The sequence below is a fragment of the Pseudoalteromonas lipolytica genome (genome assembly GCF_900116435.1).
Lineage (GTDB): Bacteria > Pseudomonadota > Gammaproteobacteria > Enterobacterales > Alteromonadaceae > Pseudoalteromonas > Pseudoalteromonas lipolytica.
Map to the genome: position 1 here is coordinate 33,374 of NZ_FPAZ01000010.1, position 57,671 is coordinate 91,044.

54 protein-coding genes and 1 tRNA gene (1 of these 55 cut by a window edge) are annotated in these 57,671 nt (G+C 40.2%); 41 read left to right on the plus strand and 14 right to left on the minus strand.

The genetic code is table 11. The annotated features are described in order from the left end of the window. Window positions 1–2 precede the first annotated feature (2 nt). Window positions 3–79, plus strand: a tRNA-Asp gene (locus tag BM378_RS11960). A gap of 264 nt (window positions 80–343) precedes the next feature. Here the strand turns inward: BM378_RS11960 and BM378_RS11965 are convergent. Then, a complete protein-coding gene (locus tag BM378_RS11965) occupies window positions 344–808 on the minus strand; it encodes an SEL1-like repeat protein (RefSeq protein WP_036967474.1) in 465 nt (154 codons plus the stop codon). Between the two features lie 121 nt (window positions 809–929). On the opposite strand from BM378_RS11965, the gene BM378_RS11970 reads away from it, so the two are divergent. Then, window positions 930–2,222 (plus strand): NCS2 family permease, encoded by a 1,293-nt coding sequence (locus BM378_RS11970; RefSeq protein ID WP_065978728.1) that lies wholly within the window; start codon window positions 930–932, stop codon window positions 2,220–2,222. 26 nt (window positions 2,223–2,248) lie between these two features. Here the strand turns inward: BM378_RS11970 and BM378_RS11975 are convergent, their stop codons facing one another. After that, a complete protein-coding gene (locus tag BM378_RS11975) occupies window positions 2,249–3,007 on the minus strand; it encodes a hypothetical protein (protein WP_065978727.1) in 759 nt (252 codons plus the stop codon). 306 nt (window positions 3,008–3,313) lie between these two features. On the opposite strand from BM378_RS11975, the gene cysB reads away from it, so the two are divergent. Beyond that, window positions 3,314–4,291, plus strand: coding sequence for an HTH-type transcriptional regulator CysB (cysB, locus tag BM378_RS11980; RefSeq protein WP_036967477.1), 978 nt, complete (start codon window positions 3,314–3,316; stop codon window positions 4,289–4,291). A gap of 80 nt (window positions 4,292–4,371) precedes the next feature. Here the strand turns inward: cysB and BM378_RS11985 are convergent, their stop codons facing one another. The 3 genes from BM378_RS11985 to pabB all read right to left on the minus strand — a co-directional run bounded on the left by BM378_RS11985 (window position 4,372) and on the right by pabB (window position 7,782). Next, entirely contained in the window at window positions 4,372–5,748 is a 1,377-nt protein-coding gene (locus tag BM378_RS11985) for an L-serine ammonia-lyase (protein ID WP_036967478.1), read from the minus strand. Between the two features lie 103 nt (window positions 5,749–5,851). Next, window positions 5,852–6,430, minus strand: coding sequence for an NUDIX hydrolase (locus BM378_RS11990; protein WP_074989271.1), 579 nt, complete (start codon window positions 6,428–6,430; stop codon window positions 5,852–5,854). A gap of 5 nt (window positions 6,431–6,435) precedes the next feature. Continuing rightward, window positions 6,436–7,782 carry an aminodeoxychorismate synthase component I gene (gene pabB / locus BM378_RS11995; RefSeq protein WP_074989272.1) on the minus strand — a complete coding sequence of 449 codons (1,347 nt, stop codon included), beginning with the start codon at window positions 7,780–7,782 and terminating at the stop codon, window positions 6,436–6,438. A gap of 181 nt (window positions 7,783–7,963) precedes the next feature. Between pabB and BM378_RS12000 the strand changes: the two genes are divergently transcribed. The 7 genes from BM378_RS12000 (at window position 7,964) to BM378_RS12030 (ending at window position 21,117) form a co-directional block, all read left to right on the plus strand. Further along, window positions 7,964–9,490, plus strand: a complete 1,527-nt coding sequence (locus tag BM378_RS12000) for a fumarate hydratase (RefSeq protein WP_036967485.1) — start codon at window positions 7,964–7,966, stop codon at window positions 9,488–9,490. A 402-nt stretch (window positions 9,491–9,892) separates the two neighbouring features. After that, on the plus strand, window positions 9,893–10,933 hold the full coding sequence (locus BM378_RS12005; protein ID WP_036969160.1) for a Leu/Phe/Val dehydrogenase: 1,041 nt from the start codon (window positions 9,893–9,895) through the stop codon (window positions 10,931–10,933). A 263-nt stretch (window positions 10,934–11,196) separates the two neighbouring features. Next, window positions 11,197–11,853, plus strand: a complete 657-nt coding sequence (locus BM378_RS12010) for a CatA-like O-acetyltransferase (RefSeq protein ID WP_036967488.1) — start codon at window positions 11,197–11,199, stop codon at window positions 11,851–11,853. A gap of 125 nt (window positions 11,854–11,978) precedes the next feature. Further along, complete coding sequence (locus tag BM378_RS12015) at window positions 11,979–14,882, plus strand: ligand-binding sensor domain-containing protein (protein WP_036967490.1); 2,904 nt, start codon at window positions 11,979–11,981, stop codon at window positions 14,880–14,882. 89 nt (window positions 14,883–14,971) lie between these two features. Then, entirely contained in the window at window positions 14,972–16,906 is a 1,935-nt protein-coding gene (locus BM378_RS12020) for a hypothetical protein (RefSeq protein ID WP_036967493.1), read from the plus strand. Between the two features lie 96 nt (window positions 16,907–17,002). Continuing rightward, the gene (locus tag BM378_RS12025) at window positions 17,003–17,827 is read left to right on the plus strand and encodes a M90 family metallopeptidase (RefSeq protein ID WP_036967496.1); all 825 of its coding nucleotides are present in this window, start codon (window positions 17,003–17,005) and stop codon (window positions 17,825–17,827) included. A gap of 104 nt (window positions 17,828–17,931) precedes the next feature. Beyond that, entirely contained in the window at window positions 17,932–21,117 is a 3,186-nt protein-coding gene (locus tag BM378_RS12030) for an amidohydrolase family protein (RefSeq protein ID WP_074989326.1), read from the plus strand. Window positions 21,118–21,164: 47 nt separating this feature from the next. Here BM378_RS12030 and BM378_RS12035 read toward each other — a convergent pair whose 3' ends face one another. Continuing rightward, entirely contained in the window at window positions 21,165–21,707 is a 543-nt protein-coding gene (locus tag BM378_RS12035) for a TetR/AcrR family transcriptional regulator (protein WP_036967499.1), read from the minus strand. 96 nt (window positions 21,708–21,803) lie between these two features. Here BM378_RS12035 and BM378_RS12040 point away from each other — a divergent pair, with 96 nt between their 5' ends. After that, window positions 21,804–22,280 (plus strand): HPP family protein, encoded by a 477-nt coding sequence (locus BM378_RS12040; protein ID WP_065978721.1) that lies wholly within the window; start codon window positions 21,804–21,806, stop codon window positions 22,278–22,280. A gap of 28 nt (window positions 22,281–22,308) precedes the next feature. On the opposite strand, the gene BM378_RS12045 is transcribed toward BM378_RS12040, so the two are convergent. Beyond that, window positions 22,309–22,686, minus strand: a complete 378-nt coding sequence (locus tag BM378_RS12045; protein ID WP_036967506.1) for a hypothetical protein — start codon at window positions 22,684–22,686, stop codon at window positions 22,309–22,311. A 150-nt stretch (window positions 22,687–22,836) separates the two neighbouring features. On the opposite strand from BM378_RS12045, the gene BM378_RS12050 reads away from it, so the two are divergent. Next, window positions 22,837–23,589, plus strand: a complete 753-nt coding sequence (locus BM378_RS12050; RefSeq protein WP_065978719.1) for a Nif3-like dinuclear metal center hexameric protein — start codon at window positions 22,837–22,839, stop codon at window positions 23,587–23,589. A gap of 18 nt (window positions 23,590–23,607) precedes the next feature. On the opposite strand, the gene BM378_RS12055 is transcribed toward BM378_RS12050, so the two are convergent. From BM378_RS12055 to BM378_RS12065, 3 genes are all read right to left on the minus strand, one after another. Continuing rightward, the gene (locus tag BM378_RS12055) at window positions 23,608–24,372 is read right to left on the minus strand and encodes a YdcF family protein (RefSeq protein ID WP_036967513.1); all 765 of its coding nucleotides are present in this window, start codon (window positions 24,370–24,372) and stop codon (window positions 23,608–23,610) included. A gap of 52 nt (window positions 24,373–24,424) precedes the next feature. Then, window positions 24,425–25,312, minus strand: a complete 888-nt coding sequence (locus BM378_RS12060) for a LysR substrate-binding domain-containing protein (RefSeq protein ID WP_036967517.1) — start codon at window positions 25,310–25,312, stop codon at window positions 24,425–24,427. 959 nt (window positions 25,313–26,271) lie between these two features. Beyond that, the gene (locus BM378_RS12065) at window positions 26,272–28,644 is read right to left on the minus strand and encodes a bifunctional diguanylate cyclase/phosphodiesterase (RefSeq protein ID WP_036967520.1); all 2,373 of its coding nucleotides are present in this window, start codon (window positions 28,642–28,644) and stop codon (window positions 26,272–26,274) included. A gap of 191 nt (window positions 28,645–28,835) precedes the next feature. Between BM378_RS12065 and pyrC the strand changes: the two genes are divergently transcribed. The 10 genes from pyrC to BM378_RS12115 all read left to right on the plus strand — a co-directional run bounded on the left by pyrC (window position 28,836) and on the right by BM378_RS12115 (window position 37,967). Continuing rightward, window positions 28,836–29,882, plus strand: a complete 1,047-nt coding sequence (gene pyrC, locus BM378_RS12070) for a dihydroorotase (RefSeq protein WP_074989273.1) — start codon at window positions 28,836–28,838, stop codon at window positions 29,880–29,882. A gap of 330 nt (window positions 29,883–30,212) precedes the next feature. Next, the gene (locus BM378_RS12075) at window positions 30,213–30,422 is read left to right on the plus strand and encodes a cold-shock protein (protein ID WP_036967526.1); all 210 of its coding nucleotides are present in this window, start codon (window positions 30,213–30,215) and stop codon (window positions 30,420–30,422) included. Between the two features lie 422 nt (window positions 30,423–30,844). After that, window positions 30,845–31,459 (plus strand): response regulator transcription factor, encoded by a 615-nt coding sequence (locus BM378_RS12080; protein WP_036967529.1) that lies wholly within the window; start codon window positions 30,845–30,847, stop codon window positions 31,457–31,459. 474 nt (window positions 31,460–31,933) lie between these two features. Continuing rightward, window positions 31,934–32,704 carry a DUF3450 domain-containing protein gene (locus BM378_RS12085; protein ID WP_036967533.1) on the plus strand — a complete coding sequence of 257 codons (771 nt, stop codon included), beginning with the start codon at window positions 31,934–31,936 and terminating at the stop codon, window positions 32,702–32,704. A gap of 6 nt (window positions 32,705–32,710) precedes the next feature. Beyond that, a complete protein-coding gene (locus BM378_RS12090; protein WP_036967535.1) occupies window positions 32,711–34,075 on the plus strand; it encodes a MotA/TolQ/ExbB proton channel family protein in 1,365 nt (454 codons plus the stop codon). Continuing rightward, on the plus strand, window positions 34,075–34,599 hold the full coding sequence (locus tag BM378_RS12095) for a MotA/TolQ/ExbB proton channel family protein (RefSeq protein ID WP_036967538.1): 525 nt from the start codon (window positions 34,075–34,077) through the stop codon (window positions 34,597–34,599). Before BM378_RS12090 ends, BM378_RS12095 begins: the two co-directional genes overlap by 1 nt. Window positions 34,600–34,613: 14 nt before the next feature. Next, window positions 34,614–35,018, plus strand: coding sequence for an ExbD/TolR family protein (locus BM378_RS12100; protein WP_036967540.1), 405 nt, complete (start codon window positions 34,614–34,616; stop codon window positions 35,016–35,018). Next, the gene (locus BM378_RS12105) at window positions 35,018–35,635 is read left to right on the plus strand and encodes an energy transducer TonB (RefSeq protein ID WP_036967542.1); all 618 of its coding nucleotides are present in this window, start codon (window positions 35,018–35,020) and stop codon (window positions 35,633–35,635) included. Before BM378_RS12100 ends, BM378_RS12105 begins: the two co-directional genes overlap by 1 nt. Before the next feature lie 11 nt (window positions 35,636–35,646). Continuing rightward, window positions 35,647–36,906, plus strand: coding sequence for a tetratricopeptide repeat protein (locus BM378_RS12110; RefSeq protein ID WP_036967545.1), 1,260 nt, complete (start codon window positions 35,647–35,649; stop codon window positions 36,904–36,906). Between the two features lie 56 nt (window positions 36,907–36,962). After that, the gene (locus BM378_RS12115) at window positions 36,963–37,967 is read left to right on the plus strand and encodes a hypothetical protein (RefSeq protein ID WP_074989274.1); all 1,005 of its coding nucleotides are present in this window, start codon (window positions 36,963–36,965) and stop codon (window positions 37,965–37,967) included. Between the two features lie 26 nt (window positions 37,968–37,993). Here the strand turns inward: BM378_RS12115 and BM378_RS12120 are convergent, their stop codons facing one another. Beyond that, entirely contained in the window at window positions 37,994–38,329 is a 336-nt protein-coding gene (locus tag BM378_RS12120) for a TraR/DksA family transcriptional regulator (RefSeq protein WP_074989275.1), read from the minus strand. A gap of 51 nt (window positions 38,330–38,380) precedes the next feature. Beyond that, window positions 38,381–39,358: a tRNA-dihydrouridine synthase gene (locus BM378_RS12125; protein WP_036969164.1), complete on the minus strand. Its 978-nt coding sequence runs from the start codon at window positions 39,356–39,358 to the stop codon at window positions 38,381–38,383. A 172-nt stretch (window positions 39,359–39,530) separates the two neighbouring features. Here BM378_RS12125 and BM378_RS12130 point away from each other — a divergent pair, with 172 nt between their 5' ends. The 17 genes from BM378_RS12130 to adk all read left to right on the plus strand — a co-directional run bounded on the left by BM378_RS12130 (window position 39,531) and on the right by adk (window position 53,934). Then, on the plus strand, window positions 39,531–40,055 hold the full coding sequence (locus BM378_RS12130) for an HvfA family oxazolone/thioamide-modified RiPP metallophore (protein ID WP_074989276.1): 525 nt from the start codon (window positions 39,531–39,533) through the stop codon (window positions 40,053–40,055). A 54-nt stretch (window positions 40,056–40,109) separates the two neighbouring features. Further along, window positions 40,110–40,973, plus strand: coding sequence for an HvfB family MNIO-type RiPP peptide maturase (locus BM378_RS12135; RefSeq protein WP_036967556.1), 864 nt, complete (start codon window positions 40,110–40,112; stop codon window positions 40,971–40,973). Then, on the plus strand, window positions 40,966–41,724 hold the full coding sequence (locus BM378_RS12140; RefSeq protein WP_227006800.1) for an HvfC family RiPP maturation protein: 759 nt from the start codon (window positions 40,966–40,968) through the stop codon (window positions 41,722–41,724). The genes BM378_RS12135 and BM378_RS12140 overlap by 8 nt, the downstream gene beginning before the upstream one ends. A gap of 86 nt (window positions 41,725–41,810) precedes the next feature. After that, window positions 41,811–41,933 (plus strand): hypothetical protein, encoded by a 123-nt coding sequence (locus BM378_RS20650; RefSeq protein WP_256213662.1) that lies wholly within the window; start codon window positions 41,811–41,813, stop codon window positions 41,931–41,933. A gap of 139 nt (window positions 41,934–42,072) precedes the next feature. Next, complete coding sequence (gene apt / locus BM378_RS12145) at window positions 42,073–42,618, plus strand: adenine phosphoribosyltransferase (protein ID WP_036967559.1); 546 nt, start codon at window positions 42,073–42,075, stop codon at window positions 42,616–42,618. A gap of 3 nt (window positions 42,619–42,621) precedes the next feature. Beyond that, window positions 42,622–45,009: a DNA polymerase III subunit gamma/tau gene (dnaX, locus tag BM378_RS12150; protein ID WP_074989277.1), complete on the plus strand. Its 2,388-nt coding sequence runs from the start codon at window positions 42,622–42,624 to the stop codon at window positions 45,007–45,009. A gap of 59 nt (window positions 45,010–45,068) precedes the next feature. After that, window positions 45,069–45,395: a YbaB/EbfC family nucleoid-associated protein gene (locus BM378_RS12155; RefSeq protein ID WP_036967566.1), complete on the plus strand. Its 327-nt coding sequence runs from the start codon at window positions 45,069–45,071 to the stop codon at window positions 45,393–45,395. 10 nt (window positions 45,396–45,405) lie between these two features. Beyond that, window positions 45,406–46,014: a recombination mediator RecR gene (recR, locus tag BM378_RS12160; protein WP_074989279.1), complete on the plus strand. Its 609-nt coding sequence runs from the start codon at window positions 45,406–45,408 to the stop codon at window positions 46,012–46,014. Between the two features lie 399 nt (window positions 46,015–46,413). Beyond that, window positions 46,414–46,998, plus strand: a complete 585-nt coding sequence (locus BM378_RS12165; RefSeq protein WP_036967572.1) for a hypothetical protein — start codon at window positions 46,414–46,416, stop codon at window positions 46,996–46,998. 326 nt (window positions 46,999–47,324) lie between these two features. Beyond that, entirely contained in the window at window positions 47,325–47,747 is a 423-nt protein-coding gene (locus BM378_RS12170) for a hypothetical protein (protein WP_036967575.1), read from the plus strand. A 176-nt stretch (window positions 47,748–47,923) separates the two neighbouring features. Next, a complete protein-coding gene (locus BM378_RS20415; protein WP_155950825.1) occupies window positions 47,924–48,091 on the plus strand; it encodes a hypothetical protein in 168 nt (55 codons plus the stop codon). A gap of 10 nt (window positions 48,092–48,101) precedes the next feature. Continuing rightward, the gene (locus tag BM378_RS12175) at window positions 48,102–48,773 is read left to right on the plus strand and encodes a hypothetical protein (RefSeq protein ID WP_074989281.1); all 672 of its coding nucleotides are present in this window, start codon (window positions 48,102–48,104) and stop codon (window positions 48,771–48,773) included. A 3-nt stretch (window positions 48,774–48,776) separates the two neighbouring features. Continuing rightward, window positions 48,777–49,124 (plus strand): LexA family protein, encoded by a 348-nt coding sequence (locus tag BM378_RS12180; protein ID WP_036967580.1) that lies wholly within the window; start codon window positions 48,777–48,779, stop codon window positions 49,122–49,124. Between the two features lie 24 nt (window positions 49,125–49,148). Continuing rightward, window positions 49,149–50,138, plus strand: a complete 990-nt coding sequence (locus BM378_RS12185) for a hypothetical protein (protein WP_036967583.1) — start codon at window positions 49,149–49,151, stop codon at window positions 50,136–50,138. Between the two features lie 147 nt (window positions 50,139–50,285). Then, window positions 50,286–50,798, plus strand: a complete 513-nt coding sequence (locus BM378_RS12190) for a hypothetical protein (protein ID WP_074989283.1) — start codon at window positions 50,286–50,288, stop codon at window positions 50,796–50,798. 396 nt (window positions 50,799–51,194) lie between these two features. Beyond that, a complete protein-coding gene (htpG, locus tag BM378_RS12195; protein ID WP_036967589.1) occupies window positions 51,195–53,108 on the plus strand; it encodes a molecular chaperone HtpG in 1,914 nt (637 codons plus the stop codon). 181 nt (window positions 53,109–53,289) lie between these two features. After that, window positions 53,290–53,934 carry an adenylate kinase gene (gene adk / locus BM378_RS12200; protein WP_074989284.1) on the plus strand — a complete coding sequence of 215 codons (645 nt, stop codon included), beginning with the start codon at window positions 53,290–53,292 and terminating at the stop codon, window positions 53,932–53,934. A gap of 64 nt (window positions 53,935–53,998) precedes the next feature. Here adk and tpx read toward each other — a convergent pair whose 3' ends face one another. Continuing rightward, entirely contained in the window at window positions 53,999–54,580 is a 582-nt protein-coding gene (gene tpx, locus BM378_RS12205; protein WP_065978729.1) for a thiol peroxidase, read from the minus strand. Between the two features lie 207 nt (window positions 54,581–54,787). Between tpx and BM378_RS12210 the strand changes: the two genes are divergently transcribed. Together BM378_RS12210 and BM378_RS12215 are read left to right on the plus strand one after the other, a co-directional pair. Continuing rightward, window positions 54,788–55,792, plus strand: a complete 1,005-nt coding sequence (locus BM378_RS12210) for a response regulator (protein ID WP_036967595.1) — start codon at window positions 54,788–54,790, stop codon at window positions 55,790–55,792. A 3-nt stretch (window positions 55,793–55,795) separates the two neighbouring features. Next, the gene (locus BM378_RS12215) at window positions 55,796–56,761 is read left to right on the plus strand and encodes a sensor domain-containing diguanylate cyclase (RefSeq protein ID WP_036967597.1); all 966 of its coding nucleotides are present in this window, start codon (window positions 55,796–55,798) and stop codon (window positions 56,759–56,761) included. A gap of 203 nt (window positions 56,762–56,964) precedes the next feature. Here the strand turns inward: BM378_RS12215 and BM378_RS12220 are convergent, their stop codons facing one another. After that, window positions 56,965–57,671 carry the 3' portion of a universal stress protein gene (locus BM378_RS12220; protein WP_036967600.1) on the minus strand. 175 nt of this gene lie beyond the right edge of the window, so the window shows 707 of its 882 coding nt (coding positions 176–882); its start codon lies off the right edge, out of view; the stop codon is at window positions 56,965–56,967.

Here is a 57,671-nt window from a genome sequence, read left to right on the forward strand (position 1 = left end):
GCGGAGTGGTAGTTCAGTTGGTTAGAATACCGGCCTGTCACGCCGGGGGTCGCGGGTTCGAGTCCCGTCCACTCCGCCATTTGTTTTCCTCAAACAAATGATTGATTTTAAAAAACACCCCTTTATTCTGATAATCTCGTATCTCGTATCTCGTATCTCGTATCTCGTATCTCGTATCTCGTATCTCGTATCTCGTATTATTTCACCTGTTTATAAAATCGCATAAAGGCCATGTATGGCTTGAGTTTGTTGGTATTTTATTGGTTGTGATAGGCGCAGGGCTTATCGCCTTTGAGAGCAAACTGACAAAACACTCGTAATTAGCAGTGAATCCTGACGCTTGTTAATTGGCGTCAGGGTTGTGTGGAATAAGGTGCGAAAATTGTTGCTGGTGGATTTGTTCATATAGCGTTGCTGCATAGCTTTGTGCGTCTTGCAGACGGCGAGTACTAATGTGCTTTCTTAAATCATTTAGGGCAGCGGTTGCAGGCTCGTAACCTTGGCTGCTGGCGAGACTCAACCAGACTGAACCATGGAAAACACTGTGCGGCACGCCTTGGCCTTTTATAAAAAACAGCCCCATGTAAAATTGTGCTCTATGATTACCTGCCATTGCAGCTAAACGCATCCACTTTGCGGCAAGTGGCGCTTGTTCGTTTTTAAGATAATACAACGCTTTGTTTAGTGTTTTTTCAACTGATTGCGTACTTTTTTGTGGCTCATCCCCTGTATCAGGCTGCGTTATAAAGGCAAGTACGTTGTCAAGTTGTTGCTCTAAATCTAAGCCTACTGGCGATTTATCAGACATAGTTTAGTTATTTTCTTGAAATAAAAGACCTTATTAGTTTAGAACATTGCAAGGTAAATTGTCCTCTAATTATGAGAAAATATGATAAAATTAGCCAATTAATCTTAACTTAAAGTTCAACATGTTCGAAAGACTTTTCAAAATACGTGAAAACAACACGTCAGTCCGCCGTGAAACCATTGCGGGTATCACAACATTTATCACTATGGTTTATATTGTTTTCGTTAATCCAGCCATGCTAGCAGAAGCAGGTATGGACCAAGGTGCTGCGTTTGTAGCAACCTGTATTGCGGCGGCGATTGGCTGCTTTATTATGGGGTTGTGGGCAAATTACCCATTAGCGTTGGCTCCAGGCATGGGCTTAAATGCATTTTTCACCTATGGTGTCGTACTTGGTATGGGTTACAGTTGGCAAGCAGCGCTTGGTGCGGTGTTTATGTCGGGATGTATTTTTTTATGCTTGAGCTTATTTAAAGTCAGAGAATGGATTATCGACGCGATTCCTTTGGTTTTAAAGCGTGCTATCGCAACGGGTATTGGCGCTTTTTTAGCGCTAATCGCATTAAAAAATGCAGGGATAATCGTCGCAAGTCCTGCCACACTGGTGCAATTAGGTGATATTACTGCGCCTGGCCCTTTATTGGCTATCTTAAGCTTCTTTGTGATTGCTGCGCTATTGTATCGTGATATGAAAAGTGGGGTGCTGATCAGTATCTTGTTAGTGACGGGCATCGCATTAGGTTTAGATCTTGTTGAATACAAAGGCATTGTTTCTATGCCACCTTCAATTGCGCCTACGTTTATGCAATTAGATTTTGCAGCCGCACTAGAAATTTCGATGTTGACGGTTATTTTTGCGTTTCTCTTTGTAGATCTATTTGATACGTCAGGCACGCTTGTCGCTGTAACACAAAAAGCGGGCCTTGCTGATGAACAAGGCAAAATGCCACGTTTAGGCCGAGCGCTGAGTGCGGACAGTACTGCCACGATTGCAGGCTCTATGCTGGGAACGTCGACAACCACATCATACATTGAGTCAGTGGCCGGTGTATCTGTAGGTGGGCGTACAGGTTTAACGGCGGTAGTCGTCGGAATTTGCTTTTTGCTTATGATGTTCTTTGCACCGCTTGCCAGTATGATCCCAGCCTACGCAACAGCGGGCGCGATATTGTACGTGGCCGTCTTAATGATGCAAAATTTAAAGCTGGTTAATTGGGATGACATGACAGATGCAATTCCTGTAAGCGTAGTGCTATTAATGACCCCGCTAACGTTTTCAATTGCGCATGGTATTGCACTAGGTTTTATTGCGTATACTGCGGTTAAATTAGTGTGTGGTAAAAAAGATGAAATCAGTGTGAGTGTATGGGTACTAACTGCACTATTTATTATTAAATTCGCGTTTTTATCGTAATGAATGCAGACCAAAGAAAAAGTGGATTACCACTTTTTCTTTGGGGCAAATAACACATCTAAATCGTCTTGCTCTTGCTCTGCTTTTTTCTTTCTTGATGTTGCGTTCGACGCCTTTAGCTCCGTGCTGATAGCTTCTAAGTAATTTTCGATTTCCTGCTTTTTAGTATTTATGTAGTCATCGCTATAGCTTACAGAAGCAAGTGTGGCTAACGCTTTTTCAAAGTACTGACGTGCTGAGCCAACCATGTTTGCTGCACGCGCTGAAATACCGCGCTTAATTTGGCTTTCAACATTGATTCTTAATTGCAACTTTTCTAAACGCTTATCCTCGGCCACAAATACCTGACTATCTACTTTGCCTTTACCATGTTCAGAGCGCAGTAATGCACGTAACTTTTTGATACTTTGGATCAGCGAAATTAATTGTTTGTCATTATCGGGTAATACAAGTGCATCAGAATTATTAGAGTCAATTGGCAAGGTCAAGCGCTGCTTAGCTTCGTTTAAGCGACTTTTTAGTTCTTTTGAGTTAGGTGATAGCTGCACCATGCTCGCTAATGCATCATAAACACGGCGCTGAATAATACGTAAAATATTTTCAGACATTGGAATGTTTGTACTATTGAGCAGTACTTCTTCTGCTTCTTCGATGATTTTTTTCTGTTTTGTTAGTTCTTTGCGACGCTCTGACTCTTGTTTTTCTTTATGTTGTTGCACCGCGCTTACCCACAGTGCAATGACAATCAAGGCAACAATGAGCATAATGATGATAGAAACAATCATAGCTAAATCTCAGTTTTCACTATCTAATTTTTTTATCTTACATTAAAAATATTACATCTGGATAGTTTTGCGCATACTTATGTGCAATAAACTATCAATCAACCATTCTTTTTTATTAGGGTCGTGTTAAGCAAGCATGTTTATTGAGTATTTTATGAATAAACATCGCTACCGAGTCACAGTTGAATGTGGTAGCCTTAGAAAGAATCGCGATAAAAGTAAAAAATGACAGTGCGATGAAATATCACTTGGCATTGCGCTTAGCAGCCTTTATAAATAAAGAATAACAACGTTTACAATGCAGCCATGAAACTACAACAACTCAGATATATAGTCGAAGTCCAAAATCATAAACTCAATGTCTCTGCGACAGCTGAAAGTTTATTTACATCTCAACCAGGGATCTCAAAACAAGTTCGTATGCTAGAAGACGAATTGGGTGTTCAGATCTTTGGCCGTAGTGGTAAGCATTTGACACATGTAACCAGTGCTGGCAATGAAATCATTAATATTTCACGAGAAATCTTGTCGAAAGTTGAAGGTATCAAAGCCGTCGCAAATGAACATACTTTGCCAGATCAAGGTAAATTGAACATTGCAACCACGCACACACAAGCCCGTTATGCGCTGCCAAATGTCATTCAGGGGTTCATGAAAAAATACCCCGCGGTGTCACTGCATATGCATCAAGGCACGCCGCAGCAAATTTCTGATGCGGCAGCACGTGGTGATGCTGACTTCGCTATCGCGACCGAAGCATTACACTTATATTCTGACCTTGTCATGCTGCCTTGTTATCACTGGAATCGCAGTATTGTGGTTGCAAAAACACACCCGTTGGCGAAAAAAGCAGATAACCTGACTGTTGCCGATGTCGCGAAGTATCCGTTAATTACCTATGTGTTTGGCTTCACAGGTCGCTCTGAACTTGATAAAGCCTTTAGTGCACATGGGCTCGAACCGCATATTGTGTTTACAGCCACGGATGCCGATGTTATTAAAACCTATGTGCGTCTTGGCCTTGGGGTTGGCGTGGTAGCGTCGATGGCAATTGATCAAGTGACTGACAACGATTTAGTGTGTATTGACGCAAGTCATTTATTTGAAGCGAGTACCACTAAGATTGGCTTTAGAAAAGGCAGCTTTTTGCGTAGTTACATGTACGACTTCATTGAGCGCTTTGCCCCTCATTTAACAAAAGAATTGGTTGAACGCGCCAGTTTACTGCGTAATCAAGAAGACGTAGATAAGCTGTTTGAAAATATTGAATTGCCAATCAAGTAGTGAAGTTATTAAATTAAAAGCCGCTTCATAAAAGCGGCTTTTTTGATAATGGGCATGTGTCATACCATATATGGTATTAATTAACACTCAATGATATTAACCGCTAAACCGCCGCGTGCGGTTTCTTTGTATTTAGTTTTCATATCATTACCTGTGTCGAGCATGGTTTTGATGACTTTATCGAGCGTTACTTTTTGTTCACCAGAACCGCGCATAGCTAAACGAGAGGCGTTAATCGCTTTAATCGCCCCCATAGCATTGCGTTCAATACACGGAACTTGTACAAGACCGCCTACGGGGTCACAAGTTAAACCTAGGTTATGCTCCATGCCAATTTCAGCGGCATTTTCTACTTGTACTACGTTACCACCCATTATTTCGGTCAGGGCGCCGGCAGCCATAGAGCAAGCAACCCCGACTTCACCTTGACAGCCAACCTCTGCGCCAGAAATTGACGCATTCTTTTTATATAAAATACCAATTGCAGCCGCTGTTAATAAATAACGTGTCGCAATATCACGGTCTACTTCTTTGATGAAGGTGTTGTAATACATTAGAACCGCAGGAAGAATACCGGCAGCACCATTTGTTGGCGCAGTGACCACACGGCCACCCGCTGCGTTTTCTTCGTTTACTGCAAGCGCAAATAAATCAACCCAGTCCATAGCACGCAGCGGATCATTGTTTACTTCAATGTTTAGTTTAAGGTGTAAGCTGGGGGCACGACGTTTAACTTTTAAGCCTCCTGGGAGGATACCTTCGGTACGCATACCACGCTCTATACAGGCTTTCATTACTTGCCAGATATTAAAAAGGGTGTCTTTTATCTCATTTTCGCTGCGCAACGTTTTCTCATTATGCATCATTAATGTTGATACACTAAAACCTGATTCGCGACATAACTCTAGCAATTCTTTGGCTGTATTAAAGGGATAGGGTGCTGGATTTTCTTCACGAACATCAAGGGCTTTTTGTTTTTCATTTTCAAACTCTTCATCTGTAACAATAAAGCCACCACCAATAGAGTAGTACACTTTACTAAAGAGCTTTTCGCCATTTTGACTTGCTATGATTTCCATCGCATTTGAATGCTTAGGCAAGGTTTTTCTACGATGAAAAACAATCGCACCTTGTTTAGGGAATTTCGCTTTGTGGCTCTGATTTAAGTAGATAACTTGTTCTTTTTCGATTTTAGCTAATATGTCATCAACTAAGTCAGCATCGATTGTTTCAGGGTCGTAACCTGCTAAGCCTAAAATAACGGCTTTGCCAGAACCGTGGCCGATACCTGTTTGGCCAAGCGAGCCAAATAGCTCAACTTTTACATCGGTTACCTGAGACAATAAGTTCTTTTCTTCTAGCTCATTTACAAATAAACGTGAAGCGCGCATTGGACCAACAGTGTGAGATGATGATGGGCCAATACCAATACTAAACATATCGAATGCACTGATCATAATTTGCTACTCATTTTTTATTAAATACGGCGTATTTTCTGCCTTTGAACGGTGTCACATAATAACGTGTATGTGAGCGTGTGTAACCCTAAAAGCATGAAAATTAAACTGGTAGGGCGAGTTGTTTTATAAAGTTATTAATAATACTGGCTGTTGCTCCCCATAGAAGACCATGCGGTGTCATTAAGCCTTTTAAAACGAATGTTTTACCGTTTCGTTGAAAGCTTAGCGGTTGCCAGTTTCTGTGATCGCTTAAATGTGAAATAGGCAGTAAAAAGCTCACTTCGACTTCGCTGGGATCTGCCTGCCAACCGGTTCCTGCAGCAAGGCTGCATACATAGGGGGCAATCGTAAACCCTGTTAATGTTGAGTACTGATGAAGTTGCCCATGCACTGTAACATTATGTGCAGCAATATTAAGCTCCTCATGAAGTTCCCGCAGTGCCGTGTGCATTAATGACTCATCCTGCATCTCGAACTTACCACCCGGTAAACAGATCTCCCCTGGATGGTGAAGTAAATGACGAGGACGCTTACACAATATTAAATGTGCGTCGTTTTCAACATCGATGAGCGGTAACATCACCGCACTGGCACGCTTATCCGCATTAATGTGAATTTGCTGTGCAGGCTCAGTGGCCATACTTAAGCTGAAGCGGGTGATTAATTGCTGGCTATTCAAGGTTATTACTTTAGTAAAGGCAATATTTTATTTACTTTATCGTATGTTTCTTGGTACTCCAAGTCGACCTGTGAATCTGCGACAATACCGCCTCCGGCCCAGCAGTATATCGTGCCCTGATGGCACACTAAGGTACGTATGGTGATACTCGTGTCCATATTACCGCAGGCACTTAAGTAACCAATTGAACCACAGTATACGCTTCGGCGATGTGGCTCGAGCTCTTCTATTATTTCCATGGCACGAATTTTAGGTGCGCCTGTGATAGAGCCCCCAGGAAATGCAGCGTGTATTTGATCTACAGCATCTTTACCGTGCGCTAATTCGGCTCGAACAGTGCTGACTAAGTGGTGCACCGCAGGGAAGCTTTCAATGGCAAATAAGGCGGGAACAGTAACCGAGCCCGGTTTTGCCACTTTGCCTAAGTCGTTACGTAATAAATCAACAATCATGACATTTTCGGCACGGTCTTTTTCTGACTGTTGTAGGCGCAGTGCTTGTGCCTCATCATCGGCGTGTTTGGCTAAACGTGGTAGTGTGCCTTTAATTGGCTTGGTTTCAATTTTTCCTTGGTTTATGGCAATAAAACGCTCTGGAGAAATCGATAAAATGGCGCCGTCTGGGTGGTTTATATAACTCGAAAAAGGTGCTTTGTTGGCGTCTCTTAAGGTGCGATATGCATGCCATGTTGAGCCTGAAAACTCAGCGTTAAAACGCTGTGCTAGATTAATTTGATAACAGTCGCCACTTTTTAAGTAGGCTTGAATTTGTTCAAACTTTTCAGTGTAGCTGGCTTTTGTCATGTTCGACTGCCAATCACTATTGAGAGTGAACGGTACAGAATCTGTGGGTGTTTGAGATAAAAAGTGTTGATATTGAGCTAAACGATTATGGTGTCGCTGAGCAACATAAAACCAGCTTTGCTGCTGTTTATCAAAAATCAGTGCATCAGGATATAAACCCAGTGCCATTTGTGGCATCGCAATATCATTGTCGGCATGCGATGGCATGGTTTCTATTACACGACCAAAATCGTATCCAAAGTAGCCCAGCCAGCCCCCCGTAAAAGGAAGCCCGTTTGGATTGGCTGTATTATCAAAATCATCAAGTGCTGATTTCATTAGCGTGAAGCAATCACGGGATTGCGCTTCGCCATTTAAAAAGCATTGGTTGTTGCGAACTTCTAATGTGTTTAGTGGTTCAATGGCAATGATATCAAAACGACTGTTTACATGATTACTATTTGCTGAATCAAGTAACACGGCATAGGGCAAATGAGCAAAATGAGTAAAGAGTGAGATACAATCATCGGTTAAATCTAATTTTATGCACAAATTTTCATCGTTTATCATTTACATTGCCTTGAATAACTAGCCCGAAACGGGCGAGGAGGTTATCATAAGTTAAATTTGATTGGCAGCGTTATGATTTCCTTTATAGTGATGCCATGACTAACCCGTAGAGTAAATCTTCGTCACCGGTTTACTCAGGATCACGTACTAAGCGACGTGATAAAAACTTAAGGAACCCGTAATGAGTACAATTCGTCAGCAAGACTTCATTGATAGCATTGAAGATGCATTGCAATACATTTCTTTTTATCACCCTCTCGATTTCGTCCAAGCCTTAGAAAAAGCGTACAATAAAGAGCAAAGTAAAGCGGCAAAAGACGCCATTGCGCAAATCTTAATTAACTCGCGCATGTCAGCTGAAGGTAAACGTCCACTGTGTCAAGATACCGGTATTATTACCTGTTTCGTTAAAGTGGGTATGGATGTTAAGTGGGATAAAACAGACATGACTGTTCAGCAAATGGTTGATGAAGGTACACGTCGCGCTTACTTAAACCCAGATAACCCATTACGCGCATCAATCGTTGCAGACCCTGCTGGTACGCGTAAAAACACCAAAGATAATACACCTTCTGTGGTTCATATCGACTTAGTGCCAGGTGGCGAAGTTGAAGTGATGGTTGCAGCTAAAGGTGGCGGCTCAGAAAACAAAACTAAAATGGTCATGTTGAACCCATCGGATGATGTTGCGGCGTGGGTTGAAAAAACACTCCCAACAATGGGGGCTGGTTGGTGTCCGCCGGGTATGCTTGGTATAGGCATTGGTGGTACTGCTGAAAAAGCAGCTGTGCTTGCTAAAGAATCTTTAATGGATCCGGTTGATATTCACGAGCTAATTGAACGCGGCGCTGAGACAACAGAAGAAAAAATGCGTATTGATATTTTTGAGCGCGCGAATAAGTTGGGCATTGGTGCTCAAGGTCTAGGCGGTTTAACAACCGTTGTTGATGTAAAAATTAAAACGGCACCGACGCACGCGGCATCTAAGCCTGTTGTAATGATCCCGAACTGTGCGGCAACGCGTCACGTTCACTTTACCTTAGATGGCTCAGGTCCAGCAGAGCTTAAAGCTCCTAAACTTGAGGATTGGCCAGAAGTGACGTTCGAAGTTGGCGAGGGCACACGTCGTGTTGACTTAAACACGCTAACTAAAGAAGACACACAAGAGTGGAAGATGGGTGAAACTGTGCTTCTCTCTGGCACTATTTTAACAGGCCGTGATGCGGCGCACAAACGCCTACAAGATATGATCCAATCAGGTGAAGGTTTACCTGAAGGTGTTGATTTCGATAATAAATTTATCTATTACGTCGGTCCTGTTGATGCGGTTCGTGATGAAGCTGTAGGCCCAGCAGGCCCAACAACGGCAACGCGTATGGATAAGTTCACTGACATGATGTTAGAAAACACGGGCATCATTGGTATGATTGGTAAAGCTGAGCGTGGTCCTGCAACGGTTGAATCAATTAAAAACAATAAGTCTGTGTACTTAATGGCGGTAGGCGGTGCTGCTTACTTAGTATCTAAAGCTATTAAGAAAGCGCGTGTAGTGGCGTTTGAAGATTTAGGTATGGAAGCAATCTACGAGTTTGAAGTTGAAGACATGCCTGTGACTGTTGCTGTTGACAGCGAAGGTGCCAATGCGCACACGCAAGGCCCAGCAATTTGGAAAGCCAAAATCGAAGAGCTTGATGGTAAATTAAAATAATCGTCATTAAATCGTTTATATGAAACGGCGCCCAAGCGCCGTTTTTTTTCAGCTCTGACCAGTCTCTTTCTCATCCACACTTTTGACTTAAAGTGTGTGTTTTCAGACTTTTGCTACTGAATTACTTTGTCACTTTTTCTTTACGCTATACTTGACCTTTACGTTCACGTAAAAAAGATTTAGTAGATTTACTTTTGTTTTGAATTAATCATGCTTTATGTGGATTTATATGGGTATATATTTCCTTTTTTAACATGCTTTTTGCGTTGTTATTTCAATCGCGTAACTTAGCTTAGTTTTATCATCTCATATAGTGGCATGGGAGCAAACGAAGTGATAAAGTCTCGGCAATTTCAGCGCTCACACCCCAAAAAGGGTAAGAAAATTTCGGAGTATTTAACTGTGGCTGTATTTAATAAAGTCGACTTTGATAACCACGAGCAAGTGGTGTTTTGTTCAGATAAAGAATCAGGCCTTAAGGCTATTATCGCGGTTCACAATACCAAGTTAGGTCCAGCTGTAGGTGGCTGTAGAATGTGGGACTATGCGACTGACGAAGACGCAGTAACCGATGCCCTTCGTTTATCGAAAGGTATGACATACAAAAATGCGGTTGCACGTTTACCATTCGGTGGTGGTAAGTCTGTTATTATCGGTAATGCAAAAGAAATTAAATCAGAGCAGCTTTTCCGTGCGTTTGGCCGTCAGCTAGAGCGTTTAAGTGGTAGTTATTATTCAGCAGAAGACGTAAACATCACGTGCGATGACGTTGCAATCATGAATAAAGAAACTAACTATGTGCTGGGTCTTGAAGGTAAAAGTGGTAATCCATCACCTTTCACTGCTTACGGTACATTTTTAGGTATTAAAGCCGCGTTACAGCATCAACGTGGTCATCAAGATTTATCGGGTATAAAGGTTGCTGTGCAAGGTTTAGGTGCCGTTGCATATGGTCTTTGTAAACACCTTCATGAAGCAGGCGCAACATTGTTTGTTACTGATATTAACGAACAAGCTGTATCACGTGTTGTTAATGACTTTAATGCGACAGCAGTGGGTATCGATGAAATTTATGACCTAGATGTTGATGTCTATGCACCTTGTGCGTTAGGTGCAACAGTAAACGACATGACAATTCCACGTTTAAAAGCAACGATTATTGCTGGTTGTGCTAACAATCAACTTGCAGAGTCTCGCCACGGTGAAATCATTCGTGAAAAAGGCATTCTTTACGCGCCAGACTATGTAATTAATGCTGGTGGTATCATTAATGTGTATTACGAAACAGCACCAGAAGGCTACAGTGCAGAGGCGTCAACGAAGCACGTTGAAGGTATTTTTGATACGCTAACAGAAATTTTTGCTCGCTCAGAGAAAGAGCAAAAATCAACGCATTTAATTGCTGATGAGCTTGCATTAGAAATCATCGAAAACGGCTTATAATTTAATTAATTTGCTGTTTAAAAAGGTGCGCATGGCGCGCCTTTTTTTGTGCCCAAATAGGCTTCAATACCCATTTGCAATATTATTCCAAATAAACCGCTTAATTAAGCTTACAGCTATAACATATTACGCCAAATACCTTTATAGGCGACAACATGCAAACAGCCCTAAAAAGCCAATAGACTATCGCGGATTTTAATCGCAATTACATGACTTAATGAATGTATCTGGCTACACTGTTTTTTATTTCACAGGGCCACCCAATGCATTCTCTTCCAAATGACTGTCACGTAATTGATCTTGAGTCATGGCCTCGTAAGCAACATTTTGCTTTTTTCAAAGAATTTAGTCTCCCTTACTTTAATGTTTGTGTGTCGCTCGACATGGCTGCACTTTATGAGCAGTGTAAGTCAGCGCCGTATTCATTTTTTCATAGCTATATTTTTCTGACTTTAGAGGCTTGCCACGATTATGCGCCCATGCGCCAGCGTATTATAGATTCGTGTCCTATTCAGCTATCAACTGTACGTGCCAGTGTGGTTGAGTTAGCTGATGATGATACATTGCGTTTCAGTTACTTTGAAAAACATGATTCTATTCAACGCTTTTCTGAGCATGCATTGCAGGTAGCAAAAGAAAGCAAAGGGCAACCTTTCTTCTCAGAAGCGTTTGCAGCGACAGAAGGGCAACCCGATCTCATTCATATTTCTGTTTTACCTTGGCTAAATTTCACGGGGTTTTCACATGCTGTTAGTGAGGGGCACGGGTTAGGTATTCCTAAATTGGTGTTTGGTCAATACGATAAGCGAACCGGCAAGATCCCGCTATCCATTGATGTCCATCACGCTTTAATGGATGGTTTACATGTCGCTCGGTTTGTTCAAATCTTGCAAGAAAAAATTAATGATTACTGTAATTGATTGTTGCTAAATGTGATTAAAGTGAGTAAGAATTGCAACTAATGTAGTAGTAATGGAAGTGTTGGTTGACGATATGAGCACCACACAGCATCACTGAAAAGAACAATAATTAAAGGTTAAGCTTTATGGCGCGGGTAGTTAGTCTCATTTTACTGTGTGTATGTTTTAGCGCTTTTGCAGAATCAACTCGCCTTTCATTGAGTGACTATTTTACTGAGACATGGAATACACGCTCAGGTTTACCTCACAATAGTATTAACAGTGTTGCACAAACGAAAGATGGCTATATCTGGATAGCAACGTGGGAAGGGTTGGCGCGTTTTAATGGTCGAGAGTTTAAACTTTTTACACGAACCGAGATCCCAGGATTGCCTGATTCAGGTTTAAGAAGTCTGATAGCCATGGATAATGGCGATTTATACATTGTTGGAGCACGAGGCGGGATTGCCGTGCGCTCACAGGGTCAGTGGCGGTCGCTTCCAAGTTCATCGACCATGATTAATCATGCATTGATCTCAGAACAAGGCGAAATTTGGCTCGCTCTTGAGGGACAAGGTATTGTGTATCGTGCATCAGAAAAAGCAACAGAACACACATTGGTTGATAAACTGAGTGCATACAGACTAATAAAAGACAAACAGAATGTCATTTGGGCTGCAACCAGTGATGGCTTATACAAAATTGAAGGTAAAAAGGTCAGTAAAGTTGGTCAAGAGGCCGGTTTACCTGATGCCTCTGCTTTTACGCTGTTATTGACTCAGTCGGGTACCTTAATCGTCGGCACAGAAAAAGGGGCATGGCAAAAGCAACACGATAAATTTGTCTCTGTTGATGCAACGCTCAATCATGAATCCATATCGAGTTTGCTCGAAGATACCCAAGGAGACATTTGGTTCGGTACAATCAACAAAGGTGTTTTTAGATTGAGGCAATCAGGCCTTGAAAATCTCGATGCCGATGATGGCTTGCCGAATAACCGTATTCTGTCATTACTGCAGGACCGTGAAAAAAGCATTTGGGTTGGTACTAATGCAGGGCTATTCAGACTGCGTGAAGCCCCGTTTACGAATTGGAGCCAAAGCCGTGGTCTTGCTTCAGATTATGTTCGCACCGTATTGTCTCATTCTGATGGTAGTTTGTGGGTAGGCAGTAGCAATGGTTTAAACCGAATTATAAATGGGGAAATAACCACCTTAAACCAAGCATATGAACGTGATCCCCTGTCAGTGCTAAGTTTAACTGAAGACAAAAATGGGGATGTATGGCTGGGCACGTACACTGGTGGCCTCATGAAAGTGGTGAATAACAAAATTTACCCAGTTAAGAATCGCACTAATGGGCTTCTTAATAATGAGGTACGAGCGGTATTATTCGATAGCTCACATAATTTATGGATCGGTACTGCCAGCGGCCTTACAAAGCTCACAGACGACGGACAAATTCATTCTTACACTACTGAAGAAGGCTTAGCTGGCAATTTTATTATGGCACTTTCTGAAGATAATCAAGGCCAGCTATGGGTTGGTACGGGTGTTGGAGTGTCTATTTTTGATCCCGCATTAAACACATTTTCTAACATAGAATTTCCTGAAAAATTTAGCACTGAATATGCGTTTGGTTTTTATCTTGATGGCGAAAAAATGTGGCTCGCAACGGATCGAGGCCTCATACGTTACGATTTGAAGACCGATGTTATGCATTTGTTTGGACGTGAACAGGGCTTACCCGTTGATAAATTATTTCAGGTTATTGAGCAAGGTGACTCGTTGTGGTTAACCAGTAATCGAGGTGTTATTCAGCTCAATAAAACCCAGCTTACTGAATTTTTAGATAACCCCACGGGTGCGGAGTCAGTTGTTGTTTCTATGCAGTTGTATGATGAAGGCGATGGCATGCTGAGCGCGCAAGCAAATGGCGGTTCTAACCCTGCAGCAGTGACACATTCTGATGGTCAACTCTGGGTTGCAACGGCAAAAGGGGTTGCGATTGTAAAGCCTGAGCGACTTAAAGAGGCGAGTAAACGTCGTTTGTCAACGGTCATAGAAAGCTTTGAAGTTGATGGTAAGCCCGTTGCATTGCCCGCTAAAAGTGATGTACTAAGTTTACCAGCGGGTATTTCAAGGGTGTCATTTAATTATGCAGGCTTAAGTTTTATTATGCCGCAGCGTCTAAATTATCAAACTCACTTAAGTGGCTACAACGAAGAATGGGTTGATAGAGGCCGCTTAGCTATTACTGAGTATACAAACTTACCTCCGGGAGAATATACATTTAAGGTCCGTGCGGGCTATCCAAATAGTGAATGGCAAAACAATGAACAAACGCTACGATTCAGAATTGCGCCATATTTTTGGCAAAAGACCAGCTTTAAATTAGTGCTTATTTTGGGCTTATTTTTAATAGCCTATGCAATATATAAATATCGTTTATATCATTATAAACGCATTGAAATAGAGCTGACGGAGAAGGTCGAGCAACAAATGCACGATTTAAAGAACCAAGCAGATGCATTCGCGCATCTCGCTAATCATGACCAATTAACTCAGCTACCCAATAGACGAGCATTCGATAGTTGGCTATTCGAGAACTTTAGTCAGTTCCAACATAATAAGCAAAGCTTAAGTGTTGCGATTATGGACATTGACCACTTTAAATTAATTAATGACAATTTTTCACATTTGATTGGTGATCAAGTGATTTGTGAAATTGCCCGTTTGTTACGTATCAACTTTCCCGATGAAGGTTATGCTGCGCGTTGGGGGGGCGAAGAGTTCACTTTACTATTTCCTCATAAAGGTGCTGATGAAGCCGCGCGTTTATGTGAAATTATTCGCTTAGAAATCGCGGATTATAATTTTTCTGAACTTGCGAAAGAACTGTCTGTCACTGTAAGTTTCGGTGTTGCAGATAATGCAAATGTTACCGACTATGATCGGCTACTTTCTCATGCCGATACCGCGCTCTACCACGCTAAAAATAATGGCAGGAACAAAGTGGTAATTTACAATAAAGAAATATTAATCTTGTAGATTGGTCACAAATGGCTTTTTTATTCATTTTAAGTTCATTATAATTGCAGCCCCTACAAGGGAAACAAAAACAATTAAATGGAGTTTTTATGTTTAAAAAACATACTATTGCACTCGCACTTTCTGCGAGTTTTTTATTATCTGGTTGTTTAGAAGTTGAAGACAATAATAACGATGAACTAATCAGTGCAATTGAAGAACAAAATAAGGCCACTCAAGAAGCTGAAACAGCGACTTTAACAGGAACGGTTAAAAATTACGTCACTGACAGCTTAGCGACTAATGCACAAATTCAAATTAAAATTGGCAATACTTGGTCAGAGGCGATTTCGCTGAGTGATGGCATGTTTGAATTGAAAAATATTCCAAAACATTCTGATTACGTGTTACTTGTGACAAGTACTGATGGTTCGTTTCAACAGCGTGCATTTTATGGTAACTCAGGCTCTGGAGTCAGCCAGCTAGGCTCACTTTCAGTTACTACAACTGAGACCATTCAATTCACGGCATTGCTTGATGGTGAAAATACACCCATTAAAGACCTTCAGTTCACTTATACTACATCATTAGGCCTGACAGATAGCACGTGGCAATCTCGCAATGAGCATTTTTTCAGTGCGACCTATAACGAGCAAACTAATCTTTACTCAATTGAGAAACCTGTCGGTTTGGGAAATGCAATTGCTCTTCATATCGATATGGATGTTGATAACGATGCTATTAATGATTATGAGCTTGTACAAAATTATTACAATCAAAGTTCTGTCTCATTTAGCACATTGAATGATGATGCAACCATTTTGTTTAAAGATACAGATGTGACACAAGAGTATCAATTACGTGTTAAAGTTATCGATGAAACTGGTCGAGTCTTTTCAAATATTGAATTAGTGGCATCAAGCAATGATTATGAGTCTAATCCTTTGACCTTTGATGCGACAGAAAATGAGTATGTCTATGACTTTAAAGGTAGCTCAACTCTTAGTGTAAGAATGTCGGCTTTTACGGATGTAAATGGTCAAAATTATTTATCTGATTCATTTTCTGTTAGAGAAGTAAATGGCGGCTTAGTGGTTGAAGGTATCTATAACCAAGGTAATTTCCAAGTCGAAGACGGTGTTGTGTCGGTGATTTTTAAGGCCAATAAAGGCGCACAAACGACACAAGTAGATTTGCTTAGCCGAACTGTTAATGCGATGAATAATGGTTATTACCTATTTTTCTCAAAACCGATAGAGCTTACACAAGATAGTATTTCATTGGTGAGAAGAAATTCGCTTACAGTGATCCGCGGTAATGAATCAACAACAGATTCAATCCCTGCTGGGAGTACATTTTTTAATAGAAACGATGTAGACATTACAACGACTTCATCAATGTCATTAAATGATACCTTTGTGGAAGTGCTGCCTGAGCAAGCGCTTAGTGTTGGTCGTTATAAGTACCGTTTAAATTCAGTGATTGATAAAGAAACTGCTTTAGATGCTAATTATTCATTTGAAAATGAATTTATGGTTGCTGATAAAGCTGCGTTTTCAATCAAAGATGTTAAATTCGATAATAATAATGGTTTGAAAGCTGGTCAATTGATTCATGCTACTAACTCAGCGGGTGTGAGTGTTGGATCATCAAGTCGTAGTAATGATGTGAACCTGTATCTACCTACATCTATTGCATCACTTGCTGAATTTGATATTACCTTAACGGGTTATACAAGAAATGGCACTATGAATCCTGTTTACGAAGAGCTTACAATTGTCTCTGGTGAGTATATTTATAATGATAGTTTAAGAAACCTAGTTTCAATTGCATTAAATGAAACGCACTATGGTGATTCTGGTTATGCAATTAAATATACTTCTTTACCAGATGGCTTAATGTATATGCATGGACTACCGTGGGATGTAACATACCTTGATGATAACGCCTCTGGTAACGTTAACACGATTACCTTCGACTATGAGTATCGAGTCAAAGGTAGTAAAGAAGTGGTAACTGGTTCGGCAACGGTTCCTGTCCTGTAACTTTTTACTGCAACTTAAATAAAAATGTGTGCAAACAATTGATCTTTTTTTGTTTGCACACATTAAAGTAACAAGATTATATTTTAGGCGATGATAATGCTTAACCTTGTTTTGTTACTTTTTTTGCTCATTTTTATTGTCAGTTACTGGCGCTGGGATGATATTCGAAATCATTTTTGGCATAAAAAGTACCTGACCTATTCCCTTACTTCAGAGCAGAAGTCATTGCTGTTGAAGTACATGCCTATTTATCAAAAAATGACGGACGCTGATCGTGAAAAATTAGAGCGTCATATTGTTTGGTTCTTAAATGAAAAGCGATTTATTGGGTGTGATGGCCTGCAGTTAAATGATGCAATGAAACTCATTGTTGCTGCAGATGCATGTGTTTTAGTGCTCAATAAGCCTTGGCCTTTATATCGTAATGTGAAAGACATTTTATTATATCCAAGTGCCTATTATGCACCACAAACATCACGCGATGGTGCAGGTCTTGTTAGTTATCATAATACCGTGAGACAAGGTGAGTCATGGCCTGGTGGCACTTTGGTCTTAAGCTGGCACGATGTGCTAGAAGGAAGCCGACTCCCTAGTGATGGCCACAATTTGGTATTCCATGAATTTGCTCATCAACTAGACCAAGAAACAGGAAAAACGACAGGCACGCCATTGCTTGCTAGTAATGCTGACTATCAACAATGGGCCAAAGTATTCAGTCGTGCTTTTAATCAGCTTAAAACACACATTGCTTACGGTATGCCCCATGTTATTCATAGTTATGGGGCGACCAATGAAGCCGAGTTTTTTGCCGTGATCACCGAAACTTTCCTTGAAAAGCCTGCTGCACTTAGGCAATTCGATCCTGAAATTTATCATTTATTGGTAAGCTATTATGAATTTGATCCCATTGCGTGGCATTAGTCGCCAATTTACGACTGTTTAACACGTAATGCTGGAATCTTGCTATGCTATTTGATGCAATCAATATGTGTGCAAATAACAAAACAATAACAAGTGAGAATTCCATGAAGAAAATGCTTCATACGGCTTTGGCTGTTTCGATTTCACTCGCCTTTACAGGGCAAGTAATAGCAACCGAGCAGTCAAGTGATGAAAAGTGGCGAGTTGATGCGCCAGCAGGTCAGTTTTTAGATGCCAAAATCAGTGTTGAACAAGGCACGTGGATGAATGTTGATATTAGTCCTGATGGTGAAACCTTGGTGTTTGATCTGTTGGGTGATATTTACACTATGCCAATCTCGGGCGGTACGGCAAAACAATTAACAAGTGATATTGCGTGGCAGATGCAACCGCGCTTTAGCCCTGATGGTAAATACATTGCGTTTACATCTGATCAAGGTGGTGGTGATAACATTTGGATTATGGATGTCAACGGTGAAAACCAAAAGGCCGTCACTGACGAAACGTTTCGTTTATTAAATAGCCCTGCATGGAGCCCCGATGGCGACTATTTAGTTGCGCGTAAGCACTTTACAGCAAGCCGCTCACTCGGTGCGGGTGAAGTTTGGCTATACCACAAAGCCGGTGGTAAGGGGGTGCAGTTAACGGCACGTGAAAACGATCAAAAAGATTTAGGTGAACCGATGTTTTCACCTGACGGTCGTTATGTGTATTTTTCACATGATGCTACACCAGGTAAAACATTCCATTACTCAAAAGATTCAGTTGCGGGTATCTACAAAATTAAACGCTATGACCGTGAAACCGGTGAAATTGAAACTATTATTGATGGAATGGGGGGCGCTATTCGTCCAACCCCCTCACCAGATGGTAAAAAGCTGGCTTATATCAAGCGTGATGATTTTCAAACAAGCTTATATTTATATGACCTTCACACTGGTGAGCATACAAAGTTATATGGTGAGCTTGAGCGAGATATGCAAGAAACATGGGCAATACACGGTGTTTATCCGACCATTGCTTGGACGCCAGATAATGCGCAATTAGTGTTTTGGGCTGGTGGCACAATTCATAAATTAGATGTTGATGATAAATCAGTATCACGTATCCCATTTAAGGTAGAAACCAATAAACAAATTCAAAAAGCAGTGCGGTTTACACACAATATCGATAGCGATAATTTTGCGGTAAAAATGCTGCGCAATGTGCAAATTTCACCAGACGGTGAAACAGCCATTTTTGAAGCTTTGGGTCATATTTATAAGCGTGATCTTGAGTCAGGTAAAGTGAAACGCTTAACTAAACAAGACGATCATTTTGAGTTATTTCCACAGTTTTCCCGCGATGGTAAAAAAGTAGTTTATACAACGTGGGATGACAATGAACAGGGCTCTGTGCGTGTCGTTTCTGCAAGAGGCGGACGAGGTAATAAGTTAACAGAAGAACCAGGTAAATATGTAGAACCTACCTTTAGCCCAGATGGTAAGACGGTTGTTTATCGTAAAGCATCGGGTGGCAGTATCCTCAATCCAACCTGGTCATTAGAGCCGGGCATTTATTCTGTTAGTGCCAAGGGCGGTGAATCCGCACTGATCACTAAGTCAGGTTACCAGCCGCAATTTGGCGCAATGAATGACCGTATTTATGTAATGAGCCCATGGCCTAAACCTACGCTTAGTGTGGTTGAGCTTGAGTCAAAAGAAGTACGTAAGCTGTATGAGTCTGAGCATGCAACGGAGTTCAGAGTGTCGCCAGATGGTAAATATTTGGCATTTGCTGAGCGTTTTAAAGTGTTTGTAACCCCTTTTGTTGAACGCGGCAAAACCATTAATATTGGCCCGAAAGATAGTCAATTCCCAATTGAACAATTATCAGTTCGTGCGGGCGAGAATATTAGCTGGAGTGGAACCAGTGATAAACTGTATTGGAGTCTTGGTCCTGAGCTTTATCATGCAAGTTTAGCGGGTTTATTTGACATAAATAAAAACGCAGACACAGATTTTAAAGTGAAAAGTGGTGACAACATTGGCTTTACCAAAACAATGGCTGAGCCAAAGGGGATGTTTGCACTAACGGGCGCACGCATCATTACCATGAATGGTGAGCAAGTTATTGAAAATGGTGTGATTGTAACTGATGGAAAACACATTAAAGCAGTCGGAAGCAAAGACTCTGTAACAATTCCTAAAGGTGCAGAAGTTATTGATGTGACCGGCAAGACGATTATGCCAGGCATTGTTGATGCCCATGCTCATGGTGCGCAAGCCAGTGATGAAATAATCCCGCAACAAAACTGGAAAAACCTTGCTGGTTTATCGCTGGGTGTTACGACGATTCATGATCCATCGAACGACACCACCGAAATTTTTGCTGCGAGTGAAATGCAAAAAGCAGGCATGATAGTGGCACCACGCATTTTTTCTACCGGTACAATACTGTACGGTGCCAATATGCCGGGCTATACATCGCATATTGACTCGCTTGACGATGCTAAATTCCACCTTGAACGCTTGAAAAAAGTGGGTGCATTTAGTGTTAAGTCATACAACCAGCCTCGCCGTGAACAGCGTCAGCAAGTAATTGAAGCTGGGCGTGAACTTGAAATGATGGTTGTGCCAGAAGGGGGCTCATTATTGCAGCATAACTTGACCATGGTCGTTGATGGTCATACCGGTATTGAGCACTCAATTCCTGTTGCGAACATTTATGATGATATTCGCCAACTATGGTCGCAAAGTGATGTAGGTTATACACCTACGTTAGGTGTTGCTTATGGTGGCATTTGGGGTGAAAACTACTGGTATGATAAAACGGATGTGTGGAACCACCCACGTCTAAGTAAATTTGTGCCTAAAAACCAACTTTTACCGCGCTCAATGCGTCGAGTAAAAGCACCCGATCATCATTACAACCACTTTAACAACGCACGCGTTGCTAAAGAGCTACAAGACTTAGGAGTATTGGTTAATTTGGGCGCTCATGGTCAACGTGAAGGCTTAGCTGCACATTGGGAAATCTGGATGTTTGCTCAAGGCGGTATGACGCCGCTAGAAGCAATTCGTGCGGCGACACTCGATCCTGCTAAATACATCGGCTTAGATAAAAATATTGGTTCATTAGAGCCGGGCAAATTAGCGGATCTTATCGTTATTGATGGTAACCCGTTGACGAATATTCGTGATACCGACAAAATCGACTATACCATGGTGAATGGTCGTTTATTTGACGCGGCAACGATGAATGAAGTCGGCGGAAAACAACGTGATAAATTATATTTTGAAAAGATATAAATAGCGTAAAGTGAAAAGCGGCCATTGAGCCGCTTTTTTTATGGTTTTTAATTTAGCAGGCGAGGGAATTGCTTCATACCAGACACTTTTGCTTGGCAAATCATTCCCTCAGTGAGTGTCATTAAATAGTGGCAAAGAGAATCAATTTTCTCGGCTTTTACGTCTTTACATTCTGACAAACGCTGTTTGATGAGTGAAGAAACAGCGGCTTTATGTGCTTTACATGCAAGGTTGACTGGGCTTTGCGGCGCTGAGTATTCTGCCGCTGCGTTAATGAACATACAGCCATTAAAGTTTCCAAGCTCTGCAACCTTAGAATGAAACCAATCTTCGAAGCTTGTAAATAAACGTTCTTGAAAATCGTGTAATGTCGTTTGTTGGTTGGTGGCGTTCTCAAGCCACGTTATGAATGTAGTATGCCGTTCGTTTAGGCACGCTAAAATTAATTCATCTTTACCTGCAAAATGATGGTACATCGTTTTTTTAGCTACATTTGCTGCACTAATAATTTCATTAATCCCCACGCTGTGAATTCCTTTATCGTAAAACAATTCGAGTGCAGTCAATGTAATGTGTGTTCTTTTATCCATGCTTGCTCCTAGATAGAAATTCTAGCTTGATATAAGTAGACCGAGCTGTCTACTATTTGCAGGTAGACAACTCGGTCTACTTTGAGCAATGGAGATATGATGGACAAAACAATTAACAAAGCGGTTATTGCAGGTGGATTTGCAGCGCTGGCTATTTTTGTACTTGCTTACTTACAGCAACGAGGGGATTTTGGCATATGGTTAATGGCTCCATTTGGAGCGACTGCCGTTTTAGTCTTTGGTGTACCTACAAGTCCACTTGCGCGGGCCAGAAATGTGATTGGTGGTCACCTTATAACGGCGTTTATAGGAGTCTTATTTGTAAATTTTGTTGGTGTCAGTCCTTTTGAGATTGCTATTGCCAGTGGGTTGGCTATTTCATTAATGATGCTAACACGCACAGTGCATCCTGCCGCTGGGGCAAATCCTATTTTAATAATGCAATCGTTGCAAAGCTGGGATTTTTTAGTAATGCCCGTATTAACAGGTACCGTATTTATTGTGCTTTGTGGTTTTGTTTCACAATACTTGATAAATATCTCGATAACTGGGCATAAAAAAACCGCTAATTAGTAGCGGTTTTTTCCCAATGTGTAATTAGTTACACAACACCACGAGGTAAACGACAATCGTGGTCTTTTTCAGCTAGGTTAACAATCCACAGCTCTTCAGCTTTGAAACCATCATCATTCGCTTTCACTACGGTGAATGGTGACTTTTTAACTGACTTAGCTGGCGCAGCGGTTTTAGTTTTGGTTTTTTTTGCCGGTGCTTTTGGTGCTTCTTCTGCTTTAGGCTCAGCTGTTTTACCAGAAGTGAGCTCTTCAGTCAGCGCTGCAACATCAGCAAGGCGCAAATTTTTGCCACCGTCGATGCTATACCAACCAGGTTTTGTTGTGATTTCAGGTTTTTTACCATTCGCTGCTTCATAAGCTGCTTCGAAGGCATTTAACACTTCTGTTTTGTCTAGTTTGCTCATCAGAGACCCTATACGTTGTAAACACAGATTAAGAATATATATTTATACCTATTTTCAGCTTACTTTTCAATTTTTTGCGATTTTCCTTCCATTTTTGACTTATAAACGCCAAAATTTGCACAAATTTAAGGGGTAGAGGACGATTTCTATATGCAACGTAAACAATTTACTCAGTTATTAAACGACATTCTAAAACCCGACTCAATCGCAGATTTTTGCCCGAATGGGCTTCAGGTTGAAGGTGCAAACGAGGTAAAAAAAATAGTGACAGGGGTCACGGCAAGCCAAGCATTGATTGATGCGGCTATTGATCACGGCGCGGATACTATTTTGGTTCACCATGGATATTTTTGGAAAGGTGAGTCTCAGCCAATCACAGGTATGAAAAAACGGCGTGTAGCGGCGTTACTTGCTCATGATATCAACTTATTTGCTTATCATCTGCCATTAGATGTTCATCCCGTCATTGGCAACAATGCGCAACTTGCACACTTATTAGATATTGAACTTAGCGCGGGGCTTGAAGCGGGACCAAACAGCGTCGCAGTAAAAGGATTTTTAAAAACACCTTTAACGGGCAAAGAGTTTGCAGACAAAATTAGCACAGTGCTACACCGTGAACCTTTAACGAGCTTAGTGCGCGATGACAAGATTGAAACCATTGCTTGGTGTACAGGGGGCGGGCAAGGTTATATTGACTTAGCTGCTGCTCAAGGTATTGATGCCTATTTGACAGGTGAAGCATCTGAGCAAACTATTCATAGCTCGCGAGAGCAAGGAATTGATTTTTTCGCTGCAGGTCACCATGCTACTGAGCGATACGGAATAAAAGCACTTGGCGAGCTTTTAGCTGAGCAGCATGGTTTTGATGTTACTTTTATAGATATTGATAACCCTGTTTAATCTAACAGGGTTAAGTGATTACAACGCCTCTGGATCAATCCAGCGGCGTAATTTAATCCACAGACTGCCTACCTTTTCGTGGCTCACTCGTGTAACTGCAACGAGTACATCGGCACTGGGGATAAATTGTTTGTACATGGGAAATTGGCTGTAATCTTTATAATCTGTTGCTGCGGGTATTACCTCGATTCCTTGCGCGTTGAAGAGATCTTTTGCGCGCGGCATATGGCTTGCAGATGTGACTAAAGCACTCTTTTTGTCGACCAAATATATCGCCAGTCTTTTCGCTTCTTCTGCGGTGTCCATCGCAAGCGGGTTTTGTTTGATCCTTGATGCTGCGATACCTAATGTCTTGGCTGTTTCAAACATCAATTGGCTGTTTGTGGTATTGGCAAAGCCACCACCAGAGACAAATAAAATAGCATCCGGGTATTGATGCGCAAGTTTTACACCCTCTAATAAGCGGCTTATAGCACAATCGCCCAGTTGGTTATTAGCAACAAGTTGTGGATGCGGCATGATGGTACAACCTAAAACAACAATGTTATCAATCTGGGAGTGTTGGCGTTTATTAAATTGCCATTGTGGGTTATTACTTGAAGCAATCAGCGTTTGACCAACATAAGGGGTGCTTACAATTAGTAGGCTTAATACACTGATAAACCCTAAATAGAGCGCTTTTCGTCGCTGTGTTATCGCTAGAAATACCATTAGTAATGTTATTATGCCAAGCAACGGGAGTGGCATTAACAATGAGCCAATTATCTTCTTAATTTCAAACATAGTAAATACAAGTGATTGTAAGATATAACGATGTTAGATAGTTTATCTGTGTTTAGCGACCATTATTTAGTTTGCAAGTATTCAAAAAATGACGATATACAGGATTATCTTTCATATTTTTTTTCATTGCTAAGTACATAGGACGTGTAAGACCTAGAGCACCTAATGGAATTGATTTTATCAAGCCTTGGCTTTCATAAGGTGTAACTAACCAGTCTGGTAGCGCAGCAACCCCCATTCCAGCACTAACAAGCTGAAAAATTAATAAGCCTTGGTCAACGGTTTTAAGTGTGCCGTCAAAGCGTGCATTTTGTATAAAATGCTTAAAAATGTCCTGACGTTCACGTGGAATAGGGTATGAAATGATTGTTTCGTTTTTCAGATCCAGGGCGGTCACATAGGCTTTTTTTGCAAGCTCATGATCAGGTGCCACGATTAATTTTAATTTAAAGTCGAATAGATGTGCATATTCGAGCTGATCTGGTTCACGAATATCTGATGTAAGCACAAGATCGAGTTCGTCATTCATTAAATCAGGAATAGCATCGTAGCTAAAACCGCGTTCATAATCGACTTTAATGTCTGGCCAAAAATTATTAAATTCTTTAATTGTCGGCAACAGCCAATGGAAACAGGCGTGACACTCAACACTTAATCTCAAGTTTGATATTGGTTGATTAAGACTCTCTTTTAATCGACATTTTGTGGCTTCTACCCGAGGAAGCACCTCGTTGGCTAATTCAAGTAAGAGCATGCCCTGCGGTGTGAAACGAACCGGTTGTGTTTTCCGTTCGAATAACTGGCAGTCGAGTTTATTTTCGAGATCTTTAATCTGATGTGATAACGCTGATTGCGTTAAGAAGAGTTCTCGGGCTGTATTAACTAAAGAACCGGTCTCTTTAAGTGTCGCAATTGTTTTAAGGTGCTTTATATCAATCATCTTTAAAAAATCTCATGAAAAATGTGAGTCAAACTCAGATTACAAACATACTACGCTTTCGTTTATATTTTTTCAACGTCTAGACGTCTAAAATAGCGTTGTTTTTTACTGCATGTTTACAATAACCTTTCTAAACAATAAATGACAGCGTTGTCAGTTTGTTTTTTTACACTTGCTGCGATATTTCCATGAATTTACCTCAAGTTTATAAGTGGCGAATTTAGCAGTCATAGGAAAAGCGACAAAAAAGAGAAAACTCAATAAAGGTATCCCCAGTGCCGCCAGTGCCAAATTTAGCTTTTGAAGCCTAAAAATGTGAACTAGGCATAAGGTGTACTCAGGTATAAAGGTAGACTTAAGGTATAGAGTGAGAAAGATTAATGTGCTGTGTAGAGGGGAGTGGCATGTATATATTGCTCAATAGAGGGCTCTTTGTTCAGTGTTAGCAAGTTATATTAACACCGATATAAAAAAGTATACGTTGAGTCATCCCGTTGCTAGCAAGGCGTTTAATTTATACCAATCCGCAAAAATACTTAATCATTTTGAGTGATCAAACCAGTCGCTACCTGCGTTAAAAATTTCTGATTTAAAACAACTAAATAACTAAATTTTTGCCTTGTTATCAACGCGGTTTTATTGCCTCAAAATAGACCACTTAATTAAGCGGAATGGTATTAGTGGCAATAAATGTGAGGTAAGAAAACCGCGTCGGTAGCAAGCACATTGTGTTATGTAGCTGTGTTATTTGTGTTTGGTAATCGCCTTTGCATTGCTGTAACTCCTGCACCTATGGAGGCGTTAATCAGACATCCTTAACGCTGTGTATGTCAGGTTTAATGCCTGAAAATGATTGCGTATGGTTGCTAAAGGTTATTACAGCAAGCTTATCAATAAACAAATCCGTCTTTTTACAGTAAGGTCGTTTTTTTCATGGCTTATAAAGGCGAGTATGCTTTTTATAAGCCATGTAAAATAACGTTTTTAGCATCCTTTGCCGGCATTGGCCTTGCTTTTAAAAAGCCTTGACCAAATTTACACGGTGTTTGTTTTAAGATGGCTAGCTGTTGCTCAGTTTCAATTCCTTCTGCAACCACATCAAGCTGTAATGATTGTGCTAAAGATAATATGGCATCTATTAATGGGTTATGTGATTTTGTAATATGATCAATAAAGCTCTTATCAATTTTTAAGATATGAATCGGTAATTGGTGTAAATAGCCTAGGGCAGAGTAACCTGTCCCAAAGTCATCTAAGCAAAGTTTTACTTCAAGGGGCGCTAACCCTTTTATTATTTTAGTTGCGAGTTCTAAATTACCTATTAGCCCTGATTCTGTAATTTCTAGACAGAGTGACCCTAACGGAAGTTGATACTTTTTATATAAAGCATGCATTTGGGCTACAAAATCAAGACTCGCAAAGTGTCTAGACGAGACATTAACAGTGACTCTGGTAAAGGGAAGTCCGTGTTGATACCAATGTGAAATTTGCTGAGCTGCTAAGTCGAGTAAATGCAGGTCTAAGTTGATGATTTGCCCTGTATCTTCTGCAACGGGGATAAAATCATTCGGTGCTACAAACCCTTTGGTTGGATGGTGCCAGCGTACCAATGCTTCAAAGCCAATGACCTGTGCCTCTTGAATTGTAAAAATTGGTTGATAATACAGTTCAAATTCATTGTGTTCGATGCCATGCTGTAAATCATTTTCGATATCGGCATGGGTTTTTAGCTTTTTACGCATTGTGTTATTAAAAAACTTTACGTGTCCACGCCCTGAAGATTTAGCTTCGTACATGGCTGCATCAGCATGTTGCAATAATTTGTAAGCTTTGTCGTTTTCACTTTCACAAAATGCAACGCCAATACTGGTAGAAGCCTGTAATAAGTGGCCGTCAATATTGAGGGGATCAGCTAGTGCAGTTTGAATTCGCTCTAGGGCATCATTTATTTGCTGCTTATCGGTTATATTCTCCATAAAAATCGCAAATTCGTCTCCCCCTAAACGGGCAAAAGTATCTGTGTTACGAATGGTGCCTTGAATTAATTCACAAATTCTCACTAAAAAATGGTCACCCACTTCATGACCTAATGAGTCATTAATACTTTTAAACCGATCAAAATCTAAGTACAACAACGCATGTTGGGTCTCTTTATTCGCACGTGCTAAACGCAATATGCCGTGTTTTATGCGTTCAATTAATAATGAACGGTTTGCTAACCCTGTTAGTTCATCATGTAATGCACGGTGCTCTAATTCTTGACGTGATAATTGACGGTCAATAGCCATGCTAATTTGGCGACTTACATAGGTAAGAAGCGCGCGATCATGCTCACTGTAGTGATAACGATCACTGTAGCTTTGCACCGCAATGACCCCGCTAATTCTGTCATTTACTTTAAAAGGAACACCTAACCATGACTCGGCTTGCCGACCCACCATTTTAAAATGGCCTGCATCAATATGTTGCTGGAATTCTTCCTTATTGAATAATAGAGATTGCTCTGTTGTGAGCAGATAATAGGAAGCCGTGTCTTTTAATAGATCCTTAGAGATTTTTTTGTGTGCGTTAGAACGCACTCCTTCTTCGATAATATAAACGATATCGAGCACATCACATTTTTTGTCATAAAGCCCGATGAAAAAGTTATCAGCCCTGAGTAGCGTGGTAATAATGGCATGAAGTGACTCGAAAAAGCTGTCGAGTTCGCTAGATTGATAGGTAAGATTGGCTATCTGTAGCATACAATTTTCAAGTTTTTGCGCATCGTTTAACTGATTAACAGTTTGCTTTAAGTTTTTAACGGTTCTGACTTGGTCGATTTTTGCACTGAGTAAATGGGCAACCGTTGATAAAATCTCAAGGTGAGCATCGTTATAGTAATGTTTTTGCGGATGCTCGCAGTCAATGACCCCTAAGATTTTTTCTTTATAAACCAGCGGCACACATAATTCAGACAGGGCGGGGCGCGCATCTGCGATATAACGTTTTTCGTGTCTTACATCGCCTATCATTAAAGGTTTGCCAGTGGATGCAACATACCCGGTTATACCCTGATCAAAACTAATTTCTGTGCGGTCAATGTAATAAGAGTTATCACCGCTATTTGTTTTACCCATCGAAGCAACTTCTTTGAGGGTACGTGCTTCATCATCTGCTAAGTAAATGACACACTCAATGAACCCGAGTCTGTTTACAACATGTGATGTGACGTACTCAAGTAGCTCTTCTATGGTGTCTAACTGCATCAACGATGATGAAAACTGATTAATGATATGCAACTGATCTGTTTTGACTTCAAGTGCACTCGCGGTATCTAAATGTTTAGGCATAATAAAGAAAAATGAGCCAAATAATCTGTTAATTAATTACGTTAACCTACTATCAATATATCCACAAAGTTATTTTCAAAAAAAACTGAAACTGGTGTAAACTACGCACCTGAATATAAACGAAAGTAAGTCAATTAGTGATTTAACCTCGTTTAAGCTATCCCTCTAACTCTTAGCCGTGGAAACCAGCAATGTCAGATTTAAATACGATTCAAACCCTCACCATTACACGACCAGACGATTGGCATATTCATTTACGCGACGGTGATCAATTGGTCGATACTGTCCGTGATGCAAGCCGCTACATGGGTCGTGCGATTATTATGCCTAATCTTGTTCCACCGGCTACCTGTACCGATAGTGCATTGGCGTATTATGAGCGTATTAAAGCGGCTGGCCCACAGGGTGATTTTGAACCACTAATGGTGCTTTATCTCACTGATAAAACGAGCCCAGAAGAGATAAAAAAAGCAAAAGCAACAGGAAAAATTGTTGCTGCAAAGCTTTACCCTGCAGGTGCGACAACAAACTCTGACTCGGGTGTTACATCAATTAAGAATATTTACCCAGTTCTAGAAGCGATGCAAGACGTCGGTATGTTATTACTTGTTCATGGTGAAGTGACCGATTCATCGATAGATATATTTGACCGTGAAAAAGTGTTTTTAGAAACCATTCTTGCCGATGTTGTGAATGATTTCCCAAGCTTGAAAATTGTCCTTGAGCATATCACCACAAAAGATGCGGTAGAGTTTGTTAATAGTGCACCAGATAATGTTGCTGCAACAATTACAGCTCATCACCTTTTATACAATCGTAACCATATGTTGGCAGGCGGCATTCGTCCACATTATTACTGTTTACCTATACTGAAGCGCAATATCCATCAGCAAGCGCTGATTGCGGCGGCGACAAGTGGCAGTAAAAAGTTTTTCTTGGGAACCGACTCTGCACCGCATTATAAAGATAAGAAAGAGGCAGCTTGCGGTTGTGCGGGTGCTTATACCGCACATGCAGCGATTGAACTCTATGCAGAAGCGTTTGAGGAAGCGGGAGCTTTAGATAAGCTAGAAGGCTTTGCGAGTCATTATGGCCCTGACTTTTACGGCTTGCCGCGCAATTGCGATATCATCACGTTAGTGAAAGAAAGTTGGACAGTGCCTGCTACTTATAAATTAGGCGATTCGCAGGTAGTGCCTATTAAGGCCGAAGCGCAAATGGACTGGCAAGTAAAGTAAGATAAATTAAAGAAATAAAAGCCCATCAAAGTTGATGGGCTTTTTTCATTGTAATTTTAATTGTTTAGAAATACGCCTGTCATATTTTTAAAACCGAAGGTTGACCTTAAAATAATTTTCGATTAATAGAGCTAAAAGACATTTATTGTGTTAGTCTTAAGTTGCTTTGAGTTTTTGCGTATTGAATTTACGGATAATGTGCGGCTTGTACGGTTACCGGTTGGTTATTAGTTCTTCCTGTACTTTACCCCAAGTTTATTGGGCATTCACTCAGGGAGGATAGAGCCATTATGGCTGAATTTTAATAATTGACTTACAGGAAAATTTGGTATGTCAAACACGGTTACTGGTAAAGTTAAGTTCTTCAACGAAGCTAAAGGCTTTGGTTTTATTGAACAAGAAAATGGTCCTGACGTATTCGTACATTTCAGTGCTATCACAGGTACAGGCTTCCGCACTCTTAGCGAAGGCCAACAAGTATCTTTCGGCATCAAACAAGGTCAAAAAGGCCCTGAAGCTGAGAACGTAGAAGTAGCATAATTTTTTATGTGAAACTTAGTACATTTTGGTGAAACAGTTTCTGTTTCACCAAAATTCATTCTTAATAAACACACTTCCTCTGCATAATTTAATCAATTACTTCCTATGTACCGAAATTATATTCCTCCAAAGGCATTAATTTAGGTTTTTTATATCAGCCATTCGGCTATATTCCTTAAAAGCTACTCTCCATAACTAAAGTATTATATGCTTTGCGCAGGATCTATTTAATGTGACATTGATAGTTGTGTAATTTGGTAGTTTTAATCACTCAAGTTACGATTTCAAACTGGCGATAATAAGTTTGAAGATATTTTCAACAATCTGAAAATTTCCCGCTAAACTTAGTACAACTCGAACGTAGAAAAAATACTGAGTAATTCATACTTGTTTGATAAAATATAATGAAGGTTTGCTAATTGATGAGCATAGGAAACAATATTCTGCTGGTAGACGATCACCCGATGGTGGCAACAGCAATTAAAATGGTGCTAGCGAAGTCAACTCTCGTAAACGAAGTTCAAGCTGTTGCAAGTCAAAAGGAGGCGCTGCAGTTTTTAAAGAATAATAATGTTGCACTAGCGATTCTAGATATTGAACTGGAAGACTCCGATGGCTTTAGTTTATACAAGCGAGCTGTCAGTGGTGGTTTTACTGGGAAAGTGTTGTTTTTGTCAGCTAAGCAAGACAAACACATTATTCGTACCGCTGCTAAATTAGGTGCACAAGGCTTCGTTAATAAAGCAGAAAGTTTAGAAGACATTTCGTCAGCTGTTGAAATGATTTTGCGAGGTTACACGTTTTTTCCACAAGACCACTTAGTGGCCTGTGAAAAAGACATTGATGAGCTGCTTACTGAGCGTGAACTTGCGGTAATGAATTATTTATTGCAAGGACTATCCAATAAAGATATCGGTGAGAAGCTATTTATTAGCAATAAAACAGTGAGCACCTATAAAGCAAAGATTTTTGAAAAGCTTGAGGTTGACTCAATAATATCGTTGGCAAAGCTTGTAAAAGATCGCGCGGTATTCTAACCAATTTCTTGATGACACATAACACGCTCACTGTATTCATCCTTCCAGTCGGAAGGGTGAATTGCCTGCTTATTGAACATTAATCTCTTTTTAATGCATAAAAATTCTTCAAAACCGTTTTGTTCGAAAAAAAAGAGATTTTTTTTTTCACTTATCTTTACCTATTTAAACTTTTATTAAATGTTACATTTATGTTTAAGTTTGAATCTAATCTGAACGGAATGATTGCCAATCAAGGGTTATAGAACCTTAACGCGAACACCTCTGTTATATTTTTGTTAATTCATTGTTTTGGCTATTTTCATAGCAACGACGAGTGACCAAATTTTTCCGATGAAACCCGAACATCAAGTTGACAGACTCTAATGCATTTAGCATTATTGGAGGGTTGATATCTATTAAAAGATATCAGGGTTGTCCTCTTCGGAGGATAATTAAATTATAAAAGTAACATTACTTAATTGGTTGGGAACTATGTCTGTTAAAATCAGAAAGAGTCTTGTAGCATCTGCGTTGGTTGGCGCTTTTGCATTTGCAAGCAGCAATGTGATTGCAGATCCTTTGAAAGATGTGCAAGATGCAGGTCAACAAATTCAAAAGGCTGCTGTTAAGTCTCAAACTAAAATTGACAATGTATATGGTCAAACTCAAGAGCTAATCGCTGAGTACCGTAGCGTTGTTGATGAAACTGAGCTAATGAAGGTTTATAACGATCACGTAGCACGTTTGGTCGCTGACCAAAACGCTTCTATCGAATCGTTTGACCGTCAAATCGCAACAATCGATAACACGAAACAAAACGTTGTGCCTTTGATGTATCGCATGATCGATACGCTTGAGCAATTCATCAAAGCGGACGTTCCGTTTAATCTTGAAAACCGTCTAGCACGTGTTGAAAGACTTCGTGACATCATGGCGTCAGCATCAGTTACTACATCTGAAAAATTCCGCCAAGTTCTTGAAGCTTACACTGTTGAAACTGCGTACAGCTCAGCTGTAACTGCTGCTCAAGGTACTCTTGAGATCGATGGTAAGAGCATCAACGTTGACTTCGGTCGTTTAGGTCGTATTACTTACGTAGCTCAGTCTTTTGACCTTAAGCACGCGTGGGTATGGGATAACAACACTAAACAGTGGAAAGAATTAGGTGAAGAATACCTAAAACCTGTTAAAGAAGTTATTCGTATGGCGCGTAAACAAGCGACATTAGAACTTGTTAAACTACCAATCTTTGGCGCGGAGTAATCAATAATGAAGAAACTATTTAAAGGTTTTGCTGTTGCAGCAGTACTATCTGTTTCTGCAGGTACCGCGCTTAATGCACATGCAAACACTGATGCTTTAGACAAAATTCTTGAGCAAGTTAAGCAAGAACGTATCTCTGAAGGTAAATTAAATAAGCAACGTGAACAAGAGTTCCTTTCAGCTCGCGCTGACAAGCAAGCGTTACTTAACAAAGCGAAAAGTGACCTAGCTGCTGAAAAAGCGCGTGGTGACCGTTTAGCTAAAGAATATGCTCAAAACGAAAATACTTTAGCTGAGAAAGAGCAAGCTCTTTTAAATGCACAAGGTACGTTAGGTGAGATGTTCGGTGTTGTACGTCGTGCAGCAGCTGATGCAATCGGTTCAATCGAAGCATCACTTGTTTCTGCTGAAAAGCCAGGACGTGCTGAAGTACTTCGCTCATTAGCTGCAGCGAAAGAGCTTCCAACAGTTCGCGAATTAGAAGAGCTTTGGATTTCACTTCAAACTGAAATGACTGAGTCTGCAAAAGTTTCAACATTTGAAACTGAAGTTGCTGGTCTTGACGGTTCATCTTCTGTGAAAAAAGTAACGCGTATCGGTAACTTTAACTTAGTAACTGATGATGGTTATTTAATTTACTCTCCAGAAACGAAAGCAATCCAACCTCTAGGTAAGCAACCTGATAGCTACATCCTAGCGGGTATTAGCGATTTAGAAAATACATCTGCTGACAACTATGCTGGCGTATACATCGACCCGACTCGTGGCGCGATCTTACGTATCAATACGCAGAAAAAATCGTTAATGGAATACTATGAGCAAGGTGCTGAAGTTGGTTATATCATCACAGTATTACTACTTGTTGGTCTACTAATCTTCGTAGTACGTTTCGTTGATCTTGCGCTTACTAGCACTAAGATTAAGAGCCAGCTTAAAAACCTTTCTACTCCGAATACAAACAACCCACTGGGTCGTATTCTTAAGGTTTATGCTGACAACAAGAATCAAGACGTTGAAAACCTTGAGCTTAAACTTGACGAAGCTATCCTACGTGAAACGCCTCGCATCGAAGCTGGTATCAACATCATCAAGATCTTGGCAGCAATCGCACCATTACTTGGTCTACTAGGTACGGTAATCGGTATGATTCTTACGTTCCAAACAATCACATTGTTCGGTACGGGCGATCCGAAGATCATGGCTGGTAATATCTCTCTAGCACTTGTAACTACAGCGTTAGGTCTAATTGCAGCTCTACCACTTATCCTACTTCACTCAATTGTTGCTGGTCGTAGTAAGTCGGTTTTACATGTCCTTGATGAGCAAAGCGCTGGTATCATCGCAGCTCACGCGGAGAAGGAGAAAGCCTAATGCTAGTCCTGATGGAGATCTGGGAATCTATCAGGGATTTTGTTGGCACAGGCGGCCAGGTTTTATACGTGGTCGCGATAGCACTCTTTCTTATGTGGGTTTTAATGATTGAGCGCTATTGGTTCCTACTAGCTGAGTTTCCTCGTATGACGAAGGATATTGTAGCTCAGTGGGATGCCCGCCAAGACACTACGTCTTGGTACGCACACAGAATCCGTGAAGCATGGATTTCTGAAGCGTCTGAAAAATTAGATCAGCGTATGTTGTTGATTAAGACATTGGTAGCTATTTGTCCTTTAATCGGTTTATTAGGTACTGTAACGGGTATGATCGCGGTTTTCGAAACCATGGCTACTCAAGGTACTGGTAACGCACGTTTAATGGCATCAGGTATTTCAATGGCAACAATCCCAACAATGGCTGGAATGGTTGCGGCACTATCTGGAGTATTCTTCAGCTCACGCCTTGAAGCGAGAGCAAGAATGGCGAAAGCTAAACTTGTAGATAGCATGCCTCATCACTAGAGAGAGAATTAAATATGGCACGTAAACAACGTTTTCGTGAAGAAGAAGAAGCAGCGGTTGACATGACGCCAATGCTTGACATCGTATTTATCATGCTTATTTTCTTTATCGTAACTACATCGTTCGTTAAAGAGGCTGGTATCGAAGTCAATAAACCTAAGGCAGCCCAAGCTACGAAGCAAAAAAATGCAAATATTTTTGTTGCTATTCGTGCTGACGGTGCGATCTGGATTGATAAACAACAAGTAGACGTTGAACGTGTTTCAGCTAAACTTGAAAGTTTATTAGCAGAACAACCTACTGAAGTTGTAATTTTGCAAGCTGATAAAGAAGCAAAACACGGCGTAGTAGTTAAAGTTATGGACCAGATCAAAGCGACGGGTGATAACCTTAAAATTTCAATAGCTGGAGATCAGTAATGATTCGTTTTCTGTTTTCACTGATTGCAGGTGGGGCAGTTACTTTCGGCTTGTTCTACTTCATGGCGTACCTCATCTCCGGTGGAGCTGATCGTGCGACTGAACAAAAAGAACAGATTGTAGTCGAAATTATGACGAATCCGCCTGAATCTAAGGTGCAGGAGAGGAAGCGTGTTCCGCCTCCGCCTCCGCCACCGCCAAAGCAGCCGCCTAAGCCGCAGCCGCCTCAGCCGGAAAACAGCAACCCTAACACTGGTGGTTTGTCATTTAATATGCCAAGCATCGATGTGGGTGGCACAGCTGGAGGCCTAAGTGGTCCAGGTGCATTTGGACGTGATGGTGATGCGACACCTATCGTTCGTATTGAACCAAAATACCCTACGCAAGCAGCGCGTGACGGTAAAGAAGGTTGGGTTCAACTTTCATTTACTATCAATGAAGTAGGTGGTGTAGAAGATGTTGAAGTGATCGACGCTGATCCAAAACGTATCTTTGACCGCGAAGCTAAACGTGCACTTCGTAAGTGGAAATACCGTCCGAAAATCATCGATGGTAAACCACAAAAACAATTTGGTCTTCAAGTACAACTAGACTTTAAACTTAACCAAGGCAACTAAGGAGGCGAGTAATGAGAAATTTATCTAAAGTAACAGCACTTGCGCTTCTTATGACTCTTTCAGGTGTGGTTTTCACTGCACCTGCTTTAGCAGCGCCAGATTACGCGAAGATTGAAGCGCGTAAAAAAGCAAAAACTAAAGTAATGGGTGAGCGCGTTGGTAAGAAAGTTATTAAAGCATTCGACCTGTACAATGAAGAGAAGCTTGATGAAGCGATTGCATTACTTAAAGAAATTGATCCATCGGATGAGTTTGATAAGGCAACTGTTGATCGCTACCTAGGTCAAATGTACGCTCAAAAAGAGCAGTATAAACTGGCTATCAAGCATGTCGCAGCGGCGGTGAAACCTGATGTATTAAACTTTGCTGACCAATCGCAAGGCTTAAAACTATTAGGTGACATGTACGCGGGTACTGAGCAATACGCAAAAGCAAAAGATGCGTATTACGCTTGGATGGACTTCACAGGTGAAGAAGACGACAAAGTTTACACTCGTATTGCGCAAGCAAACTATGAGTTAAAACAGTTTAACGACGTTCTTCCAGCTGCAAACAAAGCAATCAAATTGGCGGAGGAGCCTTCTAAAGCTTCTTACCAATTAAAGCTAGCTGCCTATTTTGAACTTAAACAGTACAAAAACATGGTAGAAGTAGCGGAAGAGATTGTTCGTGTTTGGCCTGAAGACAAAAAAGCCTGGGTTGGTTTAGGTAAATACTACCTTCAAACTGAAGACTTCAAGAAAGGTCTAGCGACCATGGAAGTTGCCTATAAAAATGGCTATTTTGAAAACGAAGTTGAATACAAAGTACTTTCTAACTTTTACTCGTTAAACGAAATTCCTTACAAAGCAGCTATTGTGCTTGAAAAGGCAATTAACGAAGAAAAAGTGGTTCGTAACAAGCAAAATATCAGTGCAGTGGCATCTAACTATCACCGCTCAAAAGATATTGAGAAAGCAGCTAAGTACTATGAAGAAGCGGCTAAATTTGATGACGATGCAGAGCTTTATCGCAAAGCAGGTTCATTACTTTTACAATCGCAAAATTATGGTGCAGCCGTTGTTCGTTTGAACAAGGCATTAGAGTTAGGTTCTGATAAAACGGGATCTATCTATACAGACTTAGCTGAAGCTTATTACTACCAAGAAAAGTATAAGCAAGCGTATGCTGCTATTACAAAAGCAATGGATGATCCGCGCACGCGCAAATTTGCGAAGAGCTGGTCGACCTACATCAAAGATAAAGCCGCTCGCAACGGTGTAAAAATCTAATTGATGTTGTTTTAAAATAAAAAGCCCCTCTGGGGCTTTTTTTATGGAATTTTATTATGATAAGACAGATCGTTTTGTTGTTATTAGTCAGTGTCATGTTATCTGCTTGCAGTGAGCAAAGTGATCGCTTTAGCACGTATACCGAAGGACAACAGCAAATTGGCAATATAAATAATCTTTTATCAACCCAGCTAGACAATGGTGGCAAAACATATTGGCCATTTTCTGAAGCGTACTTACAGGCTCGTCATCTTGCTTACCAAGGCTTAGCAAATGTTGAGTTGAGTGATTCACAGCAAGCGCAGTTAAATTATTTAATTATTGCGCAGCGATATCCAGAACGATTTTTTGTATGGCCCGTACAGCGTGATGTGATAAGTAATGCTATAAAGCAAGATGATTACACACCGGAAGCGCTCGGCAAGTGGATAGAGCGAGTAGAAACAAAACTCATAGAGGCTGAGCAAAGTAATTTAAGGCTTAATAAGCTTGAGCTAAAGTTGTTACGCAGTATGGTGATATCTCACCTCGATAATAATAATGAAAATGTCGTGATGGCACTAACGAAGCTTAATCAATATTTAGCGCAATACAAGCCTCGAACAAAACTGGGGTTAGTTGGGCTTGCGAATGGTAAGGATTGGTATCAAAGTAAACTTAATTATTTTGCCAATACAACAAAGCCACCCTTGTCTTGGTTAAGTGAGATTCAGCACTTACTAAAAGAAAAGCCCACAGTCGATTTGTCATTACCTGTTTTTTCATCACATAACAAGCCACTCGTGTTGCAGTATTTAGAGGACGGCGATTTACATGCTGGGCTTGACTGGCAATTAGATTTCATTGATGTCAAACAAAGTAAACGTCAATTGAATCAAGATGAACAATACTTTTGGTCTGTAATGATGGAAACCGATTTAGGGATTCATTATCACACTTGGAATGTGCAACAAGCACGGGTAAATTTAATGAAGCGTTTAAGTGTTAATCAGCAGCAGGCTGATTGGCTAATCGAAGATATTGTACTTTATCCTGCAATGAGCTTTATTTTTGCGCGTTAACTAGGTTATCTATTCAACACTGCGCTTTAAGGAGCGCAGTGTCGGCAGCGTTGGCTTGCAGGGTCTGCAATTAAACGCTCATTATCAATTTTTTCCTCACAGTCACAGCAATAACCATATTGACCAATATCAATTTGGCACAGTGCTGCTTCGAGTTTTTCTAACCGAGATATCAATATTTGAAATTCGGGTCCGAGATTATTCGCTGTCATTTCTAACCAAACAGAAGGCGGGTTATCCTTAAGTTGCGAGAGTAGTTGCTGATGGTGACCTTGATTAGAACTAGCCAACATATCAAGTAAACGTTGTCTAACCTGCGCCAGTTCCGCAGATAGCTTTGTTTGGATTTCAGTATTGTTCATCGCGTTTGTTCCAAGTGGGCAATACTTTAATTATCCAACAAAAGCGATCCATTAGTTATGATTTGCATCAAAACTAGGCGCTTTGGCATACTTTCTTAGTACATTTGCAACGTCATCTTTCGCTTTTAAACGTCTAATTTCATCAAAAAGTGTATGTGCTTGTGGGTATTGGCGTTTCAGATAACCAAGCCACTGCTTGGTGCGAGAAGCAAAATATTTTTCACACTTACTCTCGTCTTGGTGCATTGATGAGTGAATAATGTGGTAAATAACATGTTCCCATTGCAGTGGAGTATATGTTTCATTGTTTACATGCGCTTTAATTTGAATTGCGAGATCTGGCATTGCCAAGGCGCCTCTGCCAAGCATTAAGTTTTGACATTGACTACGAATTTGGCACAGCATTGCGTCTTCGACTTGCCATATTTCACCATTAGCCACTACAGCAATATCTTTATTTTTAATTAATGGCGGGATTTTTTCCCAGTATGCAGGAGGGTTGTAGCCATCACGTTTTGTTCTTGCATGGATAGCGAGGCTAGATGCACCCGCGCTGACTACCGCATCAACGATTTCTTGGCTGTTACTATCATCATCAAAACCCAGTCTAATTTTAGCGCTTACTTGATGTTTGCTATCTACAGCATCGCGAACCGTTTTAATGATGTCGTACATATGCTCCGGATCTTTCAATAATACTGCGCCGCCTTTACTTTTATTGACCGTTTTTGCGGGGCAACCAAAATTTAGGTCAATACCGTGTGAACCTAAGCTAATCGCCTTTACAGCATTTTCAGCTAATGCATCTGCAACCTGACCAAGTAGCTGAATTCTCACTGGTGTTCCAGAACGGGTGTAGCCATCTGTTTTTAATTCAGGGCAGTAGCGATGAAATACACGTTCTGGAAGTGTTGCATCAACAACACGCACAAATTCAGTCACGCATAAATCAAACCCACCTATGTCAGTAAGAAGCTGTCTCATTTTAAAATCGACAACGCCTTCCATTGGTGCTAAAACTAGTTGCATAATACCATTAAACTTAATGAAAAATTGGACGCGTATTTTACCTGCAATTAGCAACTTGATAAATCGTAATTTGCTTTGTAGGGCGATTTACTAAAATAATTGCATAAATATGAAATTAATTTTTAATCGTCGGGTCTTGTTTAATATACCTTATAAAAAAGAGAGTCATCGTATGAACACAGTTAAGAAAAACTCAATTGCATTAACATTAGGTGCCGTTGTTGTGGGTGCATCAAGCTTTGTAGCCACAGATGTAAATGCAAACCCATTTGAGTTCCAACAAATGCAAGCGGGTTACCAGCTTGATGCTGCTGAAGGCAAATGTGGCGAAGGTAAATGCGGTGCCGAGAAAAAGGCAGAAAAAGAAGGCAAATGCGGCGAAGGTAAATGCGGTGCCGAGAAAAAGGCTGAAAAAGAAGGTAAGTGCGGCGAAGGTAAATGCGGCGCTGACAAAAAAGCAGCCAAAGAAGGTAAGTGTGGCGAAGGTAAGTGCGGCGCTGACAAAATGGCATCTAAAAAAACAGCCAAAGAAGGCAAGTGCGGTGAAGGAAAATGCGGCGCTGACAAAATGACATCTAAAAAAGCAGCCAAAGAAGGCAAGTGTGGCGAAGGTAAATGTGGCGCTGACAAAAAGGAATCTAAAAAAGCTGCTAAAGAAGGTAAATGTGGTGAAGGTAAGTGTGGTTCAAACCACTAAGCTTTTACTTAGCGAGTAAAAGGGCCATTTAGGCCCTTTTTAGTAGGAGATGATATGTCATTTGAATCGACCTTGGATTTTGGCCAAATTGGTTTAGGACTTCGACGTGAAATGCTTGATGATATGCTCGCAGATGTTCCAAAGCCAATTGATTTTTTAGAAGTGGCACCAGAAAACTGGTTGAAGCTAGGCGGTCGTTTTGCTAAACAGTTTAAGCAACTTACAGAGCAACATGCATTTATTTGTCATGGTTTATCGTTATCAATCGGCTCACCCGCCGCGCTGGATGTCGAGTTTGTAAAATCATTAAAAGCCTTTTTTAAAGAGCATAACATACGCTTGTTTAGTGAACATTTAAGCTATTGTTCGGGAGAGGGTCATATGTATGATTTAATGCCAATTCCTTTTACTGAAGAAGCTATTAAACATGTTGTTTCACGTATTAAACAGGTTCAAGATATTTTAGAGCAGACTATCGCTATCGAAAATGTGTCGTACTATGCGGCTCCAGGCCAAGAAATGACGGAGCTTGAATTCACAAAAGCGATACTTGAAGAAGCAGATTGCCAACTCTTACTCGATGTTAATAATATCTATGTAAACTCAATAAATCATGGCTACGATGCAACGCATTTTTTAATGGGCTTGCCTAGCCATCGAATAGCGTATGGACATGTTGCGGGGCATTATACTGAAGCTGAGGATTTATTAGTCGACACGCATGGCTCACCCGTTATAGACCCTGTTTGGCAGCTGCTAGAAAAGGCGTATGATGTGCACGGTGTGTTTCCAACACTGCTTGAGCGTGACTTTAATATACCGCCAATGAATGAGCTTCTTGCTGAGCTGGCAATTATTAATAACTTACAACGAGCAGCTTTAAAAACAAATCAACCAACGGTGAAACAAAGTGCCTAGTCATTTTATTGAAGTCCAACAGCAATTTATGGCGCATATCCGTGATCCTGCTCACAACGCAAAACCAGCTGATGTTGAAGAGCGACGAATGGCGATTTATCGTGACTTATTTTTCAATAATGTTGATGGTTTTGTAAGTTCAGCATTTCCTGTTTTAAAAAGTTTGTATAAAGAAGATGATTGGCAACAAAGAGTGCGGCAGTTTTTTAGTAAACATGATTGCAGTTCCCCGTTTTTTTTAGACATTGCAGGAGAGTTTTTACAGTTTCTTGCTGGCAGCTACACAAAGCAAAAAAACGATCCGCCATTTATCCTCGAATTAGCCCATTATGAATGGGTTGAACTCGATGTATCGGTGTCACATCAAGGTAGTCATGAAATAAATTTAGAAGCTAACCAAGTTGCGCGTGCAGGTTTATATTTAACCAGTTTGGCTCGTAATTTAAGTTATCTTTACCCAGTACATACAATCAGTCAGGATCATCAACCTACAGTGCCTGCCAGCGAACCCTATTATTTTGTTGTGTATCGCGATAACAACGATGAGGTACAATTTCTCTCAACAAATGCAATGACCGCTTTATTGTTAAGTATTATCGAATCACAACCCGGTATTGATTTAGCTGAGGTATGTCAGCAGGTTGCAAAACATGCTCCACAATTTACATTAGAACAGCTGTATCAAGGAGCATTAAGTACACTGAGTTCAATGGCTGAACGAGGCGTCATTGTCACTCAGCGAGCACCTTAAAAAACAGCATAAACGCTTTATTGATGTAAGCACTTCGACTATTATGTGCGCTTTGTTTTATCGTGCTTAATAGAAAGGTAGTAATTATGTCGAATGATAAAGACTTTAAAGATCCGTTCAACGCAACGTATTTTATTGCGTTCCTAGCAGTGTTTGCTGGTATTGGTTGCCTTAACGCTATCCTAGGCTGGATCACCGCTTTATCTTAATATGCGTATGCAAATTTAAGACATCAGGCTGCATTATGCAGCCTTTTTTGTGCTTATTTCAAAACTTGCTACCGACTTTTAAATAAGGCGATGTTATACTCGCAAGCTTTGTTATATTAACTATTGAGCAGTATAAATTATGACTCAAGCAACTTCAGCGCTCATTAAACAGAGCATTGCAACTATCGCTGATTACCCTAAGCCAGGTATTATGTTTCGTGACGTAACAACCTTAATGGCAAACGCAGACGCTTTTAAAGCAACAATTGATAGCTTTATTTCTGCGTACAAAGATCAAGGATTTACTAAAATCATTGGTACAGAATCACGTGGCTTTATTTTTGGTGCACCCCTATCTTATGCGCTGGGTATTCCGTTTATTCCTGTGCGTAAACCAGGCAAGCTTCCGCGTGAAGTCATTTCGCAAAATTACCAATTAGAGTATGGTGAAGATACACTTGAACTTCATACTGATGCTATCGTTGCAGGTGATAAAGTGTTATTAGTAGATGACCTACTCGCGACAGGCGGCACAATTGAAGCAACGGCTAAACTTGTTGCTAAATTAGGTGGTCATGCAACCGATGCTGCTTTCGTTGTTTCATTACCAGAGCTTGGTGGAGAGCAGCGTGTTGCACAAATGGGCATTAAAATTCTAAAGTTGGTTGAATTCGAAGGCGAATAATTAATGAGTTATCAGGTTCTAGCAAGGAAATGGCGACCACAAACCTTTCACGAGTTAGTGGGACAGTCTCATGTTAAGCAAGCGTTAGTGAATGCATTAACACAAAACAGACTTCATCATGCTTATCTCTTTACTGGAACCCGTGGGGTGGGTAAAACAACCATCGCACGTATATTTGCTAAAAGTCTAAACTGCGATAAAGGAATTTCTGCAGAACCTTGTGGTCAATGCTCAAGCTGTACCGACATTGAAGCGGGTCGCTATATTGATTTATTAGAAATCGATGCGGCATCGCGTACCAAGGTAGAAGACACCCGTGAAATCCTTGATAACGTGCAATATGCACCAACGCGAGGTCGTTATAAGGTTTACCTTATCGATGAAGTTCACATGCTTTCAAAGCACAGTTTCAATGCGCTACTTAAAACATTGGAAGAGCCGCCAGAGCATGTGAAATTTTTATTAGCCACGACCGACCCACAAAAACTGCCAGTGACAATTCTATCGCGCTGTTTACAGTTTAATTTAAACGCGTTATCACAATCAGAAATTCATGATCAACTTGCTCATGTTCTTAATCAAGAACAATTAAGCTTTGATGATAAATCGTTGTCTATCCTTGCTAAAGCCGCCGATGGCAGTATGCGAGACGCCTTAAGCTTAACCGATCAGGCTATTGCACAGACAAACGGTAATATTAATCATCAAGCTGTTCAAACCATGCTTGGTTTGATGGATACACATTACAGTCAAACCATGTTAGCAGCGGTTTTATGCCAAGATGGTGATGCACTTCTGGCCGAAGTGAAAGCGGTTGTCAGTCGAAACCCAAATTTTGTCGCCTTATTGGATGATTTAATTGCACTTACTCACCTTATTCAGCTTGTGCAATTAGTCCCCAGTGCCGCTGCACTTGATGAGACTAACCGCGACTTTATTGAGCAGGTTGCACAAACAACCGATGCTCAACAAATGCAAGTGTATTACCAGTTGCTGTTAAATGGTAAAAAAGATTTGCAATGGGCGCCGGATGCAAAACTAGGGTTTGAAATGATCATGTTGCGTTTGTTGGCATTCCAACCGACACAATTTGCGCAAAGCCAAACACCGACAAATAGTCAACAGCAGCTGAAACCAAGTGGTGCAGGTGCACTACGTGATATCTTAAAAAAATCATCAGCTCAGCGTGAACAAGCAGCATCCGAGCAAACGTCTACGGCAGTAAACCAAGCATCTTTGCAGCCACAGCCAATAAAAGCCGAGCCTACGGTTGCACAAGCGGCAGCACCACAGATTGATCTAAAACCTGAACAACAAGTCGATAATACAGCTGAGCAGTCACAACAACCTAGTCAATCTTTTGATACGTCAGGGAGTTCTGATAAACAGTCAGCGGCTTCTTTGTATCAACAAAATAGTACCGATACGCCTGATATGCCAGCGACAGAATACTATGATGATTACGATGCTCAAATGGACTCATCGCTTGCAGCGCAATATGATGATGTGATGAGTAGCGCTTATGATCAGGGTTTTATTGCTAACGAGCCAGATGTGCAACCACTGCCGCAGGCAGAGCAAACAGCGCCTGTGCAATTACAACAGCAGCAAAGCTTGGCTCAATCGGCAATTGCACGTATTTTAAAAGATCGTAATATTTCTGGTGCAGGGCTTTTAAGCGGTGCTGCAAGTCAAACTGACATAAAGCCAGAGCCCGCGGAATCGACAGTACATGAGCCAACGCAACATGGTTCAGCATCAACGAATTTTCAACCTCAGCAGCAAACAGTGGCTGCTGATGTAAAAAAGCCAAGCCCCCAGCCGACGGGGGAGAGCAGCCATAAAGTAAAAAAAGTCGACTTTAAAGCAAAGCATCAAACCATAACAGAAAATTTAGCCCCTGAGTTGCTTGAGCAGATTAATCCACAAAAAGCACCGGAGCCTGTAGCAGAAGAGCCTAGTATTCCTGTTCCTGATGATTTTGAAAGCCCGATCAGCAGTATTAAATTTGCACACGAACAAGATGAATGGGCTTATTTAATAAAACGTATGGGACTAGGTGGGCGTATGCGTCAATTTGCGCTACATTCTATTTTCACAAAGAATGATCGTCAGCTTCATATTGAAGTCGACTCTTCACAACGTCACCTCGACAGCGCCGTACTAAGACAAAAGCTCAACGCAGCGTTAAGCGAGATTTATGGCCATAATGTAGAGCTCAATATCGACTTTGCAGATGGGGTGATAGATTCGCCTTATTTGATTCAGCAAAAGATTGATGCAGGCCGTCATCAACAAGCAATAGATGTAATAAATAGCGATGAGAACATTGTGCAATTTCAACAATTATTTAGCGCAATAATCGACGAAAACAGTATCCAGGCATTGTAATTACACACAATAGCCCTTATCTTCATGCCAATTAAAGTAGTTTAGAAAGAGAGACAGTTATGTTTAAAGGTGGAATGGGTAACATGATGAAGCAAGCGCAGCAAATGCAAGAGCGCATGCAAAAAGCCCAAGAAGAAATCGCAAACCTAGAAGTTGTAGGTGAAGCAGGTGCAGGCCTAGTTAAAGTAACGATGCTAGGTAACCACAATGTACGTCGTGTAGAGCTTGACGAAAGCCTAATGGAAGACGACAAAGATATGATCGAAGATTTACTTGCAGCAGCATGTAATGACGCTGTACGCCGTGTTGCCGAAGAAACACAAGAGCGCATGAGCAAAGTAACTGGCGGTATGCAATTACCACCAGGTATGAAAATGCCATTCTAAGTGAACATTTATGCAACTATCGCCTAGTTTAACACAGTTAATTGAAGCACTGCGCTGCCAACCGGGTATTGGCCCGAAGTCAGCACAGCGTATTGCTTTTCATTTACTTGAACGCGACCGCCAAGGGGGTAAACAACTTGGCCACGCACTCACAAAAGCAATGGATGAAGTAGGGCACTGTCAGTCTTGTCGTACCTTCACAGAGCAGGCTGTATGCGATATTTGTTCAAGTGTTAAACGCCAAGATAGTGGTTTATTGTGTGTGGTTGAATCGCCAACCGATGTACTTGCTATTGAACAAACCGGACAATATCAAGGTCTTTACTTCGTTTTAATGGGTCACTTGTCACCAATTGATGGCATAGGCCCCAAAGAAATCGGACTTGATATCCTAGAAAGTAAACTGCAAAACGGCGGCATTAATGAGGTGATCCTCGCAACCAACCCAAGTGTTGAAGGTGAAACCACAGCCCATTATATTGCAGAGCTTTGTCACAAATACCAAGTGAATGCTTCACGCATTGCTCATGGTGTGCCAGTTGGTGGTGAGCTTGACTTGCTTGATGGCATGACCCTAATGCATGCCTTTAGCGGGCGACGCGCAGTAAATCAAAACTAATACCCAAAACGGTATCAAAAGCCTGCTTAATGCAGGCTTTTTTGTGTTTGGCTCATCATGCACTTCAATAGGTAATTTTGACCATAAGAGCTTCACAGGCACTCAGATGAAGTATTCAAAAAGGTCTTGAGGCTAATTAATGGATGGAAAAGAGATATATTTAAAAACATCTATGAAAAGATGGAAGATGTTGCATAACAAAAGAGTAACTATAATACTGTTGGGTGGGTTGAATCTTTAATGTTTAGCACGCGATTTAATCGGTTTAAAATTTGATGCGGTATAAAAATGTTGTTTTTTAGTTATTTTTCGTAGAAATGGATTTATTAATTTGTTACTAATGTGTAAAGGTTGAATTTTAACCTTTATTAAAATTAATATAACAACAAGGAAGCAAGGATGAGAAAACTAGCATTAATTTCAACATTGACACTTACAGGTTTATTGAGTGGGTGCGGGCCTTCTTATGAATATGATGGCTTGTACCAAGATGGGAATTACGTTTCTGCAGAGCACAGTGTGAGCTTCTGTACAGTGAGAAAAGGGGGAGAGAGCATTTCATGGATAGTTGATCAAGCAAGAAAAAATACTGCAATTGAAACCAGCCTCTCAGAAGTGAAGCAAATTGATTTGGAATCTCTAAGGAGCTTTGTATTAAAACATAGCCTTGAAGGCGATCTTAGGTTGACACTTGGAACATCAATTGGGGATTGGAAGAAACTTGGCTATAAACCTTTTGAGTATCCATGTTTAAGTGATGATAATGTATTGAATTTCACGCAGCATGTTAAATCACCTTATGGGAAAAAGACCAAAGAAGATATAACTGAATTAACAATGTCCAATGAAAACTTTGAAAAAATTCAGGAATATTTGAAAACGTATGAAGATGTTGATGTATATGGTTTAGTTTGGGAAGCGGTATCAGGTCGAGCAGTAGATAAGGGCTGGGTATTCAAAATAAAAAGTAATCAAACCGAATAATCTTAAAAATTTTCCTGTGGCGCTTTTGCATTTCCCGTTGTTGGGATAAAGCTGCCCGGAGACATTTTACTTGTTTCTATAATATTACTCACTCACCATTCACTTCTAAGCATGATGAACGAAATTAGAATTACATTAATTAAAATAGTTTTGTAAACATCATGAGAAGAAAATTTTTTTATAATTAGTTTAAATAATAATGTTTCAATTAGATTGGTTTTCTATTTTTTGTTTGTGGCCTATATTTTAGTTACTTCAATTATATATCGAGGTTTGTTTTGGTTAAGTTGAGGAAATAACTGATATTACCCAAAAAGGAAAATCTAATGAGAAAATTTAAAAAAGTCTTTTTCTGTTCTTTCGCTTTTTTAGGGCTTTCATTCCCTCTACATACTCAAGCGTCCGGTGAGACCATCGCGATAGATAAATGCGCAGTCTTAAAATCCCAAGAAAAGAAGTCAAGCTGTTTAGGTACTGGACTAAATAATGATCCTGCTAGAGATCCACAATTATACTTTTACAACCAATGTGATACTAAAATAGCAGTTAAACAATGCTTTTTATTTCCTAATGGAAATGTTGTTGACGCAATTGAATACATAAAGCCTGGAGTCACTCGACGAATTTACAAATGTACAGAAAGCTCGAACCCAAAAGTACAAGGAAGCCCTAGGATGGAGCCTAAGCCTACTAAATATTTTGTGTTTGATCCTGCCAATGACTCTTCATATAAGTATAAATGTGACTGAGTGTAATAGTTGCGCATTAAATGTAATTTAGTGCGCAACTCTTATCTTGAAAAATTTATATAAATAACAATATCTTACTGATAGAATCTTGCTGATTGCGCAACCTGAGCGCAGTTAAATGCGCATAGGAGTATTTGATGCCCTAATGCATTGCAGTATGAAATAAGGAGATACACATGCAGCAAAAACTCACCAATATAAACCTAAAGCCAGTAGGATTTGGCGATTACTGCAATTTCACATTAGCTCTAGATATCTACAATGAACATTTAGAGGCTTATTTCAATAAGAATGACACGAAAGCCACAATAGCTTATAAGCTTCGAGCATCTGCAGAAAAATAGGAGAAGCGCATTGAATAGTAGATCTGAACTATTTATTAAGCCGAACATAGATCATTTAGATACATCAACTCAAAGGTTAAAGCGAAACTTACTTGTGTCGTCTATTATAACGATAGCTTTAAGTTTGCAAAAAGTGACTATGGCAAAAGATATAAAGTTCGCAGGCTATAACTTAGAGGGGCTGAGCGTAGAGACTCTTTTTTACTCTTTAATGTTTATAACTCTATATTTGTTAATTGATTTTATTTTATCAATGATGAATCACCTAAGAGGAAATCATATTCGTTTAACAGGGATAAATGTTGTAAAGCCAACTGCAGGAGTATATTCGGGTGGACATGATTATGAACCCAGTACAGCAGAAGAGCGACAATCGTCCTTATATTCTTGGTGGTATAAGCAGGCTAAGTTTGCTGAAAGTACAGAGAAGACAATAGAAAAGCTCCTGCTGGAAGCTGAAGACAGTGGAATAAAAGATAAACTAAATAATATAGAGTTTTCATTGAAGGTGTTGAAAGAGAAAAAGATCTTTATTCAAAGCACTATGATTAGATTTGAAAGGTCGTTTTGGAAGCTTATAAGAATGCAGTACATAAGATTTTTGATTTTCGATTTGTTTGCTCCAGTATTTTTAGCTGGAGCTGCTATTGTTGCGTCTTTGTGCAAAATCTTGGAACTATAAAAGGTGGATAGTAATTTCAACAAAGCCAATAACTTTAAAGATTTGTCAAATGGAGTGGCAGGGCTAATTGAAAAGAACAAAGATGCAACCTTTTATGGCATTGCTAGCGGTCGCTCAATGGAAGGTGTTGGAATTTTTGACGGTGACTTGCTAATCATTGACCGCAGCGTTGATGTTAAGCAAGGCGATGTAATTGTTGCTGCCTATAACGGTGTGTTCGTTTGTAAGATTGCTGATCTTAAGAACAACCTCCTTTTATCAGCAAGTGATGAATACTCAGCTGTAAAAGTTACCAAGCATGATGAGTACCTTTTTGAGGGGGGTTGTAATAAGTTCTGTGCGAATGCATAGAGGCAACGTAAAGGATATTGTTTAATGATGGCGGATTGGAATGTGTTTTTTAGCACTGTTAGTCAAACTTGCGGAGCAGTAGTTGGAATTTTCTCTGCATTTTTAATAACAAAAATAATTGCAGACCAAGCTGATTTTTCAAAATTAAAAGATAAAGTATCAGATATGATTGGTAAGTCTGATTATTTGAAGGCAAATTTTGAAAAGGCGGGATTTGAAGGTGTTAATAATTCAGAGCTAAAAGATCTAAGTGATAATCTGTATGAGGCTATAAAGAAAGAGAAGTTAGAAAAGGATCCATCCCATTACCTTCAGTTCGTAGAACAACCAATATATGCCTCTAAAGCTAGCGTTGTTGAACACATTCAGACTGCAATTAATAGGGCTAAAAAGTATCAAAGAGAGCAAGAACTAAAGAAGCTTGAAGAAGAAAGAAAAGCAGAAGCGGATCGCCTTATTGAGAAAGCTTTAGGCAAGAGCCATATTAACAACATGAGGTTATGGGAAAGGTTACAAAAGCCTTCAATTGACCATAGTGACATCCCTTCTTTTATTGCCGAACGAAATTATCTAGCAAGCGCTTCAATCAATAGAAAAAATGATGATGATAAAAGAGAGCAATTGATTGTAGATGCTAATCATCAAGTTAGCTTAAATAAAAAACTATTATCTGAGACTCAAGGTTCGGATGTTGCCCAAAAACTAGTTAGCCACTCCTTAAGCATTGTGCTTTTACTTTTTTATATAGGCGTAATTTATCCGCTAAGTTTTTTACCGCTTCAACCTAATACTGAAATTACCTTATCGATAAGTGCATTCTTTGATATTTTATTTTCATTAAAAGGAGTGCTACTTGCTTTGCTAACGATTTCTTTTAGCTTTTTAATAATTACATTTTGGAGAGTTAATAAACGGCTTAAGCTAACCAAAGCTGAAATTGACGAACTAATAGAGTTCTCTAAGCCTGAGGGGATCAGCACGTTTCTAAAAAACTACTGTGATAATAAATGTTAAATTCATTCTGTAACTTGCAACCCCCCCAATCCTGATATAGTATTTTCTATGATGAAGAAATCCGCTTAGTTTATGACTTGGCGGATTTTTTTTATAGAGAAATTTAATTTAGTGAATGTATTTCTTACGCTCATGGAGGAGTAAGGTTTGCAAAAATTTGATAAGACGATACTTGCAGCAATCATTCTAGTTTTCTTATCGGGATTAATTTTCGGGCAAGGTTTTAGTTTTGAGGTAAAATTAGGCGACATTCTAGCTCTTGGTGCCGCTCTTGGAACACTATGGTACGCAAGTAATGGGTTAAAGCATAATGAAAGGCAATACCTAAATTCAATAATGCCAGTTATTGAGAAGATGGAATACCACCATGCAGATTTTGGGTATGAGTTAAAAGTTCATAATTACGGCTCTGGATCAGCTCTGAATCTTGAATATAGACTATTTATAGATGAAGAAGAGGTCACATTTGTAGAATGGAAAAACCAACTGATTAAAGGTTTGCATGGTGCGAGAAATTACAACTTTGGTGGGCCGCTCGGTATCATGCCAAACACTAAGATTTCATTGATTAAGTTTAGCGCCCAAACTCCTCAAAGTTATGCGGAGCTAGTTAAGTTAATTAGTAAAACAAAGATTCAAATTAATTATGAAAATATATAAGGGCATTCATTTACCAAGAATATTTCACTTTCTCCACCAATGTAATTTACATTTAAACTTTTAAACCGCACCTTGCGTAATGCCAGTCAGTTAAGCAGTTTTTTGAATAAATATGTGAATATTATTCAGTTAAAGCTGCTTAAAGCAGGTGGGGATAAAATTAGCTAAAGACCATATAGCAAAAGGGCTACAGTAAGATTTTTATAAATCATCGCTGTAACCCTTTATTTTATTGGTTTTTCCTTAACTGATCTGCATTATGCTTAATGCAGGCTTTTTTGTGTTTTATCTCCAATTTACCTGCAAATTTAATTTTTTGCCTTGAAGTTCCTAAAGCCTGCCCCATATATGAGTCATAGTGCAGATAAGACACTTTGTTAATTGGAGATTTACACAATGACTGCAGCACAAAAAGAAACATTAGGCTTTCAAACAGAAGTCAAACAACTATTAAACCTGATGATTCATTCTCTTTATTCTAATAAAGAGATTTTCCTACGTGAACTCGTATCAAACGCGTCAGATGCGGCAGATAAATTACGTTTCCTTGCGCTTTCAAATGGCGATTTATATGAAAACGATGCCGACTTAAAAGTACGTATCAGTGCCGATAAAGATGCAAACACAGTAACCATTACTGATAACGGTATCGGTATGAGCCGTGAAGATGTAATTAACTCATTGGGTACGATTGCAAAATCAGGCACGGCAGAGTTTTTTCAAAACTTAACGGGTGACCAAAGCAAAGATTCACAATTAATTGGTCAATTCGGTGTAGGCTTTTACTCAGCATTTATCGTTGCGGATAAAGTAACGGTACGCACCCGTAAAGCAGGTGAGAGCCAAGGTATTGAATGGCAATCAGCTGGTGAAGGCGAATACACGCTACAAGAAATTGATAAGCCAACCCGTGGTACTGAAATTATTCTTCATTTACGTGAAGACGAAAAAGAGTTTGCTGATGAATATCGCTTACGCAGTATCGTTACTAAATACTCTGACCATATTTCAATTCCTGTTGAAATGTACAAAGCAGAAGTACCAGAATCTGAAGGTCCTGATGGCGAGAAAATCCCAGCACAACCAGGCGAATGGGAAGGTATTAACCGCGCAACGGCACTGTGGACTCGCGACAAGTCAGAAGTAACAGACGAAGAATACAAAGAATTCTATAAACATATTGGTCATGATTGGGAAGAGCCATTAAGCTGGGCGCATAACAAAGTTGAAGGTAAAACTGAATACACAAGCTTGTTATACATCCCGAAAAAAGCACCATTCGATTTATGGAATCGTGACCGTCAAACAGGTTTAAAACTGTATGTGCAACGCGTTTTCATTATGGATGATGCTGAGCAATTTATGCCAAGCTACCTGCGTTTTGTGAAAGGTCTACTTGATTCAAATGACTTACCACTTAACGTATCGCGTGAAATCTTACAAGATAACAAAGTGACACAAGCAATCCGTAAAGGGTGTACATCGCGTGTCCTTAAAATGCTTGAGCGCATGGCTAAAAACCGTGAAGAAGATTATCAAACGTTCTGGAACGAGTTTGGTCAAGTGTTAAAAGAAGGCCCAGCAGAAGACATGGCAAACAAAGAAGTTATTGCTAAGTTGCTGCGTTTCTCTTCAACACACACAGACGAAAGCACACAAAATGTATCGCTTGATCAATACATTGAGCGTATGAAGCCAGAACAAGATAAGATTTACTACGTGGTTGCTGATTCATTTGCTGCGGCAAAAAATTCACCACACTTAGAAATCTTCCGTAAGAAAGGCATTGAAGTGTTACTACTAAGTGACCGTGTTGATGAGTGGATGATGAGCTACCTAACAGAGTTCAACGAAAAATCATTCCAGTCAATCACTCGTGGTGACTTAGACCTTGGCAACATGGATGATGAAGAAACCAAAAAAGCGCAAGAAGAGTCAGAAAAAGAAGTGGCAGGCTTAGTTGAACGTATTAAGACAGCCCTAGGTGATAGTGTTAAAGATGTACGCTTTACGCATCGTTTAACCGACTCGCCTGCCTGTGTTGTTGCAGATGAGCATGACATGAGCTCGCAAATGCAAAAACTAATGGAATCAGTAGGTCAAACAGTGCCTGAGCAAAAGCCAATTTTTGAGCTTAATCCAGAGCACCAACTTGTGAAGCATTTAAATGTTGAACAAGATGAAGACAAGTTTACTCAGTGGTCACATGTCTTACTTGACCAAGCATTACTGGCAGAGCGCGGTACCTTAAAAGACCCTGCAGGCTTTGTAACTCGCTTGAATAAACTAATGCTAGATTTAAGTAAGTAAGCGTTTTTACAGTTTGAATTAGAAAAGGAAGCCCAGCTTCCTTTTTTTATTGCCGCTAATATAGGCAATTGGTATAAGTTACTTGAGGTATAGCCTCAGTTGTGGAAGAATTCAGGCTCTAAAAACAAAACTCCACTGATCGACCATAATTAAAGATTAGTATCACACAGAGGACAATGATATGCGCATTATTCTTTTGGGCGCGCCGGGTGCAGGTAAAGGTACTCAAGCTCAGTTTTTGATGGACAAATACGGTATTCCACAAATTTCTACGGGCGATATGCTGCGTGCAGCAATCAAAGAAGGTACACCGCTTGGTCTTGAAGCTAAAAAAGTAATGGATGCAGGTCAATTAGTATCTGATGAAATCATTATTGGTCTTGTTAAAGAGCGTATTGCAAAGCCTGATTGTGAAAAAGGTTTCTTGCTAGATGGTTTCCCACGTACTATTCCTCAAGCTGATGCAATGAAAGAAAATAGCGTGGTTGTTGACCATGTTATTGAATTTGATGTTGCTGACGAAATCATCGTTGAGCGCATGGGCGGTCGTCGTGTACACCCAGGTTCTGGCCGTGTATATCATGTTGTTTACAATCCACCAAAAGTAGATGGTAAAGACGATATCACAGGTGAAGACCTTATTATTCGTGATGACGATACTGAAGAAACAGTACGTAAACGTTTAGGTATTTACCACGACCAAACTAAACCACTTGTTGACTATTACCAAGCTGAAGCAAAAGCGGGTAACACTCAGTACCACAAACTGGATGGTACACAAGCTGTTGAAGCAGTAAGCCAACAACTTGGTGAACTACTTGGTTAATCTTAGGATTAACTAAGCAAAAAAACCGCCTGTTGGCGGTTTTTTGTTTTTAGTATCGCTGAGGTTATAGCTTTTTCAGTGCATCAATTGCGCTGTCGTAATCGGGCTCTTTAGAGAGGTTATCGACAAGTTGTTTGTAAACGATTTTGTGTTCCTTATCTAAAACGAACACTGCACGGGTTAATAACCCCATATCCTTAATGATCAAACCATAGTTTTGACCAAAGTCACGCCAAACAGAGTCAGACAATGCCGTGACCTTATCGATATTTTCGGCTTTACAAAAGCGTTTTTGCGCAAAGGGTAAATCAGCACTTAATGTTAGCATTGCAATGCTGGGAAACTCAGAAGCTACTTTTTCATTAAAATGTTTTGTTTGAATACTGCAAACGCCCGTATCAAGGCTTGGCACAACACTTAATAATACGGCTTGCCCTTGATAGTCGTTGAGAGTGACAGGGGTGAAATTACCATCTACGACCTTGAAGTTAGGGGCTTGCTGACCTACTTTAACACCTTGTCCAAGTAATGTGACGGGTTTCGATTGTGCAGAAACTTTGCCAGCATCTAAACTATTTTCTACTAAATCATTGGCATAACTGAATGTACAAACTGCTCCAAGAGCAAACATAAGAGGGCGTAACAACATTACTTCATTCCTTCAAATTAACGCATTTAACATCAGTGTATTATACTGAACCAATAGCACCAAGGTTTACCACAATTTAAAATTGTAAATAACCTGTAGTTTGATTAACATGTGTGCGTAGTCCGATTTTTGTTTATAAAAATAATAATAAAGTTAGTGCATTTTGTATTAGCTAGTTCAAAAGTGCGTATTTAGAGAGAGTATATGTCAACATCGGTATTAGTTTGTGATGATTCAAAATTAGCGCGTAGACAATTAGCGCGCTCTTTACCTGATGATTGGGATATAAAAGTCGAATTTGCTGAAAACGGCATTCACTGTATTGAACAAATTAAGCGTTTACAGCCCGAAATTTTATTTCTTGATTTAAATATGCCCGAAATGGATGGTTATGAAGTGTTGCAAGCCATTCAAGATCAAGGCTTACATGTATTAACCGTTGTCGTCTCGGGCGATATCCAGCCAAATGCGCATCAACGCGTGCTTGAACTTGGCGCAATCGATTTTATTCAGAAACCCTGCTCAGCAGAAAAGCTCGCGAACATTATTGAGCATCATGGTATTAAAGACAAAGCCATGCGGGAGCGCTTAGCAAATAAGCTAGGTGAGCAAGTAGACCCCGATGTACGTGACATATACCAAGAACTCACCAATGTTGCTATGGGCCAAGCAGGGGACTTATTAGCACGTTTATTGAATGTGTTTGTAAAGCTTCCAATTCCGAACGTAAATGTACTTGAAGTCAATGAGCTTGATATGGCCTTGCGGTCGATTGATGCCAATGCCTCAACGTCAGGTGTGTGCCAAGGCTTTATTGGCGGTGGCGTGTCGGGTGAAGCGTTATTGCTGTTAAATGATTCGAGTTTTAAAGAAATTGCTTCGTTAATGAATTACGAAGGAGAGCTTAACAATAAAGTTGAGCTTGAACTGTTAATGGATGTCAGTAACATCTTAATAGGCGCTATTTTGAGTGGGCTGTCAAAGCAACTTGATATGCGTTTTAGTCAAGGTCATCCGGTGGTGTTAGGTCAGCATTGTGATGTGTCTGATTTGGTTAAAGCCAATAAATCACGTTGGCAACGAACTCTCGCCATTGAGATCAGTTACGGCATTGAAAATCACAACATTAATTGTGATCTTATGTTGCTGTTTACTGAGGACTCATTAAAAACTTTAAAATATAAAGTAGCTTATTTATTAGAAGACTAAACTATGCCTGCAGCCGATTTTAATATGAATGAACTCCATTGGTTAATGGATATGTTTAATACCGTTGATGTAGGTCTTGTGGTGCTTGATAGAGACTATAAAGTCTGCATTTGGAATGGTTTTATGGAAAACCATTCGGGTTTATTGCCAAGCGCGGTAAAAGACAAAGACTTATTTGATCTCTTTCCATCAATTGATGAAAAATGGTTTCGTAGTAAGTCTGAATCTGTGTTTATTCTTAATAATCGCTCGTTCACGATTTGGGAGCAGCAACCCTATATTTTCCGTTTTAAAAACTACCGTCCAATTACCGGTAAAGCGGATCATATGTATCAAAATGCTACCTTTATTCCGCTCACCACAACGACCGGCGAAGTATCACATATCTGTATTATTATTTACGATGTGACCGATGAGGCGGTGAATAAAAAAGAACTTGAAGACGTTAATGCGAAGCTCGAACAAATGAGTCGCACTGATGCATTGACACAGCTAACTAATCGCGGATTCTGGGAGCAAAAACTACGTAAAGAATACATGCGTATTTCCAGAAGCGGTGGCTGCAGTACGTTATTAATGTTTGATATCGACCATTTTAAAACCGTTAACGATGAGCATGGACATCGTGCTGGTGATGAAGCACTGCGTCATATTGCTGATTTATTGAGAAAAACATTACGTGAAACTGATTTAGCAGGCCGTTATGGTGGTGAAGAGTTTGCCGTAACTTTGCTTGATACGGATCATGAAGGTGCAATGATCTTTGCAGAGCGTTTACGTGCTCTTATTGAAAATTCATCAATTTATTTTGGTGATAAACAAATTAAACTCACGGTGAGTATAGGCTTTGCGTGCTCTGATGAGAAAAAGTTTGAGCGTTATGAAAAGTGGATTGAAGCAGCTGATCAAGCCTTATACCACTCTAAACAAAATGGCCGTAATAAAGTGACGGCTTATTCAGACTTATGACACCAATTGCAAAACAAGACTTAATCTTTTTGAGGCATTAAACCTGTCACTACCTGTGTTAAAAATGTCTGATTTACGACTGCATGGATGTAGGCGCAATTGCCGAGAACATCTAAATAACGACATTTTTGCCGTGTTATCAACGCGGTTTTATTGCCTCAAAATAGACCACCTAATTAAGCTAATTGATATTAAGTCTGGCTTTAGTTATCGAAAGGAGGGATCACAAAAATATCCGTTTTTAGTAATTTCATAACCTTTTCTGCTGTATTACCAATAAGATGCCCTTTAATTCCTGTATTACCCACCGTACCCATTATTACAAGGTCTGCACTGAGTTTTGCGGCGATACTGGGGATCACTTGCTCGACGATACCTGCCTTAATTTCTAGCTTTTCTTTGAGGTTATATGACTCAATCAGAGCGCGTTGGGCACTGGGGAGTTTTTCATAAGCATTAATAACTTGCTCATCAGAAAAAACTAACCCCAAATCGCGTAAAAAGGGCGATACATGCACGGTATAACAAGCAAAAAAATCACTTTTATAATCAGCGGCATACGCTAGACCCATTTTTATCATTGCTTCGTTAAGGCGATATTTAGTGGCTTTCTCACTGCCTAAGTCGAGCGCAGCGAGCACATTAGTATTGTTTTTCCACTTGTTATCAGCAGCTAAATAAAGCGGTAGGGGGCTGAAGCGTATAAGCTGCCAATCAAGCTCACTAAACTGTGTTTCTGCATCAATATGACGCGTTTTAATCACAAGCTCATACGCGGACGTATCAAGCTCATTAGCAAGCCACTGCTCAGGACTTTCATGCCAAAGCGTTTGGAATGTGTAGCTACCTTGCTCTAAATGGCTGTCAATTAAAGGTGATAGTGTGTCACGAATTTTACCTAATTCTTTAT

Coding starts and splice junctions, on each gene's coding strand:
- BM378_RS12100 (WP_036967540.1), top strand. CDS start 34,614: ATGGCACGTAAACAACGTTTTCGTGAAGAAGAAGAAGCAGCGGTTGAC.
- BM378_RS12060 (WP_036967517.1), bottom strand. CDS start 25,312: ATGATTGATATAAAGCACCTTAAAACAATTGCGACACTTAAAGAGACC.
- BM378_RS12095 (WP_036967538.1), top strand. CDS start 34,075: ATGCTAGTCCTGATGGAGATCTGGGAATCTATCAGGGATTTTGTTGGC.
- apt (WP_036967559.1), top strand. CDS start 42,073: ATGACTCAAGCAACTTCAGCGCTCATTAAACAGAGCATTGCAACTATC.
- BM378_RS20415 (WP_155950825.1), top strand. CDS start 47,924: ATGCAGCAAAAACTCACCAATATAAACCTAAAGCCAGTAGGATTTGGC.
- BM378_RS11975 (WP_065978727.1), bottom strand. CDS start 3,007: ATGATTGTTTCTATCATCATTATGCTCATTGTTGCCTTGATTGTCATT.
- BM378_RS12030 (WP_074989326.1), top strand. CDS start 17,932: ATGAAGAAAATGCTTCATACGGCTTTGGCTGTTTCGATTTCACTCGCC.
- cysB (WP_036967477.1), top strand. CDS start 3,314: ATGAAACTACAACAACTCAGATATATAGTCGAAGTCCAAAATCATAAA.
- BM378_RS12155 (WP_036967566.1), top strand. CDS start 45,069: ATGTTTAAAGGTGGAATGGGTAACATGATGAAGCAAGCGCAGCAAATG.
- BM378_RS12020 (WP_036967493.1), top strand. CDS start 14,972: ATGTTTAAAAAACATACTATTGCACTCGCACTTTCTGCGAGTTTTTTA.
- BM378_RS12075 (WP_036967526.1), top strand. CDS start 30,213: ATGTCAAACACGGTTACTGGTAAAGTTAAGTTCTTCAACGAAGCTAAA.
- BM378_RS12040 (WP_065978721.1), top strand. CDS start 21,804: ATGATGGACAAAACAATTAACAAAGCGGTTATTGCAGGTGGATTTGCA.
- BM378_RS12165 (WP_036967572.1), top strand. CDS start 46,414: ATGAGAAAACTAGCATTAATTTCAACATTGACACTTACAGGTTTATTG.
- BM378_RS20650 (WP_256213662.1), top strand. CDS start 41,811: ATGTCGAATGATAAAGACTTTAAAGATCCGTTCAACGCAACGTATTTT.
- BM378_RS12170 (WP_036967575.1), top strand. CDS start 47,325: ATGAGAAAATTTAAAAAAGTCTTTTTCTGTTCTTTCGCTTTTTTAGGG.
- BM378_RS12115 (WP_074989274.1), top strand. CDS start 36,963: ATGATAAGACAGATCGTTTTGTTGTTATTAGTCAGTGTCATGTTATCT.
- BM378_RS12135 (WP_036967556.1), top strand. CDS start 40,110: ATGTCATTTGAATCGACCTTGGATTTTGGCCAAATTGGTTTAGGACTT.
- BM378_RS12120 (WP_074989275.1), bottom strand. CDS start 38,329: ATGAACAATACTGAAATCCAAACAAAGCTATCTGCGGAACTGGCGCAG.
- BM378_RS12015 (WP_036967490.1), top strand. CDS start 11,979: ATGGCGCGGGTAGTTAGTCTCATTTTACTGTGTGTATGTTTTAGCGCT.
- BM378_RS12130 (WP_074989276.1), top strand. CDS start 39,531: ATGAACACAGTTAAGAAAAACTCAATTGCATTAACATTAGGTGCCGTT.
- dnaX (WP_074989277.1), top strand. CDS start 42,622: ATGAGTTATCAGGTTCTAGCAAGGAAATGGCGACCACAAACCTTTCAC.
- BM378_RS12025 (WP_036967496.1), top strand. CDS start 17,003: ATGCTTAACCTTGTTTTGTTACTTTTTTTGCTCATTTTTATTGTCAGT.
- pyrC (WP_074989273.1), top strand. CDS start 28,836: ATGTCAGATTTAAATACGATTCAAACCCTCACCATTACACGACCAGAC.
- BM378_RS12010 (WP_036967488.1), top strand. CDS start 11,197: ATGCATTCTCTTCCAAATGACTGTCACGTAATTGATCTTGAGTCATGG.
- BM378_RS12105 (WP_036967542.1), top strand. CDS start 35,018: ATGATTCGTTTTCTGTTTTCACTGATTGCAGGTGGGGCAGTTACTTTC.
- BM378_RS12090 (WP_036967535.1), top strand. CDS start 32,711: ATGAAGAAACTATTTAAAGGTTTTGCTGTTGCAGCAGTACTATCTGTT.
- BM378_RS12085 (WP_036967533.1), top strand. CDS start 31,934: ATGTCTGTTAAAATCAGAAAGAGTCTTGTAGCATCTGCGTTGGTTGGC.
- htpG (WP_036967589.1), top strand. CDS start 51,195: ATGACTGCAGCACAAAAAGAAACATTAGGCTTTCAAACAGAAGTCAAA.
- BM378_RS12035 (WP_036967499.1), bottom strand. CDS start 21,707: ATGGATAAAAGAACACACATTACATTGACTGCACTCGAATTGTTTTAC.
- BM378_RS12185 (WP_036967583.1), top strand. CDS start 49,149: ATGATGGCGGATTGGAATGTGTTTTTTAGCACTGTTAGTCAAACTTGC.
- BM378_RS12000 (WP_036967485.1), top strand. CDS start 7,964: ATGAGTACAATTCGTCAGCAAGACTTCATTGATAGCATTGAAGATGCA.
- BM378_RS12080 (WP_036967529.1), top strand. CDS start 30,845: ATGAGCATAGGAAACAATATTCTGCTGGTAGACGATCACCCGATGGTG.
- pabB (WP_074989272.1), bottom strand. CDS start 7,782: ATGATAAACGATGAAAATTTGTGCATAAAATTAGATTTAACCGATGAT.
- recR (WP_074989279.1), top strand. CDS start 45,406: ATGCAACTATCGCCTAGTTTAACACAGTTAATTGAAGCACTGCGCTGC.
- BM378_RS11965 (WP_036967474.1), bottom strand. CDS start 808: ATGTCTGATAAATCGCCAGTAGGCTTAGATTTAGAGCAACAACTTGAC.
- BM378_RS12055 (WP_036967513.1), bottom strand. CDS start 24,372: ATGTTTGAAATTAAGAAGATAATTGGCTCATTGTTAATGCCACTCCCG.
- BM378_RS12210 (WP_036967595.1), top strand. CDS start 54,788: ATGTCAACATCGGTATTAGTTTGTGATGATTCAAAATTAGCGCGTAGA.
- adk (WP_074989284.1), top strand. CDS start 53,290: ATGCGCATTATTCTTTTGGGCGCGCCGGGTGCAGGTAAAGGTACTCAA.
- BM378_RS12110 (WP_036967545.1), top strand. CDS start 35,647: ATGAGAAATTTATCTAAAGTAACAGCACTTGCGCTTCTTATGACTCTT.
- BM378_RS12045 (WP_036967506.1), bottom strand. CDS start 22,686: ATGAGCAAACTAGACAAAACAGAAGTGTTAAATGCCTTCGAAGCAGCT.
- BM378_RS12215 (WP_036967597.1), top strand. CDS start 55,796: ATGCCTGCAGCCGATTTTAATATGAATGAACTCCATTGGTTAATGGAT.
- BM378_RS11970 (WP_065978728.1), top strand. CDS start 930: ATGTTCGAAAGACTTTTCAAAATACGTGAAAACAACACGTCAGTCCGC.
- BM378_RS11985 (WP_036967478.1), bottom strand. CDS start 5,748: ATGATCAGTGCATTCGATATGTTTAGTATTGGTATTGGCCCATCATCA.
- BM378_RS12050 (WP_065978719.1), top strand. CDS start 22,837: ATGCAACGTAAACAATTTACTCAGTTATTAAACGACATTCTAAAACCC.
- BM378_RS12065 (WP_036967520.1), bottom strand. CDS start 28,644: ATGCCTAAACATTTAGATACCGCGAGTGCACTTGAAGTCAAAACAGAT.
- BM378_RS12125 (WP_036969164.1), bottom strand. CDS start 39,358: ATGCAACTAGTTTTAGCACCAATGGAAGGCGTTGTCGATTTTAAAATG.